The organism is Chryseobacterium sp. MYb7, assembly GCF_002979455.1.
Taxonomy (GTDB): domain Bacteria; phylum Bacteroidota; class Bacteroidia; order Flavobacteriales; family Weeksellaceae; genus Chryseobacterium.
In genome coordinates, this window is sequence record NZ_PCOU01000015.1 from 57,672 (window position 1) to 115,342 (window position 57,671).

Here is a 57,671-nt window from a genome sequence, read left to right on the forward strand (position 1 = left end):
TGAATGTAGGATTTAATTATACTTTCCATAGAGAGGATGAAAAATATTTCTATGATAATTATCTTCCTTCTTCTTCAGGAACCGATGCTTTTAAGCTATTATCTGATGAACAGGTATATGATTTCAATGTAGATTATGTAAAACCGCTGAAATATGGACGAATTGAAACAGGAATTAAGCTGAGAAACAGAAGCATTCCTACCAATATGAATTTTATTCCGGGAACTAACTCTGTTCTGGATGTTTCTGCAGGTGGAAAGGCAGATTATAAAGAGTTTATCCCTGCTGTATATGGAAATTATGTTTTTGAAAATGAGAAATGGGAAGCAGAATTGGGACTCAGATTAGAATATGTGAAAATTCAGTATGATGTCAATCCAAACCATCCAACCTACAAAAGTGACGGGTACAATTATACCCAGCCATTCCCGAATTTTAGACTTGCTTATAAGCTGGATGACCGTAATAAGTTTTCTATTTTCTATAACAGAAGGGTAGACCGCCCGAATGAAGTGGATATCAGAATTTTCCCAAAATATGATGATGCAGAAATTATTAAGGTAGGAAACCCTGCATTACGCCCCCAGTTTACGAATTCCGTTGAACTTGGATATAAACGCAACTGGGATAGCGGATATTTATATTCTGCACTGTATCACCGTTTTGCTAATGGAACCATCACCAGAATCTCCAGTATTGTTCCGGATAGTACGCTTATTTATGCCATTTTCCAGAATGCAGGAAAAAGCTATTACACAGGGCTTGAAACGATTTGGAATCAAAAAGTATCTGATATATACTCTCTTAATGTCAACGGAAATATATACCGCAATCAGATCGATGCATTTACTGTACAAAATCTCTATCCTCAGCCCAATACATTCTCTGCAGACCGACAAACCGCTATCTCAGGGAATATTAAAATGAATAACGTTTTTCATTTCTCAAAAGGATTGGATTTACAGTTTACCCTTGTTTATCTGGCTCCGGATATTATTCCGCAGGGAAGAATACAGTCAAGATTCTCAATGGATGCAGGGGTAAAAAAAGCTATTCAGAAAGGGAAGGGTGAACTCTTTTTAAATGCAACAGATTTACTCAACACAATGGTAATCCAGAAGTCTTTACAGGGTAACGGATTTGCCTATACCAGCAATGATTACTATGAAACCCAGGTACTTCGTTTGGGATACAGCTATAAATTTTAATATAAAATCGGATAATTTTAAATGTGATTTAGCATGAAAAAACAGTTTCAAAAAACACTGGTGTATGTAATGATTTTGAGCTCAGCTTTAAGCCGGATCAATGCTCAGAATACAACTGATACAATAAACGTTGAAAAGCCTGCTCAGGATAGTATTCTCACAACGGAAATTCAAAAAAGTAAACTGAATTATAAAAGCCTCATTATTCCTACAGCATTCATTGCCTATGGAGTAGCAGGTCTTTCCATCAAGAATCTGAAGCAGCTTAATCTATCCACAAAGGTTGAAATCAACGAACATCAGCCTACACAGATACAGCTGGACAATTATACCCAATATGCTCCGGCAGTAATAGTATACGGGCTCAATGCAATGGGAATAAAGGGAAAACACAACCTGAGAGACCGCACCATCATTTACGCTTCCTCACAGTTGATTGCGGCTGCTTTTACCATGCCTTTAAAATATCTTGTGAAAGAGGAAAGACCAGACGGTTCGAATACTTTATCTTTTCCTTCGGGACATGCGGCCACCGCATTTTCTTCAGCACAGTTTATGTTCCGGGAATATAAAGATACCAATTTATGGCTCAGTATTTCAGGATATCCGTTTGCGATTTTCACCGGAGTATACAGAATGCTGAATGATAAGCACTGGCTGGGTGACGTTGTGGCAGGAGCCGGATTCGGAATTCTTTCTACAGAGCTGGCTTATTGGCTATTTCCGAAAATTGACAATTTATTACGAGGAAAAAATAAAGTTAAAACTTCATTATCCTCCACAATGGTCATGCCGTTCTATCAGAATAAAATTGTGGGGATTAGCCTTGTAAAAACCTTTTAAAACAAATTCTTCATTATACTTAGTAAAGCATCATTTCTCCTTGAATGGTGCTTTTTTCTTTACACCACTTTGGCCTTACGGATTATTTTCGCCAGTATATCCGGAAAGAATCTTTTGAGGTAAACAGCCATAACTTCTTTGCCTCCTATAGCTTTTTGCCTTTTCTGTTTCTCAATAGCATGCAACATCTTTTTTGCGAAAATATCTACAGGCATTCCATTCTTTGTGGCATCATCCATTGTACCCTGTAATGAGCCGTTTCCGGTAACAGCATTAATAGAAATATCAATCTTCCCAAACTGTTCCGATGCTTTTGCGGCCAGGGCTGGCATTTCTTTATAATTTTGAAGATCCAGAGGGATCACTGCATATCGATCTTTACTCAAACCAGCATTTCCAGCTACCAAATGAAGCTGTTCTTCTTTTCTGGAGGAGAGAATGATTTTGGCGTTGCTGTTTTGTGCCAGATTTTTTACCAGAGCTTCCCCAATGCCTGATGATGCTCCTGTGATCCAGATTACTTTGTGATCGAAATAGCTGCTCATATTCAATAGTATTAAATTTTAAAGTCTGGCAATGTATTTTCCGGCTTTCATTCCTGAAAAGATACAGCCACCTAGAAATGTACCTTCCAGAGCTCTGTAGCCATGCATTCCGCCGCCGCCAAACCCGGAAGCTTCTCCTGCAGCGTACAGCCCTTCAATAATGCTGTCATCATCTCTTAATACCTGACCATTCAGATTGGTTTTTATTCCCCCCAACGTTTTGCGGGTTAAAATATTAAGACGTACAGCAATCAAAGGTCCGTTTTCAGGATCTAAAATCTTATGCGGAGCTGCAACACGTCCCAATTTATCACCTAAATAATTTCGGGTATTCCGGATATAATTAACCTGAGTATCTTTTGAATATTTATTGTCTAATTCTCTGTCTCTCGCTTCAATCTGAGATTTTATCTTTTCATATTTCAACAGATTATTTCCTGCCAGTTCATTCATTCTTGTAACCAGATCTTCAAGATTATCGGATACGATAAAGTCTTTTCCATGCTCTTTAAAAGCCTCTACCGGCTCGGGAGCTTTCTTACCAAAAATCCTTTTCAGAAAAAGAGAATAATCTTTATTGGTGATATCAGGATTCTGCTCTGAGCCTGAGAGGGCAAATTCTTTTTTGATAATTTTCTGAGTAAGAATAAACCATGAATAAGAAAACCCTGTTTCCTGAATATACTGTAAAGTTCCCAGTGTATCAAATCCAGGGAGAAAAGGAGCGGGGAGACGTTTTCCTTTTGCATCAAACCATAGCGATGAAGGCCCCGGAAGTATCCGGATTCCGTGTTTCTCTGCAATACCAATCATCTTTCCATCCACGTAAGCAGGAACCCCACACACCATATTTTCGGGTGCTTTTCCCAATCTTTCCGGCCAGTTTTTCCTTACCAGTTCATGGTTGGCACCAATTCCTCCGGAAGCAATGATGATATTTGGAGCTGTATATTCAAATGTTGAGATTACATTTCTGTTGGTCTCAGCACCTCTTTCCTTCGTATCATTTTCCAGAATATCTCCTTTAAGACCTTTTATCTTTCCGTTTTCTGTTACAAGTTCTGTTACCCGATGTCTGAATTTCATCTGAAGGAGTCCTTTTTCCTGAGCTTTGTAAGCTTTTTCTACAAAAGGTTTTACAACTCCCGTACCTGTTCCCCAGCTGACATGAAAGCGAGGTACAGAATTCCCATGACCCGTTGCCGAACCGTCGCCACGCTCTGCCCAGCCTACCATAAACATCAGCTTAATTCTTAACTTAGAAATGTATTCATATTTTTCACCAGCAGCGAATTTAAGATAAGCTTCAGCCCATTGGCGAGGCCAATAGTCTTCCGGACGGTCAAAACCAGCTGTTCCTTTCCAGTCCTGTAGTGCCAGATCATAAGAATCTTTGATTCCCATTCTTCTTTGCTGGGGTGAATTGATGAGAAATAATCCTCCGAAGGACCAGAATGCCTGTCCACCAATGTTCTGTTCAGTTTCCTGATCTAAAAGCAGTACTTTTTTCCCGGTATTGGTAATTTCCATCGCAGCGGTAAGCCCTGCCAGTCCGGTTCCGATGATAATGGCATCAGGCTGGAATTGATCTTCCATTTTCAAGGTATTTTTATGTTGATGATACTTGATATAAATGTATTAAATATTTAAATGAAGCCGTTAAAAAAATCTTAATACTTTTACTCTTTAATACAAAATAAAGAAATGAAAGAAAATCGTATATATCAGGCATTTGCTGTTTCAAAGGATGGAACCAGGCATCTCATTGAAGCTGAATCCATTATTATACAACTTGAAGAAGAAATTGAAATTTCGCTTGTTCCTCCTCATCCTGTTTTTCAGGGAAAACTGACGCTTTCCACCGGATCAGCCATCCGAGGCAGGGAGAATGAAAGAGATAGAGGAACCCAACTCATTATAGAACCCGGAGCGACAAATGTAATTCATATTACTCCAAAAAGGTTTTAAATTCTATAAAATATCTTTAATAGAGCCATTTGTCTATAGGCAGACTCTACAAAACATTTCTATCTTTGTGAAAAATAGAAGTATGAAGTATTTGTTTATCATTGCTTGCTTTGTCTGCTCGGTTTTCAGCCATGCACAGCAAAAACAGGATCCATGGAAAGGCAGCCAGCTGATGGATCCCGCGTTACTGGCTTCCAGAATTGAAAAGCATAAAGTAAAAGATCTTGTGATCATTTCAGTAGGTCCCGAAGCTATTGTCAAAGGTTCTGTAGATATTGGGCCAACCCATGAGCCTGAAAATCTGGAAAAACTGAGAACTTATCTTAAAGATGTTCCAAAGAACAGAGAGATTGTGATCTACTGCGGATGCTGTCCTTTTGTAAAATGTCCTAATATACGTCCTGCTTTTGCATTGCTGATGGAAATGGGTTTCAAAAATGCGAAGCTTTTAAATCTTCCGAAAAATATTAAAACAGACTGGTTAGATAAAAACTATCCTACAAATGATTAAGATGAAAACCGGTTTTACCATACCATTTTTAATACTATTTTCAGGATATATTGCTGCCCAAAACAAAATAGAAATAGGAAAGAAAGCTCCTGAAATTATAATGACTAAGGCAGATGGAACTTCATTTTCTCTTTCAACATTAAAGGGAAAACTGGTTCTGATTGATTTCTGGGCAACGTGGTGTGCTCCATGTGTAGAGGAACAGCCTCAATTGAAAACGATGTATGATACCTATTCAGAGCAGGTAAAAAATAATCAGTTTGAAATCCTGGGAGTTTCTTTAGACAAGAATAAAGAAAGCTGGCAGAAAGCGATTGACAGATTTCATATCAACTGGATACAGATCAGTGATTTAAAATTCTGGAAAAGCCCTGTAGCAAAACTTTATGAAGTTGATGAACTACCTTTTAACGTCATTATTGACGGGCAGGGAACTATTTTAGCTAAAAATCTTCATGGTAAAGAGCTGGAAGAATTGATAAAGGAAAAACTGATTCAAAAGTAGAACAGAATTTCTTAATACAATGTAAAAAGAGTGGTAAGTTGTTTTACCACTCTTTTTTTGTTGAAAAAGATAGAAGCATTTGTGTATTAGAATCGTGTCATAATAATTTAATATTATTTTGTAGATATAGATTAATGATTATGAGGGAATCAACCATCGCATCCAACCTTAATGTAAATATAATAAATTATCTTTACTAAATCACTAAATATTGAAATATATTAAATATTTAATTTCTTATTAAAATTCAGTTCAAGAATAAAACCTTACACTGAAACTTTTATCCCTGCTTCCAAGTTGTTGATATACAAAATACTGAGTACTTGTTTTTGTCTTCTAATTTTGTTGGCATGATAAAGAACTTTTACCTTCGGTTGGCCCTTTCAGTAATATTACTAATGCATAGTGTGATTTCTATTTTCAGTGGAGATGTGAACAATTTTGGGAATATTTACCTGAACAGTTTAGGATTCAGTCCTATAGGCATTTATGTAGCGTGGGCCGTAAAACTGACTCATCTTTTCTCAATACCATTACTGTGGATTGACAGATGTATCAAACCAGTAGCATTCTGTAATATTCTCATTTTTGCTTTTGGAATTTATTACGTTCACTGGCAGAATGGATGGTTTGTGGTAGGAGGCGGCACCAACGGAATTGAGTACAATGTTTTGCTGATTTTCAGTTTTTTTAATCTTATGTATCCTGAAGTATATTTAAAGTTTAAGAATAAAAAGAATACTTAGATCTCCAACAATGATCTCCTTTACCAATCTTTATTATTTAACATGAATCGAAACGAGTAGTTTGTAGATCATTGTGTTCATTTGCTAGACTTATATTTCTATATTTGACTGAGTAACCGGTACTTTGTACTATTAAATCATTATTAAGCTTGAAACGAAACAGCGGATCTAAGTTACGGGTTCATTTGCTTTTTTGGATATTGTATTATATTCTGGAAGTTTATCTTGACTTTTACTGGTCCAGATATCAGTTTCCGGATTTTAAATGGCAGATAAGACTTCAGAATACGCTTATGCTGGAGCTTGGTTATCTTTTGGTCAAAATGCCTCTTGCCTATGCATTACTGTATGTGTACGATAAGATTCATAGTAAAGAGATTTTCAAATACGTTTTCTATATTCTTATTGTAATAACAGCCGTTTTGGGGCATCGTTTCTTCACTCATTTTATCATTTATCCTTATATCTATGGTGTTACAGAAACTCTGGACGGAAAGCTGCCTTCAGAGTTTATCAATGGTTATGTGGCTTTCAATTCTTTTATGGATTTGATTTTTATGGCAGGGCTTATCTTCGGGGTTGAAATTACAAGGCAGAAAAACCTGTTGAAAGACCAGATTTCTCAATTAAAATCAGAAAAACTGGATCAGGAACTGACAATGCTGAAGGCACAGATCAATCCACATTTTCTTTTCAATACCCTCAATAACATCTATGGAATGGCTTTAAAAAAAGCGGACGAAACTCCGGAAGTCATTCTACAGCTTTCCAAAATAATGCGTTATAATATCTATGAAGCAGCAGAAAATACCATTTCCATAGCTAAGGATATTGAAAACATAAGGGATTTTATACAAATCCAGAAGATCCGCCACCGTGAGCTAACCTTAAATTTTACAGAAGATATTGATAATCCTTCTCAGGAAATCTCCCCTTTGATATTGATACAATTTGTAGAAAATGCCTTTAAACATGGTGTTTCAGAAAGCTTAGGAAATACATTCATAAGTATTGATATTCATTTAAAGAACGGAATTCTTACTTATGCTGTAGAAAACTCCAAAGAAGAACAGATCCAACAGCATTCTACCCAAATAGGACTGAAAAATATCCGTAGGCAGCTTGAACTGCTTTATCCTCAACACAAGCTTTCCGTGGAAGATAAGAAAGACCGTTATTTTGTAACCTTAATCATAGATTTTCATGACACCCGAAGTCTCTAAAAAATATAACTGCATTATTGTAGAAGACGAGCCCATTGCTTCAGAAATTCTGGAAAATTTTATCTCCAGAGATCCGGAACTGAATCTTGTGGGAAAATGCGCTGATGCTGTATATGCCAGCAGTCTTTTAAGTATTCATGAAGTGGATCTGATGTTTCTGGATCTTCATCTTCCGGTAGTAAAAGGGTTTAATTTCCTCAGAAAAGTAAAAAATCCTCCGTTTGTCATTGTTACCACAGCCTATCATCAATATGCTGTAGAAGGCTATGAGCTTGATATTACGGATTATCTGATGAAACCCATTCCATATGGGCGTTTTCAGACGGCTGTTGGCAAATTCAAACATTTGATGGAAGCAGAAGATGCTTTACTGGAAGTTGCTGAGCGTGATTTTATTTTTATCAGCATTGGAAGAAAGCAGGTGAAAGTTATTCTTCAGGACATTTTATATATTGAAAGTTTAAGAGAATATATTCATATTCATACAAAAGCGGAGACTTTCACCTTTAAAATGCCTATCAGTAAAATAGAAGAGACTTTAAATCCAAAAATGTTTACCCGCATTCATAAATCCTATATTATATCCCGATCAAAAATAGAAGAAAAGTCTGCGAATATCATTCAGATCAATGGGAAAAAACTTCCTGTGGGAAGAACTTATAAGCCGTTGATGGAGCTTTAGGGGTTGATGTGAAATTATGTTTAAAACCACCCCGTCAAAAATTCAAAGAATTTTTGCCACCCCTCCGGAGGAGGGGAGTTATCAGTCGTTTGATTCAAAGGCAGAGAAATATAAAGAGATAGTCTATTATTTGAATGTTGAATAATGTTTTGGCTTAATGATGAGTGATCATCTTAAGCCAATTTTTTATTAAAATAGCTTAAGACCAACGATTCCCACTACAATCAGCAATGCAGAAAGTAATCTTAAAATACTGGCTGAATCCTGGAAAAACAGAATCCCAACCAACAATGTTCCTACTGCACCAATTCCTGTCCAGACTGCATATGCAGTTCCGATCGGGATGCTTTTCTGGGCATACCAGAGAAATCCTCCGCTTATCGTCATACATAAGATTGAGAACATGATCCAGCTCCATTTATTATTTTCCGGCTGTTGAGATAATTTAAGCCCCAAAGGCCATCCAATTTCAAAAATTCCTGCGATAATTAATGCAATCCAGTTCATACTATTTGTTTTAATGATGTCTTAAAATGGGTTCTTTATTATAGAATATCACATCATAATTACTGTCACAAAATTACCGTTATCAATTCATATTGAATACCATAAAGTAGGTGACACCGCAAAAACTGGAGATAAAACGTCTTTTAAAGAAGATGAAACGTACCGTATTTTTTAATAAAATTTATCTTTGAATCTTACAAATATTGATACCTTTAAGCTGTAAATTAATCTTTTATACAGACCAATCTAATGCTGACAGACATTATTTCAACAGATCTCAACGTTATTTTTTGCGGAATCAATCCAGGTTTAAAATCATCCAATGATGGTTATCACTTTTCCGGAAGGAGTAACCGTTTTTGGAAAGTACTGCATCAGTCAGGTTTTACACCATATGAAATAGAAGCGGTACATGATACTTCTCTTCTGGATTTCGGATATGGACTGACTACTGCTGTGGCAAGAGCAACTTCGCGTGCAGATGAGCTTTCTAAGGAAGAATTTGATGAATCTCTTGAAAGTTTCAAATTAAAAATAACAAACTATCAACCGGAATATATTGCTTTTCTTGGTAAAGCAGCGTACAAGGCATTTTCTAAAAAGAAAGAAATTCTTTGGGGAGAACAGCCTGAAGACTTCTGTGGAGCAAAAGTATGGGTTTTACCGAATACCAGTGGTTTGAACCGTGGTTTTTCCCTTGACAATCTGGTTATTCATTATAAAGAGTTTTATGATTCGGTTCATGAATCCTGATATTTATACTTTATTGGGCTTGCTCACATATTTGTTTTCTTTTACAAAGAAACGCCAGGGCAAAAGAGCATCTTCCTGTGCATAAGCAACACCTATACGAGGTCCTGTAATGATTTCGTCCGGAGTATATGAAATACCATGATCCTCAATCCATATTTCATTTTCCGTTAAATCTTTTTTGTTGAATGACCGATCAATCCCCAATGCTTTGGATGCTGATCCCGGACCTGCAGAAATGGCTGGTTTAGAAGCCGGCATATTTCTCCTTAGTTCCATGATTTCTTTACCTATCAAAGGTTCTACAGCTCTCACCAGAACAGCATGAGGATCATCTTCCACAGAAGTTACTACATTGAAAAGGTGATGGATTCCATAACATAAATATACATAAGAAATTCCGCCCTGGCTGTATAATGTTTCTGTGCGGTCAGTTCGTCTTCCTCCATATGCATGGGAAGCTTTATCTTTAACGCCAAAATAGGCTTCTGTTTCTACAATGATTCCGGCTGTTGTTTCACCATTGATTTCCGTAAAAAGCACTTTTCCCAAAAGATCCTGAGCCAGAAACAGAACATCTTGATTGGAATAATAGGAGCGTGGTAGTTTCATGAATGATTTTAGAAATTATTCACTCAAATTTAGTCATAATCTTATAGAAATGGAAGTCCTTGGAAACGAAGTAGACAAAAGGTACCACAAAAAGGCACATTTCATAAAATAGTGATTAATTTGGCACATCCATTGTTTCTTATTATTTAACATCATTTTACACCACTATAAAAATTTATAGGTTTTGACACTTATTTTTCCCTGGAGCAATCCGGGGAATTTTTGTTTAATCCTACAACAAAAAAGTCCCACATCACTGTGAGACTTTTGTTATTTATCTTGCTCCCGGAGGGCAATGTTCTTTAAGATATTTAGTAAACAATGTTGTCAGGTGTAACGATGTTCCTTCTCCTTCATCAATAGCGTGGGTACGGTTAGGATAAGACATCAGCTGAAACTGTTTGTTGTATTTTACCAGTTCGTTGATGTATACTTCCGTATTCTGATAATGTACATTGTCATCACCTGTTCCGTGAATTAACAGAAGGTTTCCTTTTAAGTTTTTAGCATAAGATAATGGTGAACCCTTAACAAAATCTTCTCTGTTTTCCTGCGGAAGTCCCATATAACGCTCCTGATAGATATTATCGTAGAACAACTGATTGGCAACAGGAGCAATGGCAATACCCGTTTGGTAAATATCAGGATACTGTCCCAACAGGTTCAGGGTAGAAGAACCACCGCCGCTCCAGCCCCATACGGCAACTCTTGAAGTATCCACATATGGCCATTTTGCGAATAGGGCTTTGGCTCCCATGGCCTGATCACGGATATTCATCTGACCTATTTTTCGGTAGACAGATTTTCTCCATTCACGTCCTCTTGGAGCGGGTGTTCCACGGTTTTCAAGAGAAACATATAAATAGCCGTCTTCCGCCATATCTCCGGCATATAACCAATTCCAACCGGTATAAAATTCGTCTGTTACCGTTTGCATAGCAGGCTCTCCATAGACTGTAAAAACGATAGGATATTTTTTATTGGGATCAAAATTTTTAGGCTTCACTACCCAGCCATCTAATGTGACACCATCCTGAGTGGTAATCTGGAAGAACTCAGCTTTAGACTTAGCAGGATCAGCTTTTGCAGATCTTTTGGCAGCTACAAGCTCTTTATGTTCAGGAAGTGACACCACTGCATCTGCGGAAAATGCATTGATACTGTTATTGGTAAACATGGCAATCTTTCCATTAGGAGAAATGGTATATTCGTTGGATCCTTTATAGGCTTCAGGGGTCACTTTTTGAGCATTTCCTCCTTTCATGCTTACTTTATACAGGTATTTCTGAGTGGCGTTATTTGGAGAAGCTAAAAAGTAAATCTGTTTATTCTGCACATCAAAAAACTCCGGTTGAATCACATCAAAGGCATCTTTTGTAATCAATGTTTCTTTACCGTTCATATCTATTTTATAAATATGTCTCCATCCGTCTTTTTCAGAAAGCCACAAAAATTCTTTTCCATTATCAATCCAATCCCAACCTTTCGGATCATTGTCGTTCCAGCGGGATTTGATATCAATCCATGCTGCATCTGTTTCTGTATGAATGGTTTTACTGCTTCCGGAATTGGCATCTGCTACGATAATTTTACTTTGATTCTGTTTTCTGTTCAGTTGCTGAAGAATAACGGATTTAGAATCCAATACCCATTCCATTCTTGGAATATAGTTTTGCATTTCATCACCTGCAATATCAGCTTTTTTTGAAGATTTAGAGGCAAAATCATAAAACCAGATACTGCATCCAGAAGGGTTTTCTCCTACTTTTGGATATTCTACCGGTATAGTAAAAGAATACAGGCTGTCGGTATTATTGATCATCAGGAAGTTTTTCGTTCCTCGTGCATCCAGTTTCCAGTAAGCGATTTTACTCCCATCAGGAGACCATCTGAAGCCGTCCTGAGTTCCAAATTCTTCTTCATATACCCAGTCAAAAGTACCATTGATCATTCCATCCCTTCCATCTGTAGTAATCTTAGTCTGTTGATTGTTAGCAAGATCCTCAATATAAATATTATGCTTGGACACATAAGCCACTTTTTTACCGTCCGGTGAATACTTTGCAAACATCAGTGATGAAGCAGGTAATCCTTTTCCAAGCTGGGTAAGTTTTTTAGTATTTTTATCGAAAATCCAGTAATCTCCGCGGGTATTGTCTCTCCATACTTTTTTGGTATTGGCAAAAAGCAATAAACTTTTATCATCAGGGGATACCTGAAAACTCTGTACCTGAAGTGCTTCAGAACTTCCTGCAGGAACCAGCTCACTGCTGTTTAAAAGCGTCTGGTCTTTTCCGGGATGCAGTACATCCACAATTTCAACTCCTTTTTTAGTAAATGAATAATATGCATTGCCATCTGGTGTCCACTGTGTTTTCTGTGCTGCAAAAGGCGATAGACACAGAAAGTACAATGCAATGACTGTTAGTTTTTTTATGTTCTTCATAGATATTATTGGGATTAAGCTAAATGCTCAGCTCTGTAATTTTCAATGTCTTCAACTGTTTTAATCAATCCGTTACCCAAAAGCCTGTAGCCGTCGTCTGTAATCAGGAAATCATCTTCTACACGAATTCCTCCGAAGTTTCGGTATTCATTTACTTTATCATAATTAATAAAGTCTGCATTTTTATTTTCAGCCTGCCACATATCAATCAATTCTGGAATCAGATAAATGCCGGGCTCAACGGTTACTACAAAACCGGATTCCAGTTCTTTTCCTAAACGTAAAGATTTCAATCCGAATGTTTTGGTATCTTTTGGTTCTTCTTCAGTATAACCAATATATTGTTCTCCAAGGTCTTCCATATCGTGTACATCAAGTCCCATCATATGCCCCAGTCCGCATTGGAAAAACAGGGTATGGGCATGGTTTTTTACAGCGTTTTCAGGATTTCCTTTCATTAGTCCAAGATCAATAAGTCCTTCTACCAAATGCTGTGCAGCCTTCAAGTGGATATCTTTAAATCGTATTCCTGGTTTCAGAAGGTTTTGAGCTTGATTAAAAGCATTCAGAACCACTTCATACATTTCTTTTTGCTTTGTGGTAAAAGTCTTGCTCACAGGAAAGGTTCTGGTAAGATCCCCTGCATATCCCATCGCTGTTTCCGCTCCGGAATCATTCAGGAAAAGATCACCTTCTTTCATGGTATTAAGACGGTAATGATTATGAAGAATTCCCCCATTTATCGTTACGATAGGAGGATAAGACATCTGGCATTCTTTATTACCTGCAAGATGCTGGATGGCATTGGCAATTTCATATTCTTTCATTCCCGGTTTCGCTGCAAGCATTGCCAACAGATGCATTTCATTGGATACATTTACTGCCTGTTCTATCTGAACAATTTCCTGAGGTTCTTTAACGGAACGTTGCTTTACAATTGCTTTGATCACTTCTACAGAAGGCTGTAATTCAGCAATTTTAATCCCAAGAAGATCCGCCAGCAAAATTTTATTGGAAGACTGATACGGAGGAAGATAATGCACTTTTCTGCCGGAAGTCTGTGCTTTTACGATATATTGAGAAAGTTCCGCATAAGGACGTGTTTCCTGTACACCGGATTTCAGGCTTTTTTCTTTCAGGGTTTCCTGTCTGCCCATCCATACAATATCATCGATACTTAGTTCATCTCCGAAAACAATGGTCTTATTTTCATCAATATCAATAATAGCTGCAATGCGGGGTTCCTGAATTCCGAAATAGTATAAATAGGTACTGTCCTGACGGAAATAATAGGGGTTGTGCTCAAAGTTCACAGGGTTTTCGATATTTCCCAGAAACAATAAAATTCCGCTTTCTAAATTGGCTTGCAATACGGCTCTTCTATCCTGGTAGGTGGTTGCTGAAAACATATTATGAGTAGTTTTTTATTTAAAGGTTTAATGTACGATTTGTATCGTTGAAAGACGTCTTTGTTACAATAAAGTTTAGATTTTTATGATAGGTTCTTAGTTTATTTATGTAATTTTATCGTATTGCCCAATTTCATTATAAATTTACAATGCATTATAAAAACGATCCCATCATCATCCGCGAATTTACTCCGGAAGAATTTTCTTTATTTTCCACTCTTTTTCAAAATGAAAACGTTACCCGATATCTTCCTTACAAGACTCCCGAAGAATATAAGGAAATGTTCGATAAAGCATTAGCCGATTATAAAGAAGGCCCCTTCAGCAGATGGGGAATATTTAATGCTCAGACTCAGGATTTTGTAGGAATGTGTCTTGCCAGAGTTTTTCTAGACAACCCTGAACAAATAGAAATAGGGTATACCCTGGGAGAAAATTACTGGGGTAAAGGACTTGGAACCGAGGTCTGCAAAGCACTTGTTGACTACTGTTCCTCACTAAATCGTAAAAAAGATATTGTTGCAGTAACCGATCTTGATAATATCGGATCACAAAAAGTACTTCTGAAAAGCGGCTTCAACAGAATTGAAAATCTGATTCGCGAGGATAAAGAACTTGCTTACTTTATTTTACAGAAAGAGTAAACTTGTGTCTCATATTACAAACGAAAGTCTTTAAATTCCCCTCCTGTGGGGGGGGTGGCGAAAATTCAAAGAATTTTTGACGGGGTGGTTTTATATATTTCCACTTTCAACTTCTTCGCCATAAAACATTTCATTTATCAGATAATTTATCATAACTTGCAGAGATTATGATGTCGAAACGTTGCAAATATGCGCTTAAAGCAATGGTCAGATTAGCAAGGAATTATAACCAGGGCTTTCTGCCAACCTCCGTTATTGCACAAGACGAGAACATCCCCAAGAAATTTCTGGAACAAATTCTTCTCGAACTTAAAAGAGCCAAACTTGTCAATAGTAAACAAGGTAAGGTAGGAGGGTATTACCTTCTAAAATCACCTGATGAGGTCTCATTAGCAGATATTTACCGTATTTTCGATGGTCCTATTGCGCTTACACCATGCGTTTCTTTAAACTTTTACGAAGCCTGTGACGATTGTGTAGATGAAGCAGTCTGTTATCTGAGAAAAGAGTTAATGATCGTTCGTGAAAAGACCAGAACAAGCATGATGGAAGCCACTCTGACTAAGTTTATCAATAACAAATAAAATTTTTTTTATTTAAATTCTACCATTTTGATAGGAGTTATAGAATTTTATATATATTTGCAAGACTTAAATCTCAATTCAAAATGAATAACAGTCTGAAAAATGAATTCGAAAATCTTGTAAAAGAGGCTAATGAAGCTTCTTTTCAAACAAATGGGCTGCAAATATTGACTGAAAGATTCCCGGACAAAGTGATCTTTTCAACCAGTTTCAGTTACGAAGACCAGGTCATCACTCATCTGATAAAAGATTTAAATATTGAAATATTCACCCTGGATACGGGAAGACTTTTTGAGCAGACCTATGAAACCTGGACATCCACTAAGGCTTTTTTTAAAAAGAGCATCAAAGCCTATTATCCGGATATGGAAGAGCTCAGAGAATTTGTAACAGAAAATGGTCCTGATTCTTTTTATCAATCTGTAGAAAAGAGGAAAGCATGCTGTACCATCCGAAAAGTTCACCCATTAAGAAAAGCACTGGAAGGCTATGAAGTATGGATTACCGGTCTGAGATCTGAACATTCTGCGAACAGACAGAATATGCCACAGCTGGAATGGGATCCGGATAATAAAATCATAAAATTTCATCCCATCCTTCACTGGACGACAGAACAGGTGACAACGTATGTAAAAGATCATCATTTGCCTTACAATCACCTTCATAAAAAAGGATTTGTAAGCATAGGATGCGAGCCTTGTACCAGAGCAATCAAAGAAGGGGAAGATTTCAGAGCCGGCCGCTGGTGGTGGGAAGATGCCAACAAAAAAGAATGCGGTCTGCATATTCATCAATAAAAAAAGAAAAAAATGTCAATACATCAGTTAAACTATTTAGATCAGTTAGAAGCCGAATCTATTTATATATTAAGAGAAGTAGCGGGTCAGTTTGAACGTCCGGCTTTATTATTTAGCGGAGGAAAAGACAGTATTGTACTTGCTCATCTGGCCAAAAAAGCATTCTTCCATGGGAAAATCCCGTTTAAGTTTGTTCATGTAGATACCGGACACAACTTTCAGGAGGTATTGGATTTCCGTGATCAGCTGGTAAAACAGTTAGACGTGAATCTGGTAGTCAGAAAAGTGGAAGACACTATAAAAAGTAAAAAATTAACTGAGGCTAAAGGTAAATTCCCAAGTAGAAACTGGCTGCAAACCTACACGCTACTTGATACGATTGAAGAATTTGAATTTGATGCCTGCATCGGAGGAGCCAGAAGAGATGAAGAAAAAGCAAGAGCGAAAGAAAGAATCTTCTCAGTTCGTGATGAATTCGGGCAGTGGGATCCTAAATTGCAACGTCCGGAGCTGTGGAATATTTTCAACGGAAAAATCCATAAAGGAGAAAATGTAAGAGTTTTCCCAATCAGCAACTGGACAGAGCTTGACATCTGGAACTACATCCGCAGAGAAAAAATTGCTCTCCCTTCCATCTATTTCTCGCATGAAAGAGAAGTAATCGACTTTAACGGACAGTGGCTTGCCAATTCAACACATGTCGTGTTAGAACCGGAAGATATCATTACTACCAAGAAAATTCGTTACCGTACCGTAGGAGACATGACATGCACTGCTGCTGTAGAATCTAATGCGGTAACAATAGATGCTGTCATAGAAGAAATAGTAGCAACCAGAATTTCAGAACGTGGCGAAACCAGAATTGATGACAGGGTAACAGAAGCCGCCATGGAAGACCGAAAAAAAGGAGGCTATTTCTAAATAAGCAATCAGCGATGAGTAATAAGTATTAGGATAAACACCTTTACTTCTTAAACAGCAAAATATTACTCATTGCCCATTACTCATTACTTATAATTACAATCGGATGGATATATTAAGATTTATAACAGCAGGAAGCGTAGATGATGGTAAAAGCACCCTTATCGGAAGACTGCTTTACGATAGCAAAAGTATTTTACAGGACCAATTGGAAGTCCTTGAAAAACATTCTAAAAACAAAAATGAAGACGGAGTAGACCTTGCCCTTTTAACAGACGGTCTGCGCGCAGAAAGAGAGCAGGGAATAACGATTGATGTTGCCTACCGCTATTTTTCAACCGCAAAAAGGAAATTTATCATTGCTGATGCTCCGGGACATGTGCAATATACCCGTAATATGATCACCGGAGCATCCAATTCTGATCTAATGGTTATTCTGATTGATGCCCGAAAAGGTGTCATTGAGCAGACCAGAAGACATTCCATCATCGCTTCTTTATTACAGTTGAAGAAAGTTGCTGTAGCCATCAACAAAATGGATATGGTAGATTATTCCGAAGAAGTTTTTGAAAATATAAAATCAGAATATTCAAAAATTGCAGAAAATCTGGGATTGAATGAGGTAAGTTATTTCCCAATCTCTGCATTAAAAGGAGATAATATTGTCTCAAAATCGTCCAGAACAGATTGGTACGAAGGAAATTCACTTTTGGAATACCTTGAAGAAGTAACGATCAATGAAGAAAAAAATAATGGAAGCCGTTTTCAGGTTCAGTATGTCATCCGCCCTCAAACAGAAGAATTGCATGATTACAGAGGATATGCCGGACAAATATTAAGTGGAAAATTCACAAAAGGAGATAAAATCCACATTCTTCCTGCAGATCTAACCACTGAAATCACCAAAATTGAGATCAATGGTATTGAAAAAGAAGAAGCCTTTGAAGGCCAGCCAGCTGTGATCCACCTTGCTCATGATGTAGATATCAGCAGAGGAGATATTTTTGCCACGGAAGAACATGTTCCGGCCGTTGAAAAAGACCTTGAAATTCTTTTATGCTGGCTTGATCAAAAACCTTTGCAGCCAGGAAATAAATACCTTCTGCAACAGAACAGTAGACTTGTAAAAGCAGTGGTAAAAGAGGTAGACTACAAGATCAATGTTAATACCCTTATCCGGGAGCAGACTGATGGCGAAATTAAACTGAACGAAATTGTAAAAGTTACACTCCGTACAGCACAGCCTCTGGTTTACGACAGCTTTACCCATAATAAAACAACGGGCTCGGCCATTTTGGTGGATGAAACGTCCAATTCAACGGTAGCAGCCTGTATAATTCAATAGAAAAATGGCAATTTCCGATCAATTAATACAAAGAATCCATCAGACCAAACAAAATAATATTCATGGATTCTTTGATAAAATAAAGACAAAAAAATGGGTAAAGGATTTGTATGAAACACTCTTCCTTCCTCAGAATGACAATACTGAAGATCAGCTGAAAAGAAATTTTGAAGCATTACAGGAAACACTTTCAGACCTTATCAATACGGTAACAGGAGATAAAAATCTTACTGAAAAACAGGTCAGTCAGTTTTTTGAGGCTTTACCGGAGCTTTATAATCAATTGGTTCTGGATGCAAAATCTATTTTGGAATTTGATCCGGCCGCAGATTCTCTGGAAGAAGTATACCTGGCATATCCCGGCTTTTTTGCCACGTATGCCTACCGTATTTCGCACCAGCTTTGGACTCAGAAAGTGAAAATTTTACCCCGTGTCATTTCTGAATATGCCCACAGTAAAACCGGAATTGACATTCACCCCGGAGCCACCATTGGAAAGTCTTTTTTTATTGATCACGGAACAGGAATTGTGATCGGAGAAACAACCATTATCGGAAACAATGTCAAAATCTATCAGGGAGTAACCCTCGGAGCCTTGAATGTTTCCAAAGAAAAAGCCCATCAGAAAAGGCATCCCAATATTGAAGATGATGTGATTATCTACTCGGGAGCCACTATTCTGGGAGGAGAAACCACCATAGGCAGAGAAAGTGTCATAGGAGGAAATGTGTGGGTAACACAGGATGTCCCCGCCAACTCTCTGGTCTACCATAAAAGTGAAATAAAAATAAAGGATAATAGCTCATTACCGGAATCATTAACCTTTGTGATCTAAAAAAATAAAAAGTACATTGATATGAAATTTCAGAATGCATTACAAACGATTGGAAATACACCCGTCGTGAAAATTAATAAGCTCTTCAGTTCAGATCATGAAATCTGGATCAAACTTGAAAAAAACAACCCTGGCGGAAGTATTAAAGACAGAATTGGATTAGCAATGATCGAAGATGCGGAAGCCAAAGGATTATTAAATAAAGACAGCGTTATCATAGAGCCTACCAGTGGAAATACAGGAATAGGACTCGCTTTGGTAGCTGCCGTCAAAGGATACAAGCTCATCCTTGTCATGCCGGAAAGCATGAGCATAGAACGCCGTAAAATCATGGAAGCCTACGGAGCAGAATTCGTATTGACTCCAAGAGAAAAAGGGATGAAAGGTGCTATTGAAAAAGCTAATGAATTGGCTGAAGAAACGCCCAATTCGTGGATTCCAAGACAGTTTGACAACCCTGCCAATGTAAAAGTACACGTAGAAACCACCGCTCAGGAAATTTTAAAAGACTTTCCAGACGGTCTGGATTACATTATTACAGGAGTAGGAACCGGAGGACATATCACTGGAATCGCAAAAACGGTAAAAGAAAAGTACCCTAACCTGAAAGTAATTGCTGTAGAACCGGAATTATCCCCTGTATTAAGCGGAGGAAGCCCGGCACCACATCCATTACAGGGATTAGGAGCAGGATTTGTTCCTTCCATTCTGGATATTACCCTTCTAGATGGAGTGATTACAGTAGGTAAAGAAGAAGCTTATGAATATGCCCTTAATGCCGCTAAAAAAGAAGGTCTTTTTGTTGGAGTTTCCACAGGAGCCGCTTTAGCAGCCATTGCAAAACATTTACCGGAAATACAACCTAACGCTAAAATCCTTACCATCAATTACGATACCGGAGAAAGATATCTGTCCGTAGAAGGACTCTTCTAAATCCTTAATTAACACCTACTTCAATGAAAACAAATATAAAATCACCAAAGGTCTATCTTATCGGTGCAGGGCCCGGCAATCCTGAACTGATCACTGTAAAAGCAGTAAAAGCTATTGCAGAAGCAGATGTCATTTTATGTGACCGCCTTGTAAGTCCAGAAATTCTGGAAACCTACGTTAATGAAAACACAGAAATCATTTATGTAGGAAAAGAATGCAGCAAAAATGCGTCCACCCCTCAGTCTCATATCAATGCTTTGATGGTGGAATATGCCTTTCAGAATAAAACTATTGTAAGACTGAAAGGAGGCGATGTTTCCATATTTTCCAATATTCTGGATGAATTGCAGGCTTTAAAACAGAATAATATTCCCTACGAAATTATTCCGGGAATTACAGCAGCTTTAGGAGCAGCAGCATTTGCAGGGATGCCTTTAACAGCCAGAGGATATTCCACATCCGTTCGTTTTCTGACGTATTATAAATCAGAGATCGTAAGTGAAGAATACTGGAAAGAGCTTGCTTCTACCAATGATACCCTTGTTTTCTATATGTCTAAAGGAAATCTTACCCCTCTAGTGGAAAAATTGAAAGCACTTCACATTTCAGGTGATAAAAAAATTGCAGTCATTGAACAGGCTACGACTCCTTTTCAAAAAGTGTACACATCATCATTTGATGATTTTAATGAAAAATTCGGAGATAAGAACTTTGCTTCACCTTCTTTAGTTGTTGTGGGTAAAATTGTGAATCTCCATGAAGAGTTTTCATGGCTTAAAGATGCAGAGCAGGAAGGTCTTTATTTCAAATCAGTGGAAAACGGAAGTCTAATCCCTACAACTCAAAATTTCTTTGAATATGCTGTCTGAAACTAAATTAAATATATTAAAACAAATATCCGGAGACCTCTCCAGAGACGAAGCCATCTGGGCTAGCGGATACCTTGCCGGCATTGCCGGAGTATCTTCACTTACAGCCGTTTTGCCACCACAAGAAAAGAATACTATTGCACAGAATGCTGTAAAGAAAATAACGTTGGCTTATGGTACGGAAACCGGAAACAGTAAAAAGCTCGCTACCACGCTGGCAGGTATCGTTAAGAAAAAAGGAGTTCAGGTAAAACTGGCTGATCTTTCCCAATATAAGCCAAAAGATTTGGCTAAAGAAGAATTCTTTTTCGTAGTCATAAGTACTCAGGGAGAAGGTGAACCACCAGCTCTAGCCAAAAAATTCTACGATTATATTTATGAAAATGAAATAAATCTTAGCGGACTAAAATTCGGAGTGCTGGCCTTGGGAGACAGCAGTTATCCTTTGTTCTGCCAAACCGGAGAAGATGTAGATTCGCGTTTTGAAATATTGGGAGCTCAGCGTCTCATTCCGTTAAAGAAATGTGATATTGATTATGAGCAGGAAGCTTCCCACTGGATAGAACATGTATTCGAAACGGTTCATAAAAATGCTGGTCAGAGTAAAAAAAATGTTTCAGCTCCAAAGGTTTCTACCGGAAGAAAGAAATATCAGGGAAAAGTTTCAGCTATCATTAATCTGAACGATATTACCTCTGAAAAAGAAACGTATCACATTGAAATTGAAACAGAAGAAGTACTTACATACCAACCTGGTGCATCTTTAGGAGTGATTCCATTCAATTCAAAAACGGTTGTCCATGAAATTATTACTCTCACAGGAATTGATCCTCAGAAACAGATCGAAACAGCAAAGATTACGGATTCTGTAGAAGAACTCCTGCACAAACATCTTAACATCAGCTATCTGCTTAAATCTGTTGTTGCTCAATATGCGAAAATAACAGGACATTCCATTCCGGAGGTCAGATTAAGCCTTCTTGATCTGCTTAGGATTTATCCGGTAAAAAATGCAGATGAATTTGAAGAAATTATTCAGGTATTAACCGCTCAGGCACCCCGTCTCTATTCAATTTCATCTTCTCTGGAAGCTCATGGGGATACGGAGATTCATATTACCGTTGCCCGGTCAGAATTCTTTATTGACCATCAGAAACATAATGGATTATGCAGCGGTTTTCTGAGTGAATTCAAGGAAGGAGAAAAGGTAGATTTTTATATTCAGGATGCAGGACACTTCAAATTACCGGAAGCTGATAAAGACATTATTATGATCGGCCCAGGAACAGGAATAGCCCCTTTCAGATCATTCCTTTGGGAGCGTGATGCAACAGGAGCGGAAGGAAGAAACTGGCTGTTTTTCGGGGACAGAAGCTTTGTATCAGATTTTCTTTACCAGGCAGAACTTCAGGATTTTCTTAAAACGGGTAGTCTGACTCATTTAGACCTCGCTTTTTCAAGAGATACAGCTGAAAAAGTATATGTTCAGCACAGATTGGAACAAAAAGCACAGGAAGTTTTTTACTGGCTGGAAGGCGGAGCATCTGTATATGTGTGCGGAGCCAAAGAACCAATGGCTCGTGACGTAGAACAAACACTTCTCACAATCATTCAGAATGAAGGAAAAAGAAGCAAAGAAGATGCAGCCCTTTATCTGGAAGAAATGGAGCTTAGCGGCAGATATGCCAAAGATGTTTATTAAATGAGATAAAGAAGTACTCGTAAAAAATTAAAGGAAATAATTATGAACAATGATAAAGAAAACCTTTCACCGGTAGAAAGGATTAAAACCAGCAGTAACGGGCTTAGAGGATCTTTAAAAGAAAGCCTTGCTGATAACTTTACCGGAGCCATTAGGGAAGATGACCAGACTCTGATCAAATTTCATGGAATGTACCAACAGGACGACAGAGACCGTAGGGAAGAACGTGTCTCCAAAAAACTGGAATGGTTATATTCTTATATGATCAGACTAAGGCTTCCCGGTGGCTTTTTAACTCCTGAACAATGGGTGGGATTGAATGAAACCGCTGAAGATCATTCCACAGGAACCATAAAAGTAACCACAAGACAAACCATTCAGCTGCATGGTATTTTAAAATCTCATTTAAGACCTACCATTCAGAGCTTCAATCTTCAGCATCTGGATTCTATTGCCGCTTGTGGAGACGTCAACAGAAATGTAACGTGTACAGCCAACCCTTCGGAATCTCCTTTACAGCAGGAAGCTTACGAACTGGCAGGAAAAATCAGTGAGATGTGTCTTCCAAAAACTAAATCTTATTATGATATCTGGATTGATGATGAACTTCTGGTTGATCGTAAAGCAGAAGAAGATCCTCTGTATCAGGACAGGTATCTTCCGAGAAAGTTGAAAATAGGAATTGCCGTTCCACCCAATAATGATGTGGATGTATTCATCAATGATATTGCCTTAATTGCTATTATCGAAAATGATAAAATCGTTGGTTACAACATTGCTGCCGGAGGAGGACTGGGAGCAACCCACGGAAATGAAGCTACTTATGCCCGTCTTGCCTCTGTTCTTGGATTTGTAGATACCGAAGAAAAAGTATTGAAGACTGTGTACGAAATCATCACGGTTCAAAGAGACTTCGGAAACAGAAGCGACCGGAAATTATCAAGATTAAAATATACAATTGATAAATTAGGTATCGACCAGTACAGAGCGGAAGTAGAAAAAAGAACAGGTTTCAGTTTTGAACCTGCCAGAGAATTTAAGTTTGAACAGCGAAAAGACCGCTATGGCTGGATTCAAAATCATGAAGGAAAATGGTTTTATACTGTATTTGTAGAGCACGGAAGAATTCTTAACACAGAGGAATATCCTTTAAAATCAGGATTATTAAAAATCGCACAAACTGGAAAAGCTAATTTCCGTTTTACCTGTAACCAGAATCTTATTCTTGCTGATATTGACGAAAAAGATAAACCAGAAATTGAACATATTTTAAAAGAGCACGGAATTTCAGAATATACCAATGGAGCAAGCGCCTTACGTAAAAACTCTGTTGCCTGTGTGGCCCTGAACACTTGTTCATTGGCTTTGGCAGAAGCACAGCGTTATCTACCTTCTTTGGTCACGAAAATAGAACCTATTCTTGAAAAATATGGTCTGCTGGAAGATGACATTACCATCCGTATGACCGGTTGTCCTAACGGCTGTGGAAGGTCTCCCAATGCCGAAATCGGATTTGTGGGGACAGCTTATGGGAAATATAATCTCCACATTGGAGGGGACCGTTTAGGAATGCGACTAAATACAAAATTTAAAGAAAATATTGGTGAGGAAGAAATTCTTACCACTCTGGATGAACTTTTCGGAATATATGTACAGAAAAGACTTGCAGAAGAAACATTTGGCGATTTTTCATACCGTTATTTACACACCTTAAATTAATTATATGGCTAATTTTCATTATGATCTGAAAAAAAACAAAAAAAATCAACCTCTTCTTTTAGGCGGACGAATGTGTATGTGTTGTTGATTCTTAAATAACAATACATACAAAGCTGTTTGAAATAGTAAAGCATCTTAGTTCACTACTTAAATAAATCAAACCATTAAGGCAATAAAGTTATTAAGGAAAGTTAAGGTAAAATCCAATGATTTTTTAAGAACTGTTCTTTAATGCGAAGCGCTCTTAAATACCTTAAAATCTTATCAATTCTTAATGGTTTAAAAACTTTTATGTTTTATTTAAAAAATTCAGACAGCTTCATTCTCAACCTAAAAAATGAAGAAAAAATGAAAAACAAAAAGCAGGGAAATTTTTTACCAAAAGCAGGTATTATTGCATTCACATTTCTATTCTTTAACCTCGCAGAAGCTCAGCAGCAACTTATAGAGCTTAGCGGAAGCATCAAAAATACAGATACACGCAAAAGTCTTGACTCTGTAAAAATACAGATCGAAAATACACAGGACATTGCATTAACTGATAAGCTGGGGAATTTTAAGCTCAGAACCAGAGTTACCATTCCATTTCGGGTAATGGTTCAAAAAGATGGTTTCACGAGTCAAACTGTTGAAATTCTTTCTCCTTCCAACAAAATAACAATAGGGTTAAATCCACAAAATACAATTATTGATGATGTCGTGATTTCTGCTTCCAGAGTTCCGGAAAAGATATTAAGATCTCCGATTGCTATTGAAAAAATTGATATTAAAACCATCAGAGAAAGTCCTGCAGCCTCATTCTATGAAACATTGGAAAATGTAAAGGGGCTACAGCTTTTAACCTCAAGTCTTACATTGAAAATTCCTAATTCGAGAGGTTTCAATTCGCCTAACAATTTCCGATTCATGCAGCTGGTAGACGGAGTAGATGTACAGTCGGCAACGTTGGGAGTACCATTAGGAAATGCAATAGGTCCTACCGAACTGGATATCCAGTCTATGGAAGTCACTCCCGGAGCCGCTTCAGCATTGTACGGGATGAATGCCATCAACGGATTGGCAAGTTTACAGACCAAAGATCCGTTTACTTCTGAAGGAATAAGCCTTTATTTCCGTGGCGGGGTGAATCATGTAGACAATGTCAATCATAAAATAAGTTCTCTGGGAGAAAGTGCCATTCGTTTTGCAAAAGTCATCAATAAAAACTTTGCGGTAAAAGTTAATGCATCCTATTTCAGCGGAACAGACTGGATCTCCAACAATTTGACTGATCAGAATCCAGGATCTTTGGTTACAGCAAATCCTAATTTCGCTTTGGTTAATAATCCGGCGGAAGACCTTTGGAATAAATACGGCGACGAAAGAAACAACCGTGTAGCTGTAAAAGTAGACTATAATGGGAAACCAACTACATTCAATGTTTCAAGAACAGGATATCTGGAGAAAGATCTTGTAAGTCCGGATGTGAAAAATATCAAATTTGATGCGGGATTGTATTATCGTTTCGGAGATCAGTGGAGAACATCTTATGTGTATCGTTATGGTTTACTGGACGGAACTTTCCAGAGAGGAAATAAAATCCGTTTGCAGAATGCTACTGTTCAGAACCACAAAATAGAACTGACAGGAAAGGAACTTACTTTCAGGGCTTATGTCTCGATAGAAAATACAGGAGATTCTTATAATCTGAAACCTTTGGCAGATAATCTTGATCTCACTAATCTTTCCAATACCAACTGGAGAAATATATTCCAAACAGCTCTTCAGAATAATCTGAATGCAGGAGCCAATCTTAATGACGCTTTTATTCTTGCTCGCCAACAGGCAGATAAAAACAGAGTCGTACCGGGAACTGCAGCCTTCGAACAGTTGAAAAATACCATTATCGGAATCAACAACTGGGATTCCGCCAATGGAGGCGTAGCAGGAGCTCCGGCAACAGGAGGGGCTAAACTTGAACAGAAATCCCGTTTCTATCAGGGCGAACTTACCTACGATTTCAGCAGGTTTGTGAAGATCTTCAACCTTCTTGCTGGTGTAGATTACCGTTTGTACAGTATTACTCCGGATGGAAACAATTTTGTTGATTTCGACCGTCCTGTGAATGAAAGAAACATTCCTTTAGCCAACGGCACCTTTGGGAAAGATGTTATTTATCAGAAATATGGAGCTTTTGCTCAGATTACCAAGCTTTTCTTTAATGATAAATTAAAAATCAATGCTGCTTTACGGATCGACAGAAACCCGGAATTTGAAGCCAAATTAAATCCGAGAATCAGTGTTGTCTATTCTCCGGTTAAAGAGCATAATTTCAGAGCTTCTTTTCAGAACGGATATCGTTTTCCATCCTTGTTTGAAGCACTTTCTTTCGTAAACAACGGAAATGTAAGAAGAGTGGGAGGTCTTTCAAAAGTAAATGACGGATTAGGTTATCTGGAAAATTCCTATACACTGGCTTCCATTGATAGATTCACTTCAGCCGTGAATTCAGATGTAGATGCCGGGAAAACCCAAGCTCAGGCCGCTCAGGATAATAAGCAACTTCTAACCGTAGCCAATCTGCAGAAGTTACAGCCGGAAAAAATCAATTCATTTGAAGTAGGATATAAGTCTACTTTTTTCAATAATAAACTGGTACTGGACTGGGATTTCTATTACAACATTTATGAAGGATTCCTTGGGCAGGTAGAAGTAGCGGTTCCAAAAAACAGCCAGGTAGGAAGCAATACTGCTGTTCTTGCAATGCTGGATCGAAGCAAACAGGATCGATACAGGGTATATACCAACAGCAACAACACCTACAAAAGCTATGGAACCTCTTTAGGAATTCGTTATAATATTACAGGAAATTATAATGTGAACACCAATGTTTCTTATAATGATCTTGCTTCCAATAATTCTTCAGACCTGTTTATCACCGCTTTCAATACCCCGAAATGGATGGTAAATGTAAGTGTAGGAAATAGAGAAATTGTTAAAAATATAGGGTTTACCCTTGTGGCAAGATGGCAGAGTGGCTTTATGTGGGAAAGTCCTTTAGCATCAGGAGCAATTCCGGCTTATTACACGATTGATGCTCAGGCCACATGGAAGCTTCCTGAAATTCGTGCGAATATTAAAATTGGAGCCACCAATTTACTGAACCGTCGTTATTTCCAGTATGCAGCAGGTCCTGAAATCGGAGGACTATATTATCTCGCTTTTACTTATGATTTAAAACTGTAATCAGGATGAGTAATTCATTATATCCCATATTTTTAAAACTTGAAAACCTGTCACTGCTGATCATCGGCGGTGGCAAGGTCGCTCTTGAAAAACTGGAATCCGTATTGGGGAATTCTCCGGAGACGTCTATCAAACTGGTGGCAAAAGAGATTATTCCTGAGGTAAGAACCTTACAAAATCAGTTTTCCAATATAACAATGCATGAAAGAGCATATGATGACCATGATTTTAATGATGCCGATCTCGCCATTATTGCAGTGAATGATATTGCATTGGCTGGGGAAATCAGAGAAAAAGCCCAGAAAAAAAATGTACTGGTCAATATTGCAGACAAGCCAGATTTGTGTGATTTTTATTTAGGTTCCATTGTTAAAAAGGGAAGTCTCAAAATTGCCATTTCCACCAATGGAAAGTCCCCGACCATTGCTAAAAGATTAAGGGAAACCTTTACAGAAATTATTCCAGATGAAATGGATCATGTATTGGATAATATGCAGAATATTCGCAATCAGCTCACCGGAGATTTCAATTATAAGGTTAAAGAACTCAACAAAATTACTACAGAATATCTGTCTGACGGAAAAGCTGCTGCAAAACCGGACATGGAAATTGAAAAGCTGATCAATATTACCAAAACTGCCCAGAGAAAAGCTAATATTTACCTTGCTATTATTGGAGTTTTGCTCCTTTTTGGATTATTTGGACTTGTGGTGTACCAGTTCAATCTTTCCAGTGATATTCAGTATTTTCTGAATAAGGATGGTCATATTTTTTACTGGATGCTGTTTGCCGGTTTTATGGCAGAAATTGTTGCGGGATCTATGGGAATGGGCTATGGAGTCATATGTACCACGATACTTTTACTGCTGAATGTCCCGCCACCCGTTGTGAGTGCAAGCATTCACTCTGCGGAGTCTTTTACTACTGCGGCCGGAAGTTTCAGTCATTATAAACTGGGAAATGTCAATAAAAAAATGGTGTGGGTCTTGTTCCCGCTGGCTATTGTAGGGTCTGTTATCGGTGCATTAACGCTGTCTCATTATGGCGAAGAATATGCTCATATTGTAAAACCCATTATTGCCTGCTACACATTATACCTTGGGATCAATATCTTAAGAAATGCATTTAAAGATAAAAAATCAGGACAAGCTAAGGTGAAACACAGAACTAATCTCAGAGTATTGGGATTGGTAGGTGGTTTTATTGATTCCTTTGCAGGAGGCGGTTGGGGGCCATTGGTGACCGGAACCCTGATCAAAGAGGGGAGGATTCCCCGTTATGTAGTGGGAAGTTCTACTGTTGCCAAGTTTTTGCTGACCATTACCAGTGCCATTACATTCATTTTTACTATTGGTATTCATCACTGGAATATTGTTTTAGGGCTTTTGCTGGGTGGTGTTTTTACGGCTCCTTTTTCGGCAATGCTTACCTCAAAACTTCCAACGAAGAAAATGTTTGTTGTGGTGGGAATAGTAGTGATCCTGATGAGTCTTGTTACCATAACAAAATCAATGTTGTCATCATAAACCGATTATAATCAAGCTTCGTAAAAAGCGTGTTTTTTTAACGCAAAGATTTTAATGTTTTACTTTATTTTGAGGCATCATAGGGGAAAATCAATGATACAGTCTGTTGACATTATATCATTACTCATTTTTAGTAAAAATCTGAAATCATTAAAACTTTGCGTTTTTTATTTTTTTTAAATGAAAGTGTTTTTGATTGAAAGATCTTCCCAACTTCAGATGCTTGTGTAGTGCAGTGATGGAGGTTGCTTTTTCGGGAGCTTTCATTTTATATTTTGTTTTTACCACCCGTCAAAAATTCTTTATCTTCGTCATCCCTCCAAAAGAGTGGAATGTTTTTCCCTTGGGGTATCGGTATGGTATTCATGTTTCTAAGTTACCTTTTTTAAGGTGATTATTTTGCTGTTTGCTGCTCTTTTTTAATCTGTTCAATTCCCTGTCTGTAAGTGGTTATCCGAAATTCCGGGAATTTTTTTCTGAATTTTGAATCATCAAAGAGATTGTCATATTGATATCTCGGAAAAAGCTCCTGTAGCTCTTTTGCGTTTTTATTGAATAAAGACCCTATGGTAAAAGCCAGCTTCGGAATTACAGAATATTTGAATTCTTTTCCATAAATCTGAGAGGTCAATGCAATGAATTCTTTGTAGGTCAGTTTATGATCATCTACCGGTAAATGCCATGTCTGTCCATAAGCCTCCGGAGTATTTCCGATTAAAGCAGTTGCTCGGCTTGCGTCCGGAGTCCAGATCAGGCTTCGAAGTTTATCATCTCTTAACGGAACTTTCAGTTTTTTATCCTCTTTAATGGCATTGAAAATAAGACTATTGGTAATACTTTGTGTCTTTCCAGGACCATAAAATTCAGGAGCTCTGCAGATGACTGCATTTATTGTTCCGGCTTGCATCTCTGCCAAAAGCATGTCTGCCATTTTTTTTCTTACAATTCCTTTTCTTCCTACGGGATCAAATCCTGTTTGTTCCGTTAAAATCTTTTGATCTTGAGGATACATATAGGTATTGTCAAAAAATACCAGTTTGGTACCATTGATTGTACAAGCTTCAATGACGTTTCTCAAGATTGTCAGGAACTGCTTTTCCCACAGATCAGTATCCATAGGAAGTCCAAGAGTGAAGTAAGCGATTTCACTTCCTTTCACGGCTTCAATCGCCTTTTCTCTGTCTGATAAATCGGCAGAGAAGACGGTGTCAGTATCATTTACTTTTTTAGCGTTTCTGCTGACAATACGAATGTCTGAGGTATAATTTCTCTTCAGTTCTCTTGCCAGTTCTTCGCCAATCTGTCCATTGGCTCCTAATATAGTTTGCATTGTTTTCTATTTTTGAGAGTTATGTGCTGCATTGAAAATAAATAGAATACTTTCAATTGCTTTTATTTCTGATGCAAAATTCGGGCATAACTATAAAAACAGAGTAGCTGAATCTATGAAAGTTGTAACATAATCTCTGATGACATACAAAAGCCGGAAAAGAAAAGTTTAACAATGTTCGAATAATATATAGTATTCTTTTCGTTTCCTTTACTTTTCCGGCTCTTAGAATTTTCTTTTATCATTTCCTGTCTAAAGCCAGATAATTGTCATCTATTCTGCTGATCAGAATGTAAAACAAACCTGCATAGATCATCTGAATACCCATTGCTTCCCAATTTTCGATGGTACTGCTTCCAAAAAGCAGCAGAATAATCAGAGAAGCTCCGGCTATAGTGGCGATACGGGTTTTAAAACCAATCATTAGCAGTAATCCGATGATAAATTCCAAAAAGGGGAGTGTAACTCCGAACAGATGCACCAATGACTGTGGAAGCCAGCTTGTTTCAAAACCTTTCATCATTCCTGATGCAAAGTCCTGTAGTTTTACGAGGCGAACCAATCCGTGTCCTAAAAGGTTGACTCCCATAGATACACGAAGGAAAAAATAGGCTGTTTTTGTATTCATAGAGGTATGTTTTTGGGGTTGAGAGATGGAAGTTATATTGGTTTTAAAAATATTTTCCTGCATCCAGCTTCCTTACTTATTAAACTTTTCTTCGCTATTATCAATTGGAGTATCAGGATCATTCATCACCATTTTGGCAATATCATCCTTTCTCATAAAGACTACGCCCTGTTTTTCTTTGGTATATTTGATGAATTCCTCCATTGCATGCACCATAGCGGGTGTTCCACCAATTCTGTCGTGAAAGCTGATACTCATCATTCTTCTCTTTGAAGCTCCTTCCTCATAAAGACGATCAAATTCAAATTTCAGCTGTGCCAGAAACTGATCAGGGCTCCAGTGTTTTCCTTCAATATTAACAATGTCATTATTACGTAATGTATAAGGAATGACAACGAAATTCTTCCCTTTTACTTTGGTAATGAAAGGCTCATCATGGCTTAAGTCATCTATGTGATACAGAAAACCAAGTTCCTGTAATACTTTCAGGGTGTTTGGGCTTCTTCTGAGCCAGTTCGCATTATAACCAACCGCTTTCTTACCTGTGATCTTTTCAACAACATCTACACCTTTCTTTACAAAACTCAGTTCCTCAGCATAGCTTTTATTCCACTGATTATCCCACGCAATACCATGAGCTGCAATTTCATGCCCTCCGTTTGCAATGGCTTTGGCCACTTCGGGGTACCTTTCAGCAGCAGTTCCTACGATATGGGATGTTACTTTAATATCATACTTTTTCCATAAATCCAGCATACGGTAAATGCCTTCATTTCCTCCATAGCGATACCAGCTTTCTGCCGGAAGATCGGGCTGGCCTTTAGGCAGGGGGGTTCCGCTGAAAGGACTTTCTGCACCCTCAGGTTGCCCGCCTGTTTCAAACTGCATAGAAACAGAAATAACCAATTGAGCCCTATTAGGCCAATATTTTTTTACTGAAACCTGTTTTTCATCATGTTGCTTTTTTTCTGTTTTATCCCTATCATGATGATCAGAAAAGGACATCAAAACAATTGTTGAAGCAAGCAATAATACTGATTCTTTTATGTATTTCATTTTTAATGTATTGATTGGACAAAATTGAGAAATAACCCATCAGCATTTATTGTAAAAATTAATGGTAAATTTGTAAAAATCCATTCCCCTATGAAGCGAATTGTTAATTTTAACTCTTTTAATGTTTTCAGTATAGAAAAGGAAATCTGGGATGTTGAGTATCATAACCATAACTTTTATGAATTGATTATTATAGAAAACGGGAAAGGATTTCATCATCTTAATGATATTACCTTTCCTTACAAAAAAGGAGATGTTTTTCTCCTAAGGCCCAGCGATGGTCATGAATTTTCGATTAAGAGCAAGACAAAATTCATTTATATAAAATTTACAGAACAATATATCTGGGAAGACCTTTTGTCTAATAAAAAGAATGAATTAAAAAAGGTGGTTCAGCTCCTGATGGAAGATCACTCTTTTGTGTATGAATCGGTGATTAAAAGTAAAACAGATAGAATACACCTGTTACAGCTTGCCCGAATCCTTCTGCATGAATTCAGTCATAAAAACACTTATAGCAAAGAGATAACTGCTGACCTCTTTTCCAGCATTATTACGATTCTGATCCGGAATACAATGCAAAATGCAACTACAAAAAAATTGATCGCCCAAAATGTAAGCAGAATTGAAAGGATCTTGTATTATATTAATGTTAATGCTTTGGATGCAGATAAAATGAAAATTGAAAACCTAGCCAAAGAGTTTATGCTTTCACCAAATTATATCAGTATTTACATTAAAAAACAGACAAGTTTTTCAATACAGCAGCATATTATTCAGCATAAAATAAAAACAGCAGAAAAACTTTTACTCCAGAGTTATTATAATATCAGTGAGATTGCTGATAAACTGGGTTTTAATGATGCCAGCCATTTCAATAAAATATTCAAAACGTATAAAGAAATATCTCCTTCCGAATTTAAAAAGAGATCAATAGTAAAGTAATTGGTTAAGAGATATATGGGTTCAGGAATTCAATTTATCTTTTGATACCAATCGCCTTTAATGCACTGGATGTTAAAAAGATATCATCAAAAACAGCAAGTGATTCTACGTCAATGAATCCTGAAGGAATCAGATCATTTTTATTAAAAGACAATTCAATGGAAGCGTCATATGCAGCAATGATTCTCACTTTTGAATATCCATTGTAATCTACTTTGAATGCTTCAAACATACAGTTTTGCTCAGCCTTCTGATATTCAGCATATTCTTCAAATCCCGCAATGTCTGTTCTTTTTCCGTCATTATGATCGAGAGATTTCCACTCAAAATAATTTTTAGGCTCTTTCAGAATATTTCCTTTTGGATCTACAGGAACAAACATTCCAAGGGTCAAACGCTTCTTTAAAAAATTGGCATAATTATTCATCAGATTTAAAATCTGAAGATCGGCATATCCTTCGTGTGAATAATATTCCAGCACGAAAGTGGTCATCGGAATCAGCTTATGAGAAGCATCAGTCGGCATATAGAGTCTTTACTTTTGGGCCGATAAAAATAGTATTTTTATTTACGCTACCCAACGGAAGCAGGTGAATAGGATGGAATTTATACCGATTCTGAATAACAATAACTTTGGAACAAGTCTCCATTTTCAGTATTTTTGGAAGAATAACTATATCAACCATTATAAACCCATCTGCAAAAAACATAAAATATTTTGCAGACACCCATTACAATATGTTGAATAAAATACTATTAGCAGCTGGTATCATTCAGGGCTGCTTCTGCAATATCCAGGCGCAGAGTGCCGGAGCACATCCTGTCTATACCTCAGAATGGGGTCACCTTTATCGTGAGCATGGAAATAATAAGGATATTTTAGGAATATTTTCTACCGAAGCACCAATTTATGTTCTGGATTCTACTCAAACACAATATAAAGTACAGGTGAGTAACGGAGATATTGGTTTTATAGACCGCCAGTCTTTGCAAAAGTCTATGCGTGGGAAAAAATCTGCTGGCGAACCGGTTCAGTATTTCTATCGCGGAACACAAGGGTATCAATGTCCGCATTTCTATGTACAGGTATCAGAACTTCGGGTAAGAAAAGCGCCTACCACAGAAAGTATGGCAACCCGCAGAGCTCCATTGAATGAGCTGGTTTGCATTGATTATGTTCCTTTATATAAGGATGGATGGGTATATATTGGTGATCATTTCCACGAAAAACCTGAATATATTCAAATGAAATATCTGGGTGGTGAGCTTACTTATGATAAAGTTCTGAAAGAATATCTGGCGGCAAAAGGAAAGAATAAGGAAAAAGAATTAATACAGGTTGGAAGATTACGTGAAATAGCATGGATTGAAGATAAAAATCTTAAACAAGCTTTACAGTATTGGAAAGAATCTTACAGCAATTCCGGAGTAGAAAACCCAAAAGTAGATATTGATTTTGAACTCCTTTTGGCAGATCAATTTGCAAAAAAGCCAGGTACAGAAGCTTATGAAAAAAAACTGAAAGCTTTGAATATGCACTTTGTATGGAAGGAATCCCAACTTTTTGACGGGAAAATCACAGATGCCCAGATGAAACAACTGGAGATGCAGAAAGTCAAAGACATTCCCAATATTCCGGAATGTGGCTGGGAACCTCAATACTTTTATAGAACCCCTAATATCATTGCAGCCTTTGAAGAGTACAAAGGAAAAGTTTCCGGAAGTATCTACAAAATGTCTTTTACCAATGGAGAAGCTGTGGTTCTAGGAAAAGAGCGCATGGATTCTAATTATGATGAAAAGAATTTTGTAACCCATTTTGGAGATTTACTTTCTTCACGCTGGATTTCCTCCCCACATGAATATCACATCCAGAATGGAGATGCAGGACTCTTTATTTTCACTTTTAAAGAAGGAAAGCTTTTCAGCTATGAATGCATGTTTTATTGTTAGAAAATTTTTATCATTTTGATCAATAGGAGCGGGCTTTAGTCCGCTTGTTTGTTATTTCCATATTAAAGGCTTCAACCAAAACTTTACAACTATTAAGTTTTGGCTGAAGCCATAGGATTTTATGCATATTATTAAAACGGACTAAAGCCCGTTCCTATTGAATATAATAACTCCTTGGATATTTTATTGCTTATCTTTTTTTCCTTTTTAATCAATTATTAACAATAATCTTTCAAATGAATTTATATATCAATGGAGGCGGGTTTTAACCCGCTTAATGTATTATTTGCTATAAAAAGGGCTTTAGCCCAAACTTGAAATATTTTCCAACATCGGTGATTAAATTTTAAAGCTGTATCTTTACGTCACCAAACAAAATATTACAATATGTCATTTATTACACCGGAAGGAGCCAGGAAGGCTCAGCTATCCCTATCCGAAAGGACACCCGTTGCGCACGCAATTCTCTCCGGGGAAGAGAATATTTCGAAATATAACAGTGGAGTATGTCATGATGTGGTAGCCTATGCATTGTATATGCGTGGTGCCAGGATAAGTCCTACTCAGCTTGCAGAATCAGCAGGACAAAAATGGTTAACACTATTCAATTATCCGGCGGGAGAAAAATGGGATGGATATTCACCTATTCCGGCGGGAAAAGCCATTGGTTTCTACAGACTTATCGATAAAACCTTCTTTCATTCAGCCATAACTACCGGAAGTGGAAATGAAATAAGATCCGTTAATGGATTTTCATTAGGATCTGCATGGTCTGTACCTGTAGATATGAAATGGGTATTAGGCAAAAGAAATTCTGATGGTACCTTCAATTACGACGGGACCAAAATAGAAGTTTACATCTCTTCTTTATAACACCTTATAAAAAGGTAAAAAGGCAGAAAAGCAAATTCGTTTTTCTGCCTTTTTATTTTTATGCATCAGCACATTTCGGGCAGATTCCACTGATAATAAAATTATATTCCTGTGCGATAAAATGCTCCGGTAAACTGATTTCCGGAATAGCATTTTCAATACACGTTACAGAATGGCATTCCTTGCAGTTGAAATGAACATGATTGTGAAAATGCTGTTCATGGCTGCATTTTCCACTGCACTTTGCAAAATTCACCACACCGTCAATGTTAACAATCTTGTGTATAGCGCCTTCATTTTCAAGTCTTTCCAACACCCTATAAATAGTTACTCTATTACACAAATCCCCCAGTTTCTTCTGAATATCAGAATGGGTAAGGGCTATATCTGAACCATTAATTAGATTCAAAATCTCAGTTTTAGCATGTGTATTTCTAACCTGTTTCATATTTTAATGCAACAAAGTTGCGTTATTTAATTTTTTATCTCTACTTTTGCAACAAAGTTACGATAAGAAAATTAATCCATACTATTATGAAATCAAAAATTCTTGATGCTGTAGGAATCTCCGCTGCTGTTTTATGCCTGATTCATTGTATTGTCTTTCCGTTATTACTGATTGTTCCGCTGGGAATATCACACAATCCCTATATAGATCTGGCTTTCCTTTGTATTGGAGCTGTTGTGGTGTTCAGGATAACAAGGAAAATGGAAAACCGATGGCTGAAGTTTTTATTTTGGATCTCCATTGGTCTCATTTCCTTTTCTATACTGGCCGATTTCCTGTTTGAAGTCCATATTCCTCTGATTTATGTTGGAGCTGCAGGTTTAATTATAGGTCATATCATCAATTTTAAAAATCATAAACACTAAGAACATGACTAAGAAACTTCCTGTAACAGTACTCAGCGGATTTCTAGGAGCTGGTAAAACCACATTATTGAATCATATTCTGCACAACAAACAGGGCTTAAAAGTAGCCGTTATTGTGAATGATATGAGTGAAATCAATATTGATGCACGCCTTGTTGAAAATCAAAATACCCTTTCAAGAACAGAAGAAAAGCTGGTGGAAATGAGTAACGGATGCATTTGCTGTACACTTCGTGAAGATCTGATGGTGGAGGTAGAACGCCTTGCTCATGAAAACCGTTTTGACTACCTTCTTATTGAAAGTACAGGAATCAGTGAACCCATTCCTGTTGCGCAAACTTTTACTTATATAGATGAAGAAAGCGGAATAGACCTTTCCCGTTTCAGTTACGTTGATACGATGGTAACGGTAGTAGACTGTTTCAATTTTATGAAAGATTTTGGCTCTAGTGAATTACTTATGGATCGAGATCTTACTGATATGGAAGGAGATAACAGAACCATTGTCAATCTTCTGACGGATCAGATCGAATTTGCCAATGTGATTATTTTAAATAAAACAGATCTTATCAATACTGAAACGCTTGGTTTTTTAACCGCTGCTATAAAGAAGTTGAATCCGGAGGCTATGCTTTTACATTCAGAGTTTGGAAAAATTGAACCTAAAAAGATTTTAAATACACAGCTTTTTGATTTTGATAAAGCCCAGTCTTCAGCGGGCTGGCAAAAAGAATTACAATCTGATCATCACACCCCGGAAACGGAAGAATATGGAATAAGTTCACTGGTTTTCAGAGATAAAAAACCATTCCACCCCTTAAGACTCTGGGAATATCTTAATCATCATTATCCCGAAGGAACCATCAGAGCGAAAGGCTTGTTCTGGCTAGCTTCAAGACCCGATGATGCCTTAAATTTCTCTCAGGCCGGAGGTTCTTTTAGACTTGAAAAAGCTGGCGTTTGGTGGAGTAGCATGCCTATGAATCACAGGGTACAATATTCTTCATTTGTTGAAAATCAGAAGTTCATAGAAAGCCGATGGGATAAAAATTGGGGCGACAGAATCAATGAGCTGGTGTTTATCGGACAAAATCTGGATAAAGATCAAATGCTTTCAGACCTCCAACATTGTCTTATTAATGATATTGAAAAAGAAATGTTTGATCAAAAAATAACTTTTGAAGATCCGTTTCCAGAGAATATTTAAAATTAACCTTTAATTAATGCAACTAAGTTTCAATAGAAAATTAAATACAATACCTTACAGCATTATTTTAAAAACAATATGGACAGAAGAAAATTTCTAAAAGGCTCGGTATTACTTTCAGGGTTATTGACTTTATCACCATCCGATCTATGGAGCTTCGGGAAAGACACTGAACAGCATCAGAAAGGAAAAGCAAAGAATATCATCTTCATGGTAAGTGACGGGATGAGCCTTGGAACATTATCAATGACAGACCTGTATTCAAGAAATATTTTGGGAAAAGGAAGCAACTGGATGAATCTGTATCATGACAAAAAGGTAACCCGTGCTTTGATGGACACTGCTTCAGCAAGTTATATTGTTACGGATTCAGCTGCCGCAAGTTCAGCTTTCGGAGGAGGAATAAGAGTAAAAAACGGAACCCTGAACATAGGAGCTAATGGAGAAAAACATCTTCCCATATGGCAGAAGTATAAAAAAGCTGGTAAGAAAGCTGGATGTGTAACTACGGTTACCATTACTCATGCAACACCTGCAGGTTTTTGTGTCAATTCTTCCAAAAGAAATGCAGAGCCTCAGATTGCCGAAATGTATGCTGATCTGGAATTGGATGTACTTTTAGGAGGCGGAGACGAGTTTTTTAACCCAGCCAAAAGAGAAGACAAAAAAGATCTTTATTCTGTTTACCGCCAGAAAGGTTACCGGATTCTAAAAACACAAACCGATCTGAAAGAAATCAAAAAAGGGGAGAAGCTGTTAGGAATATTCAGTACAGGGGCATTGCCTTATAGTATTGACAGAAACCATCTTCCGGAACTTAAAAATACTCCCACTCTTGCTGAAATGGCCAATACAGCCATCAATCAAATGAAAGATCATCCTGAGGGGTTTGTTCTTCAGGTAGAGGCTGGAAAAGTAGACTGGTCTGCTCATGCCAATGATGTAGCAGCACTTATTCACGATCAGCTGGCATTTGATGAAGCCGTAAAAACCGTTATGGATTTTGCCGAAAAAGACGGAAACACTTTAGTGATTATCACTACAGACCATGGGAACGCCAACCCGGGAACGATTTACGGAACAGATGCAACTAAGAATTTCAACAGTATTTCAGACTATAAATACACCAATGAATATATTCTGAACAATATTCACAAAGAATATTCAGCAAAAGATATCAAAGACTGGATTTATGAAAGCAATAAGATTGTTCTGAATGATGACGAAGCCAAACATCTTCTTAGTTTTTATAACGGTCTTGAAAAAGGGGAAGAAGGTCTTTATAATTATAAAAAATTGCCTTTCAAAATCTATTCAGAGATTCAGAAAAGCAGGAACTCTGTAGGATGGATCAGTATGGATCATTCCGGAGATTATGTGGAAGTGGCAGCATATGGTCCCGGAAATGAACTTTTGCAGCCTTTTATTAAAAATACAGATTTGCATGATTTAATGCTTAAAGCCTGTACAATATAAACATTCATATTTTTTCATATTTAATTATTTGGGAGATACGAGGCGGATTGATTGTATCCGCCTTGTTTTTTGTATATAAAACAAGCTCCCATATAAATTACATATTAAGTATTTCTACTTATTTCACATTAAGTAGAAATACTATTGTGGTATTCTGCCAATTGAAGTAACTTTATAGTACCATCAATTAAAAAAACAACCTTAAAAACAGTACTATGAACCATGTAAAATACAGAGTAGGGAAATGGCTGCCTTCAGACAGAAAGTTCCTCAATACCTGGCTGGAAAAAAAAGTAAAACAGGCCCAAAACAGCAGACTTCCAATGAATCCTGCCGTTGCAGATCTCAGGGCTGCAATCTATAATGATCCTGTTTTATATATGAGCTTTACAAGCATGTATGATGAGATCCCACAAGGATATAATGAGCCTGTAAAAAACTTCGAAACTATGCTCCTTATTATCAATCAGGTTTTACAGGAAGCCCCTTGCTACAGTGTAATAGAAGATAATATAGGACTTGTAGGATTTCCTATTAATGCTATTGTAGACTGGGCTATGGGAACACAGGCAGGATATTTAACATTTCTCCATCCTGAAGTTAACCAAAAACTAAGCGTTATTTTAGGAGAATGGAAAACTTTTCTGGAATCTCCGGCATCACAATATGTACTCGTGGATGGTTCTGTAAATCAGCCACAACCTGATTACACCAATCCTTTAGGCTGGTTTTCGCCACAAGCCCTGGAAGCAATTGCCGCCATGGATCCTTTAAGAGGAAAAGGGAATAATCCTGAAGATCCTTTGCAGAATTTCATTTATAATTATCAGTGCCAACCTAATGAACCTTATTTTGGGTTCAAAAGCTGGGATGATTTTTTCACCCGTCAGTTCAATCCAGGAGTAAGAGAAGTAAGTGAAGAAGACAAAGATCCGTCAGTTATTGTTAACGCCTGCGAATCGGCTCCTTATAATTGTGTTACCAATGCTCAGATGAAAGATAAATTCTGGATGAAAGGGCAGCCTTATTCTTTGTTGGATATCATGAACCATCATGAATTGGCTCAAAAATTTGGCGACAACAGTACCGTTTACCAGGCATTTCTTTGTGCTAAAACCTATCATCGATGGAACAGTCCGGTAGATGGCACTATTGTAGCCATTGAGAACGTTCCGGGGACCTATTACGCTGAAGCCCCTATTGAAGGTTATGATCCTTCTGGTCCTAATGATTCTCAGGGGTATATCACAGAACTGGCTGCACGCGCATTGATTTTTATCCAGTCCGATAATGATAAGATAGGATTGATGTGCTTTGTTGCTATTGGAATGGCTGAAGTATCCAGCTGTGAAATTACGGTAAAAGAAGGGGATCATGTCAAAAAAGGAGATCCTATAGGTACCTTCCACTTTGGTGGATCTACTCACTGTCTTATTTTCAGACCTGAGGTCAGTATTAATTTTGACTTCCATGGGCAAACGCCTTGTCTGAATACTTACAACATTCCTTTGAAAGCAAGAATTGGAGTCGTCACTAATTAGATCATACGTCAAAATCATATTTATCAATCATAGAAACAGAAAATAATCTTCTGCTTCTATGATTTTTTTATAGAGTTGTAAAGCAACAAACTTTTTAACAGTTCTATCCTCAAAATAGATGAGGGACTTTACAATCGAACAATTAAAACATTGATTATAAAGCAAATAAAAACACCTATGTAAAATTTAATCAAATGATTAAATTATTTGATTAAATAATGAATTTTGTTCATATCTTTGTAAGAGAAAATAGTAGGAATGAAAAAAATAGATACCAGTACAGAGGAAAAAATCAAAGAAGCAGCCCGTATTGTGTTTTACAAAAAAGGATTTGCAGCGACACGAACCCGTGATATTGCAGAAGAAGCAGGAATTAATCTGGCATTGCTCAACTATTATTTCAGAAGCAAAGCAAAGCTTTTTGAGATGATCATGATTGAAACAATGGCTGGATTTTTCCAGAACTTAATGATGGTGCTCAATGATAAAAAGACAAGTATTGATGAGAAAGTGGAGGAAGTAGTAGGAAAATATATTGAGCTTATCATCAAAGAGCCTGAAATTCCGACTTTTATTATTAGTGAACTTCGTAATAATCCTAATCTGCTTTTACAAAAAATACCTCTAAAAGAAGTAATAGAAACCTCCGAGTTTTTAAAACAACATCAGGAAGCTGTAAAAAATGGAAGCATTAAAGAACCCAATCCTTTACATTTTCTGATCAATATACTCGGACTTACCGTATTTCCTTTTATTGCCAAACCTATGCTCCTGGGAAACAGTAAATTAAATGATAAAGAATTTGAAAAGATGATGCTGGAACGTAAAAAGCTTATTCCTATTTGGATAAAAGCGGCCATGTCTGCAGGATAATTTTTTTATCCTGAATTTAATCAAATGATTAAAACCCATGAATAATAAAGACAAATTGATTTTAACTTAAATATCAATTCTTATGTGTAGAAAATTTCATATCTCTATTATAGTTTTTTTGAGTTTGGGTGCTGATATTCATCTGAAAGCCCAGTCTGGATCCTTAACACTTGAAGAATGCTATCTCCTTGCAAAAGAAAACTATCCCGAAATCAAAAAATTAGGAATGATAGCGAAAACTGCAGATTATACAATAGATAATGCAAATAAAGGCTATCTACCCAAAATTTCATTTTCCGGTCAGGCTACTTATCAGTCCCAGACCGTTAGTTTTTCTGATGCTTTAGGTGCACTTCCTATAAGTACATCACTTCCTTCATTAAGTAAATACCAGTATAAAATTCAGGGAGAAGTAGATCAGCTATTATATGACGGAGGCATTATACATAATCAAAAAGAGCTTACAAAAGCCAATAATCAACTGCAGACTCAGAATATTGAAGTTTCCTTATATACATTGAAACAGAGAATCAATGCTTTATTTTTCTCAATTCTTTTAACCAATGCTCAGGTCAGACAGAATGAAATAAAAAAATCAAGTCTGCAGACTCAGGTACAGAAGGCCGAAGCCGCTTTGCAATACGGAACAGCCTACCGAAGCAATGTAGACGAGCTGAAAGCAGAAGTTGTGAATACAGATATGGCCAATACAGAGTATATATCCAACCGTAGTGCCTATCTGAAAATGCTCAGTATCTTCATTGGCAAAGAAATTTCCGATTCTTCAGTATTACAATCTCCGGAACCAGAACTTTTATCTTCAGAAATTAACAGGCCGGAGCTGAAAGGTTTTGATCTTCAAAAATCGGTTTACACATTACAGGAAGAGCAGCTTAAATCCGATCTTATGCCTAAGGTAAGCGCCTTCTTTCAAGGTGCATATGGAAGACCTACTCTCAATATTATCGAAAATAAATTCGGGCCATGGTTTATTACCGGAGTAAGGTTCAGCTGGTCCTTAGAAAGTTTATATACCTCGTCCAATAAAAAACAAATCCTGGAGCTGAACAGAAAAGCTACAGACACCAATAAAGAAACATTTTTGATCAATACCAAAATGGATCTGGCTCAACAAGAAGAAAATATTAAAAAATATAACCATCTGCTGGAGCAGGATAAATCTGTAATTAACCTTCGACATTCGGTTACCCAATCAGCAGAAGCCCAACTGGAAAATGGGGTGATTACTACTCATGAATACATCCAGAAACTCAATACAGAACAGCTGGCTAATCAGACCTTGATCCTTCATCAGATTCAGCTGTTACAGGCAAAATACAATCAGAAATTTATTTCCGGAAATTAATAATCCTCGAATCCTATGAAAAAAGTTACTCTCATATTAAGTGCCTTTATCCTTTTAAGCGCATGTACACCTAAAGACGATTTTGACGCTTCAGGAAACTTTGAAGCAGATGAAGTTATTGTTTCTGCCCAGCAAAACGGAGAATTAATTTCCTATTCTATACAGGAAGGCACAAAACTTAAAGCAGGAGCGCAGGTGGGACAGATTGATGTTACAATTGCCCAACTTCAAAAAGCACAGGCTGAAGCCAGCATTGAAGCTTTACAGCAAAAAACAAGCAATACCAATGAACAGGATTTACTGGTAAAAAAACAGCTGGCCGTGCAGGAAGCAGAGCTGGATCAACAGCGCCATGAACGTACCCGTACAGCAAATCTTGTAAAAGCAGATGCCGCAACCCGGAAGCAGTTAGATGATATTGATGCCGCTATTGTACAGCTCAAAAAGCAGATCGCCGTTACACGCCAGCAGCTTTCTGTTAATACCTCTAATAACAGCACTCAAAACAGAAGTATTTTAAGTGAAAAAGCACCGCTTGAAAAAACGGCAGCACAGTTCCAGGAACAGATTAATAAAGGGACAATCATCAATCCTATCCAGGGAACGGTATTGGTAAACTATGCACTGAAAGGAGAAATGCAGACAATTGGAAAACCTCTGTATAAAATAGCAGATATCAGCACTCTTGACCTCAGAACTTACATTACCGGAACCCAACTACCACAGGTAAAGCTTGGCCAGAAGGTAAAAGTAAGAATAGATCAGGGAGAAAAAGGATTTAAAGAATATCCGGGAACCATTACATGGATTTCAGATAAGTCAGAATTTTCTCCCAAAACCATCCAGACTAAAGACGAAAGAGCCAATCTTGTTTATGCTATCAAAATACAGGTAAAAAATGACGGCTACTTAAAGATAGGAATGTATGGGGAAACATTATTTTAAGAATTAAATAACATACATCAGAACATGTTTTCCATTACAGTAAAAAATATAATCAAAACCTACAACGGTGTAAAAGCAGTTGATAACGTTTCTTTTGATGTAAAGAAAGGAGAGCTTTTTGGCCTCATCGGACCTGATGGAGCCGGAAAAACATCCCTGTTCCGGATTCTGACAACCCTTTTACTGGCAGACAGCGGAACGGCAGAAGTAGAAGGCCATGACGTAGTAAAAGAATATCAGACCATCAGAAATAAAGTAGGGTATATGCCGGGGAAATTCTCCCTTTATCAGGATCTTACCGTTGATGAAAACCTGAAGTTCTTTGCAGCCATTTTTGAAACCAGTATGGAAGAAAATTATGATCTGATCAAAGATATTTATGAACAGATCAAGCCATTCAGCAAACGGCGGGCAGGAAAGCTTTCAGGCGGAATGAAACAAAAATTAGCCTTATGCTGCGCTCTGATCCATAAACCGGAGGTATTATTTCTTGATGAACCCACAACCGGAGTGGATGTTGTTTCCAGAAAAGAATTCTGGGAAATGCTGGCTAAGCTGAAAAAGCAGAATATTACTATCCTCGTATCAACTCCTTATATGGATGAAGCAAAACTTTGTGACCGTATTGCGTTAATGCAGAATGGAAAAATAATGTCTGTAGATCAACCCGAAAATATTGTCAACAGTTTTCCCAAAACACTTTTTGCGGTGAAAAGTAAAAATATCTATCCACTTCTGGAAGCTCTTCGTACAGACAAAGAGGTTGAAAGCTGCTATGCATTTGGAGAATATCTGCACCTTACATTAAACAAAGATGGAAAACAGCAAACTGTAATAGAGATCGCAGGAAAATATCACCCTGAAGATCTGGAAGTTATAGAAATAATACCTACGATTGAAGACAGCTTTATCCGGCTGATGCGTGAACAAAAAGAAGTAGACCATGGAAAATAAAGCGATTATATGCAGAGATCTCACCAAACAGTTTGGAGACTTTAAAGCTGTTGATGCTATTTCATTCGATGTGGATCAGGGAGAAATATTTGGTTTTCTTGGTGCTAACGGAGCGGGAAAAACTACCGCAATGCGAATCTTGTGCGGATTATCATATCCTACATCAGGAACAGCATCAGTAGCAGGATTCAATGTATATAAACAACAGGAACAGATCAAAAAAAACATTGGCTACATGAGCCAGAAATTCTCTCTGTATGATAATCTTACTATTCTGGAAAATATTGAGTTTTATGGTGGTGTATATGGTGTTTCCCGCAAGGATATAAAGACAAGAAGCACAGAACTGGTTTCTACACTAGGCTTAGAAAACGAAGCTAAAAAGCTTGTAGGAGCATTGCCATTAGGATGGAAACAAAAACTGGCATTCTCTGTAGCTGTCTTTCACAGACCTAAAATTGTATTTCTTGATGAACCAACGGGAGGTGTGGATCCTATTACCAGGAGACAGTTCTGGGACATGATTTATCAGGCTGCCGCAGATGGAATTACCGTGTTTGTAACGACACACTATATGGATGAAGCAGAATACTGCAACAGGATCTCTGTCATGGTAGATGGAAGGGTAGAAGCTATGGATACTCCTTCTAATCTTAAAAAAAAGTTTAATACCCATTCAATGGATGATGTATTTTATGAACTGGCCAGAGGAGCCAAAAGATCAGGAGATTAAAAACAGGACTAAAGATCTCAACAGATAGGAAATTGCATAAAAAAGAGTAAAAAATGAAACAGTTATTCGTATTCATCAGAAAAGAATTCTATCATGTATTCAGAGACCGGAGAACACTGCTGATTCTTTTCGGTATGCCCATTGTTCAGATCATCCTTTTTGGGTATGCTCTGAGCAGTGAGGTCAAAAATATCGGGATTACTGTTTTGGATAATTCGCATGACGTACAGTCTGAGCAAATCATTTCAAAAATAAGATCAAGCTCTTATTTCCGGATGCAGGGATCATCGCTAAACTATCCGGATATTGAAAGAAAATTCAGGGAAGGAAACATAAAATGTGCGGTGATATTTCCTGTAAATTTCGGATCAGACCTTTATACTGCTTCCGGAGCGCAGATCAGGATTATTGCTGATGCTTCAGACCCGAATACAGCGACTATTCTTACCAATTATCTCAATGCGATGATTGCAGACTACCAGCAGCAGCTCAATCCCAATATAAAACCTTCCTATCAGATCATTCCCGAAATGAGACAACTTTATAATGAAGAGCAGAACGGATCTCTCAATTTCATTCCGGGTGTTATCGCATTAATCTTTATGATTGTAAGTACTGCCTTAACATCTGTGGCCGTTGTCCGTGAAAAAGAACTGGGAACGATGGAAATATTACTCGTATCGCCTTTTAAACCCGTTATGGTATTGGTAGCAAAAGCGATTCCTTATCTGGTTCTTTCTCTTGTCAACTTTATCATTATTCTCCTTCTTTCTGTTTATTTATTGGATGTGGAGATTCGTGGAAGTCTTGTTTTACTGTTTGCGGAAAGCATATTATTTATTATCACTTGCCTTTCATTAGGTTTATTAATATCCAATGTCACCAATTCCCAGCAGACTGCTATGCTGATTTCCATGATGGGAATGATGCTTCCAACCTTATTGCTAACTGGTTTTATGTTTCCTGTAGAAAATATGCCCATCGTTTTTCAGGTGATATCCAGAATTCTTCCTTCCAGATATTATTATGACATTGTAAAAGCAGTCATGCTGAAAGGTCTTGGTTTCAGATACGTATGGAAAGAGACACTTGTTTTACTGATCATGTCTGTAGGGTTGCTGGCACTTGCACTCAAGAAATTTAAAATCCGTCTGTCATGAAAATAATGATATTCATATTGAGAAAGGAATTCCGTCAGATATTCAGGGATAAAACAATCCTTGCCATGATGTTTGTAATGCCTATTGTACAGTTGATCATTATGCCACTGGCCGCCAATTTTGAAGTAAAAAACGTTAATGTTGCTTATGTAGATCATGATCATAGCAGTTATTCCCAGAAATTGCTTCATAAAATTGCCTCTTCCGGTTACTTTAAACTGGCCGGAAATCCTGATTCTTATAAAAAGGGATTAAAAATGATTGAAGAAGGAAATGCCGATCTTGTTTTGGAAATTCCTCCCGAATTTGAACGAAGTCTTGTTAGAGAGGGAAGTCAGAAGATAAATCTCTCTGTAGATGCAATCAATGGAACAAAATCAGCACTGGGAGGAAGTTATCTCCGCTCTGTCATCAATGATTTTAATAGCAGTTTAGATGTTAATATTAAATTATCTTTCAGAAAACCAGATCATACTCCTGCCAAAATCATTATTAAAGAGACCAATTGGTACAATCCGAGAGCAGAATATAAATATTATATGGTTCCGGGTATATTAGTACTCCTTCTCACTTTAATCGGAGGCTTTATCACAGCATTAAATATTGTAAAAGAGAAAGAAATAGGAACGATTGAACAAATCAACGTAACTCCTATAAAAAAATGGCAGTTTATCTTAGGCAAGCTGATTCCATTCTGGATTGTAGGAATGACTGTTTTTACCATTGGACTCATCGTAATGTACGCGATTTATGGTATTTTTCCGGAAGGAAGCCTTCTCACGCTGTATGTTTTTGCAGCCGTTTATCTTATTGCTTTACTGGGATTGGGACTCCTTATATCTACCTTTGCCGATACACAGCTGCAGGCTATGTTTATTGCCTATTTCTTTATGATGGTATTTATGCTGATGAGCGGTTTTTTTACCAATACGGAGAGTATGCCGGACTGGGCACGAAAAATGTCAAACCTTACGCCGGTAACCCATTTTATCAAAGTAGTAAGACTCATTGTACTGAAAGGAAGCAGCTTTTATGAAGTACAAACCGAATTTTTCTATCTGATTGGCTTTGCTGTTCTGCTCAACGGTCTTGCCATCTATAATTACAGAAAGACCAATTAAATGTAATGGGGTGAAATTTAAATTTCACCCCATTATAAATATATTTTCATAGTAGGAATATTAATTCCTGCTCACTATTTAAATGTTAAGACTGCTTACGGCGACGGCCTGAAACCTTTTTATCAAGATCTCTGATATCCTGTCTCAGTTCACGGAACATTTCTTTAAAATTGTAACTTTCATAATCACCAGGCTCAAAATCTTCCGGAAAAATACCTGAAGCATACTGCCAGATTTCCACAACTTCTTCAAATGGAATGTCATAAGGCTCATAAAAAGAGTTGTCTGCGCTTACAGAAATCGCGTTTTCTTTTCTTTCTTTAAAACGTTTATAGGTAATTCCGTCATTCAGGGTCACAAAAACATAGGTTTTACCCGGTTTCAGTTCATTGATCCCCTCTACATATTTTCCTACAATATAAGAACCATTTCTAAATGGCGGCATAGAATCTCCATCTGCAGGGAATGCTCTGTACTTCCCATTGGTAAGGAAGGGAAGGGCAATACGCTGAAGACTTTCGATATAATCAATATCACTATAACCTTCCAGGTATCCCATTGAAGCTTTCTGAGGGATAATTTCTATAGTATCATTTCCATGAGTATCTACGGCAACCGGAAGAACAATTCTGTTGTCCGGAAGTTTCAGCATTTCATCCATCGGGTGTTTCTCGAGATCTACAGACAGCATAAGATCAATGCTCACATGAAAATACTTGGCGATTTTTACCAGCAGCTCGATAGGAGGCTCAGATATTCCATTCTCATATTTTGAATAACGAACTCTGGAAATCACCAGTTCATCGGCTACATTCTGTTGGGAGAGCTTTCTTCTGGCTCTTAAAAAGCGTATATTATTTGAAAAAATTGACATTGATAAAAGTATGTCAGCAAAAATACAAAATTTGAATGCGTTATCAACCTACCAAGGCAGGTTTTACTATAAGATATCAGGAAATTTAATGAATGTGAGCTTCATTTTTGCCAAAATAAGAGAATTTCAGTGCCACAACGACTCATTTCATCAAGCTAAAAGTTGGTTTTTGATCCAATATACAACGTTTTGCATACTTTCAATAATAATCATCAATAAACATAATTTAGTGCAAAAATAATAACTCAATTTATGAAATTTAGAGTTATTATTTTTAACATTTAGTAAATCAATCACATATAAGTGAAAATCATATTTTCATCAAAACACACTTATATTAATGAAATATTAAATAATAAAAACATATGATTAATTTATCAAAAATAATTTGCAATTGTAACATTATTATTCATATATTCGTGATGTAATAATCATATAAAATTATAGTTATGAAAAACTTAAAAAAATTAGACAGAAACGAATTAAAAACTATTTCAGGTAACGGATTACTAGATCCAATCGGCGGTCTTCTAGGTGGACTAGGAGGTGTAGTTGGTGGAGTAGTAGGCGGTGTAGGAACTATCGTTGGCGGTGTAGTTAGCGGTGTAGGTTCTACAGTAGGTGGAGTAGTAGGCGGTGTAGGTACTGTTGTTACTAACGCTTTATGCCAAACACAATGTGTTGTTAATGGTGTAATCCACATCAGATTACTTGAGTGCGGTACTACTTGCTAATAAGTAAGCATTGACATTAAAAATTATGAGGCTGCCAGGAATAGGCAGCCTCTTTTCTATTGTAAAGTTTTTAATATTGAGATTAAAAACCTGGAGTTTTGAAATATAATCATCTGCATTATTTAATCTTAATCATCTCACATTCTATTATTTCATCAGAAAAGTTCGAACTAAGTCTTAAGAAAATCTTTTCATTCACAACTTTTAAGATTTCTGCTGCTAATACATAGCCAGAAGCACTTTCTTCGGGGGATTTGCTTTTTATAACTTTTCTGTTTTTTAATTGATAATGACAATCATCAATCCAGTGGATGTCATATCTTGCTTTATACCCCATTTTTTCGGTTGTTTCAATTTGGAATTTACTACTCCTATCAATGACGGTGATTCCATATTCGCCACTGTCTATCTGAAATTTTCCAATATGTGCAGATTTGCAGTTAACATTCTGAGCATTTACCACTAAAGAAAAAAATAAAAATAGAAGAAATACCTTGTTCATAATTCATTTTTATGGTTGTTTAGTTTCTGCTAATATAAAATTAATCTATAAAACGAAGCATCAGCATAAGAAATAAAGGTAACACATCTTATAAAGCAACAATGTTGCATTAATGAATTTAATTATCTAGCTTTGCCGGATCATTAAAGTATATGCACATGAAAAAGACCGTTTATTTTTTGATGGGAAGCACACTAATGTATTCCTCATCCATTCTGAAGGCGCAGAAACTTAACCCTGAAAAAAAAGTCGTAAAGGACATAGAATCCGTTGAAATACAGGGGAAAACCAATTACAATTCAGTAAATATTTCAAGGAAAAAGCTGGATTTCCTTCAATCCAATACCCTGGGAGAGACGCTGAGTAAAATTCCGGGGATTCAAAATTCGGGTTACGGTCCTAATTCCGGAGCTCCTGTTATTCGAAGTATAAGTGGAAATAGAGTAAAAATACTGGAGAATGGAACTGCAGTGAATGATCTTTCAGGAATAAGTCCTGATTTTAATACGGATATAGAAATGAACAGTGTTCAAAGCATTACTGTTTATAAAAATTCGGCGTCCGTTTTATATGGAGGAAAAGCCATTGGAGGTGCTATTGATATTGAAACTAACTATATTACCAGGCAATTACCAGATAAAAAGCTAAATATAACAGGACTTCTTGAAGGAGGAAGTAATAGTGGACAGAAACAGGCATTTTCAGCCAGAGGGATTATCGCTAAAAACTGGGTATGGGCTGTAGGAGGAAGCAATCACAAGCAGGATATAGTCAGAATTCCCGGAAAATCTAAGGATAGCAGATGTTATGATCCCAACCTGATGGGTTTCAATAGTATTTTGCAGTCGTTGTGTCAGGTAGACGTGGATTCCAGACGGGTATTGAATAAAAGCCTTTTCCCGTACATCAGCCAGTTTGCCAAAGATCATATGATAGATTATGAACTTTCTGAAGATGACCTTTACACATTCAGCCCCACTTATTATAATCCGGCTGATGGTAAAAATTATCCTAATCCAAAGAATGATCTGTATGTTCCAGGTCAGGATCCTTCGAAAGACCGTTACAAAAGTGAGGTAAATGGAATCAGGGATTATGTGGAAACAAAAGACGGAGTTATCCCTAACAGTCATTCAGAAAGCAACTCATTTTACGTTGGAACAAGCTATATTGGAAAATCATTTTATGCAGGAGGAGCTTATTAGAATTCTTATTCTTATTTCGGAGTCCCGGGATATGCAATTGCGAAAATACCCAAACATACCCATGGAAAACCACAGCAAAAAATAGAATATCTTCCCATCAATATAAGAAGCTTATCCCACAAAGCCATGTTTGAAACGGGTTACAGATTTACAAACTTCCCAATTTCCAGTATCAAACTCAATTATATGGGAATATTTTCCAAAAATGCAGAACTTCTTGATACTTTCAGAGCGAATCAATTTGCCGTAAACCAGCACAATGGACGACTGGAAATCACACAGCAAAAATTAAAATTCCTGACGGGAACCACAGGTCTTGAAGTACAATACAGAGATATGGAAGGAACCGGAGGTCAGAGATATTTACCCAACAATATAAGCCGTGAAATTGGATTTTTCACGATTCAGCACCTTGATTTTGATTTCATTCAGCTGGATCTTGGATATAGAAATGATCATGCACAACGTAGGGCAGAAGCAGACAGTAAATACGTCAGAAGCCGCGGACTTTCCGGCGGAAAGCTCATTGACAGAGACTTTACTCTTCACCAATTCCATAGTTCCGCACAATGGATTATCTTCAAAAAAGCCTATCTAAAAGTACAATACAACCATTCCGAAAGAGCACCGGAAGTGAATGAACTCTACTCAGGAAACAATCATTTTGCTATTCTGACAGAGGAAAATGGCGATGATAGGCTGGATAAAGAAACCGCAAATACAGTCGAAATAGGAGGAGGCTTAAATCTGAAAAACTTTAGGGTATCTGCCAACCTGTATCATACTTTTTATAAAAATTATATTTATCTGGCTCACACAGGACTTTCCAGAGAGATTTTCCTTGTAAAAGAATGGCGTTCTGATGATACAGAAATCAATGGAATTGAAGCTGAAGCCTCTTATAAAGCAGATCTTGGAAAAGTAGGGAAGTGGGAGATAGGTGGATATTATGATTTGGTAAGAAATATAAGTGTTGCCGACAGTTCCATAAGAAAATGGAGTGATGGCGATTATATGCCCAATATGCCTACAAGCCGTTTTGGATTCAATCTGGAAGGAACTCTACAGAACTTCAGCGTGAATGTAAGTTTAGATCATTATTTAAAACAAAAATATTTAGGGAAAAATATTAATCCTGAACTTCCTATGACGGCATTTTCATTACTTAATGTCCGTTTAGCATACAAAGACAAAAGTTTAGGCATAGGTGATCTGGAATATTATATCATAGGAAATAATCTTCTGAACACCGAGGCAAGACTTCAAAATTCTCAGTTAAAATTTCTAAGTCCGCTCCCTGGAATTAATATTTCAGCAGGCGTAAAAATAACCATATAAAACCTATTGTAATATCCGAAAGAAGACATGTATTTTATATACATGTTTTCTTATTTTTGAGGTATGTTATTTTCTCAAATGGTTATTTATTATAGCTATCCGTTTCCAGAAGTTTCAATAATTTACTGTCAATCTTGCTGTTATCAATGGTAGTAGGAAAGTCTATATTCGCACCAATCCTTTCAAAATGATTCTGAATAGCACTGTCCATTTTCTTTTCATCCAGTTTGCCTGCATTGACAGCTATTTTCATAATATCCGATTGAATTTTTTGAAATTCTTTTATTTTCAGCATATTCGAATTGATATTATCCTTATTGCTTAAAACATTGGGCAGAAAGTAATACACAGATGATAATACAATATTGGCCAATAAGAATGTCTTAAGAAGAAGACCTGAATTTTGCCAGCCTTTATTCACCATAAGAAAAACAGCAACCGTAAGAAGGGTAGCAAATACGATGGCACAAATGGAAAATGAATAATAATTCACATAATACGTTGTTCCCAGTTGTCTGTAATATCTTTTAACCTGCTCACTCATAAGATATTGCTTTTTTAAAGTTGATATTTTCACTGATGATCCAGAAAGTGATGCATTAATTACCTGATTTTGAATAGAATCAGCTTTATCCAAAGGTTCTAATACTTTCACAGAAGAATCTTCCATAAAACGACCCGATTGAGTTTGCACAGTAAATGCTAAAGCACCAAGAATCAAGCAAATGAGAACGGCTTGTACATTTTCTTTTTTCAGAAAATCTTTGATGATTGTGAAGGTTTCCATGATGGTTATTTTCTTTCAAATTTAGCTTTACAATAGAATGAGCACAATAACTATTTTGGGTGATTTTTCAGCCCATTTTTAAGATAAAAAATAATCAAAAAAAACTAAAAAAAGAAGGAATACTATTTTAATACGACAAGTTCTGTCGCTGTGCGCCTATATCTTTGTATTAGAGATAAGATAAAGAATCCCGGGAAATTTATTGTCTTAGTAAACCAAATTTTAACCTTAAAAAAAACTCTTTTTAAATTATGTGTAAAAAACAACTAATAATCATTTTTCTCTTTTCATTTTTCATTTCCTATGCGCAGACTGAATTTATTACTCTATGGAAACCTAACGCCACTGGTACCATTGATAATTCAATAACTTTTGGTGGTACCGGAACAAGTTATACCATTAGCTGGGAAGAAGTTGGATTTCCCCAGCATAGTGGAGTCATGAATTCTGTGACCTCTAACAGCAGCAATCCTATTACGATTTCTTTTGGTACATCATTAAATACAAACCCTATCCAGGCTACTTATAAAGTAAAAGTTTCAAATGGCAGTGGGTTATTTTACGGATTCAGAGCCGGCACAGACTCTATCAATCCTAATGCAAATCCTGAGCTTATCGAAATTAGCCAATGGGGAGATATTATTTGGCTTCAGCAATTTAATGCGGGATTTGCAGGCTGTCCAAATCTTAACGTAACTGCTACAGATACTCCCAATCTGACACAAATAAACAATCTATCTCAAATGTTCTTTAATTGTTCGTCTTTGATTGGAAATAATTCATTTTCTAATTGGAATACAAGCACAATTACAAATATGAACAGCATGTTTAGCAGAGCAAAGCTTTTTAATCAAAATATCGGAACCTGGAATACAGCGAATGTAACCGATTTTAGTGGAATGTTTTCTTATGCGTCTGCCTTTAATCAAAATATTTCTGGCTGGAATACAACAGCTGGAACCAACTTCTCTGCAATGTTCAAAGATGCTGTAGCTTTTAATCAGCCATTAAATTCATGGAATACAAAAAATGCTACTAATTTCAGGTATGTATTTTCTAATGCTGCAGCCTTTAACCAACCGCTTAATAATTGGAATACAAGTAAAGTAACGGATTTTGAGTATATGTTTGAAAATGCAGTATCATTCAATCAGCCCATTGGAAACTGGGATGTAAGTAAGGTCAATTATTTTGCAGGGTTTAATATGTTTAATGGTGCTACACTTTTTAATCAGGATATTTCTACCTGGAATATCAAGCTTCAAAACTTTGCATGGAGCTCAATATCTTTTGGATTTAAAAACTCAGGGTTATCATGTACGAATTACAGTAATTTTCTGGTTGCACTGAATAATAATCCTACATGGACAAACTCAACCATAACGTCTGGAACAATAGATGCAACGGGGTTAGTTTATTCTACACCGCAAGCCATTATGGCAAGAGCTCAATTGGTTAACAAAGGGTTTAATATTATTGGAGATTCTTATAATTCAGGATGTTTTTTATCAACAGCAGAGGTTTCTGTAAAACCGAAAACTTCGGCTTATCCTAATCCAACAACGGGAATGATAACTGTGGAATCTCCTGAAAACGAAAATGCCTATTTATATGACATTACCGGTAAAGTCATTAAAACTATGACTTTAAATAAAGGAAAAAACAGCATTGATCTTACTGGCTATCCATCAGGGAATTATCTGTTAAAAGGAAATAGTACGTTCACTAAAATAATCAAGAAATAATTGGTCAGCCGAAAGGCTAATTTTATAAAAAAAGCTCCAAAGTCATTGTACTTTGGAGTTTTATGATTTTCCATATTTTATATATAATTTGTATAAAATTTATAACATATAAATGGTATTATATTTGTTGAGGACTAAAAATTGAATTCCAATATATAAAAAATAATATTTATGAAAAAAACAATTATTTTATTTACTATTCTTTTATCAATAGCAAATATTAAAGCTCAAGAAAATATTGATTTATTGACATACGAAAACACACAGGATATCAATTTTTTTAAAACTATTAAAAATGGTGCTCCGGTTAAGGAATATATAACAACGAGTAAAAATAGTGTGAAAGTGGGGGATACTTTAATATTAGGATCTCCTACGTCTGAAGAACTGAATACAAGAACTTATTCAGGGAGTTATGGGAATAAAGCAAGAGGGGGTATTGCACAATCAAGAAGTACTTCAAAAAAAACTTATGAATTTGTACAAATGGGTAGACCAGCTGGATTTGGAAGTATTATGTCTGCTATGGGTGGTGAAGCACAGGATATGGCAGATAACAGCTTAAAAAATACTAAAGTTATTGTCAGAGAGATAAAAACATATCACAGAGGCAGTAAAAGTAAACCTTTGTATGTAGTTATGGTTTTGGGAGAAATAAATGATAGAGCTTTTGGAATCAATAAATATTTAAGCGTCATGGATACGGAGCTAGGGATTGAGTCTGGTGAAATTCTTTTAAAAAATAGAAAAATGACCAGAGATGAAGCGATTGCAAAATTAAAAGAAGCAAAAGAACTGATGGAAATAGATATGATGAGCAAAGAAAAGTTTGAGGAATTAAAAAAAGAACTTGCTCCGATTATTAACAATAATAACTAAGAAAATTAACAATCCCTTTCATATCCAGAAAGGGATTGTTTTTTTAAGATTGGTTTACCAGGCAAAGTATACTTCAAATAAACAGACTTTAGCATTAAGTCATTGTTGGATAAAGAAATATTTCTAATATAAACAGATTTAATAGATGTAAAATCGAAAAATGTAACGAAATTGCACCGATTTTATAACTAACCATGAACTGAGAATTAAATGACAGAGAAATTTCCAACCATAAACAGCACACTTTCACCTGAAAGGCTTGGTCAATTTATTCAGCAAAAATACGGTCTAACCGACAAAACGGAATGCAGCATATTTCGGCTTGCTATGAACCATTTATATATTGTTCATGATGGCGAAAACAAATATGTTTTTAGAGTTTACACCCATCATTGGCGGACTCAATTAGAAATTGAAGAAGAATTAAGACTTCTAAATCTTCTAAAAGAAGCAGACCGGCAGGTTGCTTTTCCAATTGCTGACAAATCAAACAAATTCATTCAGGAAATTGAAGCTCCGGAAGGGACAAGATTTGGTGTTTTATTTTCGTTTGCTAAAGGCATAAAAACAGCAAAATTCTCATCTGAAACAAGCTTTCTGATAGGAGAGGCATTAGCAAAAGTTCATCAATCCACAGAAAATGTAGAACTGATGAGAATATCTTATAATGCTCAAAATTTGCTTAAAACCCCTGTTGTAAGAACAAAGGAATTTTACAGTAAAAATACCAGCGAAATTGAATTTTTAGAAAGACTTTCTGCATTTTTAGCGTTGAAAATGGAAAATATAGACCATCAGAATATGAGATATGGAGCCGTTCATCTTGATGTTTGGTTTGACAATCTGCATATTGACGATGAAAAAGAAGTTACATTTTTTGACTTTGATTTTTGTGGCAACGGTTATTTATGCTTCGATATTTCTTATTTTCTCTTCCAATTGTTGGCAACCAATCTGAACGAAGAACAGTATCAAGCAAAAGCAGATAGTTTCATAAAAGGCTATGAGACCGTAACTAAAATCAATGAAGAAGAAAAAAAGTTTTTACTTTTCGCATGCTTAGCCATTATGACCTATTACATAAGTGTTCAGTGCGACAGATTTGAATATTGGACCAATATTTTCCTGAATGAAGATCATTTAAAAAGAATGGTTGGAAATCTCAAGCGTTGGATGGCTTATCATAAAATTGAGGTAAACTAACGAAAGAAAACTTACCGGCTTTCCTATCCTTAAATAAATATTGTTAATATGGATACAAAATCTATCAATTTTCCCAATCAAAGAAAGCAAAACGCGGTACTGCCTTTCCTGCATTTGTACGTTATTTCTTATATCTATCTTTTTATCTTTACCTCCCAGTTTTCACCTTTAGAGGGAATACATAAGAGTGGAGTCTTGTGGTTGTGTAAAAATGTTTTTCAGCAACCGCAGGTAGAACATATTAAGATGACTGGCAGCGGCGATACTACATTAGATTATTGGGTAGTGATTGTAAATATTGGCTTAGCTCTAATG

Annotated in this window: 56 protein-coding genes (2 of these 56 cut by a window edge); 42 read left to right on the forward strand and 14 right to left on the reverse strand. The window is 36.8% G+C overall.

Features of this window, described 5'->3' with window-relative positions; translation table 11 throughout:
• Together CQ046_RS13230 and CQ046_RS13235 are read left to right on the forward strand one after the other, a co-directional pair.
• On the forward strand, positions 1–1,208 hold the end of the coding sequence (locus CQ046_RS13230) for a TonB-dependent receptor domain-containing protein (protein ID WP_105702782.1). It extends 1,213 nt beyond the left edge of the window; only the last 1,208 of its 2,421 coding nucleotides appear in the window; its start codon lies beyond the left edge, outside the window; it ends in the stop codon at positions 1,206–1,208.
• Between the two features lie 33 nt (positions 1,209–1,241).
• Entirely contained in the window at positions 1,242–2,051 is an 810-nt protein-coding gene (locus tag CQ046_RS13235) for a phosphatase PAP2 family protein (protein ID WP_105702707.1), read from the forward strand.
• A gap of 59 nt (positions 2,052–2,110) precedes the next feature.
• Here CQ046_RS13235 and CQ046_RS13240 read toward each other — a convergent pair whose 3' ends face one another.
• Together CQ046_RS13240 and CQ046_RS13245 are read right to left on the reverse strand one after the other, a co-directional pair.
• Complete coding sequence (locus tag CQ046_RS13240) at positions 2,111–2,596, reverse strand: SDR family NAD(P)-dependent oxidoreductase (protein ID WP_105702708.1); 486 nt, start codon at positions 2,594–2,596, stop codon at positions 2,111–2,113.
• 18 nt (positions 2,597–2,614) lie between these two features.
• Positions 2,615–4,192: an FAD-binding dehydrogenase gene (locus CQ046_RS13245; protein WP_105702709.1), complete on the reverse strand. Its 1,578-nt coding sequence runs from the start codon at positions 4,190–4,192 to the stop codon at positions 2,615–2,617.
• Positions 4,193–4,300: 108 nt separating this feature from the next.
• On the opposite strand from CQ046_RS13245, the gene CQ046_RS13250 reads away from it, so the two are divergent.
• The 6 genes from CQ046_RS13250 (at position 4,301) to CQ046_RS13275 (ending at position 8,231) form a co-directional block, all read left to right on the forward strand.
• Positions 4,301–4,564 carry a hypothetical protein gene (locus tag CQ046_RS13250; RefSeq protein ID WP_105702711.1) on the forward strand — a complete coding sequence of 88 codons (264 nt, stop codon included), beginning with the start codon at positions 4,301–4,303 and terminating at the stop codon, positions 4,562–4,564.
• Between the two features lie 82 nt (positions 4,565–4,646).
• Positions 4,647–5,075 (forward strand): hypothetical protein, encoded by a 429-nt coding sequence (locus tag CQ046_RS13255; RefSeq protein WP_105702712.1) that lies wholly within the window; start codon positions 4,647–4,649, stop codon positions 5,073–5,075.
• A complete protein-coding gene (locus CQ046_RS13260; protein ID WP_105702714.1) occupies positions 5,068–5,580 on the forward strand; it encodes a TlpA family protein disulfide reductase in 513 nt (170 codons plus the stop codon). Before CQ046_RS13255 ends, CQ046_RS13260 begins: the two co-directional genes overlap by 8 nt.
• A 398-nt stretch (positions 5,581–5,978) precedes the next feature.
• Positions 5,979–6,326: a DoxX family protein gene (locus CQ046_RS13265; RefSeq protein ID WP_228406950.1), complete on the forward strand. Its 348-nt coding sequence runs from the start codon at positions 5,979–5,981 to the stop codon at positions 6,324–6,326.
• A 149-nt stretch (positions 6,327–6,475) separates the two neighbouring features.
• Entirely contained in the window at positions 6,476–7,549 is a 1,074-nt protein-coding gene (locus CQ046_RS13270) for a sensor histidine kinase (RefSeq protein WP_105702716.1), read from the forward strand.
• Complete coding sequence (locus tag CQ046_RS13275; protein ID WP_105702717.1) at positions 7,530–8,231, forward strand: LytR/AlgR family response regulator transcription factor; 702 nt, start codon at positions 7,530–7,532, stop codon at positions 8,229–8,231. Before CQ046_RS13270 ends, CQ046_RS13275 begins: the two co-directional genes overlap by 20 nt.
• A gap of 189 nt (positions 8,232–8,420) precedes the next feature.
• Here CQ046_RS13275 and CQ046_RS13280 read toward each other — a convergent pair whose 3' ends face one another.
• A complete protein-coding gene (locus CQ046_RS13280; RefSeq protein WP_105702718.1) occupies positions 8,421–8,738 on the reverse strand; it encodes a DMT family transporter in 318 nt (105 codons plus the stop codon).
• Positions 8,739–8,987: 249 nt separating this feature from the next.
• Between CQ046_RS13280 and mug the strand changes: the two genes are divergently transcribed.
• Entirely contained in the window at positions 8,988–9,491 is a 504-nt protein-coding gene (gene mug, locus CQ046_RS13285) for a G/U mismatch-specific DNA glycosylase (protein ID WP_105702719.1), read from the forward strand.
• Positions 9,492–9,494: 3 nt separating this feature from the next.
• On the opposite strand, the gene CQ046_RS13290 is transcribed toward mug, so the two are convergent.
• The 3 genes from CQ046_RS13290 to CQ046_RS13300 all read right to left on the reverse strand — a co-directional run bounded on the left by CQ046_RS13290 (position 9,495) and on the right by CQ046_RS13300 (position 13,955).
• On the reverse strand, positions 9,495–10,100 hold the full coding sequence (locus CQ046_RS13290; RefSeq protein ID WP_105702721.1) for a DNA-3-methyladenine glycosylase: 606 nt from the start codon (positions 10,098–10,100) through the stop codon (positions 9,495–9,497).
• A 274-nt stretch (positions 10,101–10,374) separates the two neighbouring features.
• Complete coding sequence (locus CQ046_RS13295; protein ID WP_105702722.1) at positions 10,375–12,546, reverse strand: S9 family peptidase; 2,172 nt, start codon at positions 12,544–12,546, stop codon at positions 10,375–10,377.
• A 14-nt stretch (positions 12,547–12,560) separates the two neighbouring features.
• Positions 12,561–13,955, reverse strand: coding sequence for an aminopeptidase P family protein (locus tag CQ046_RS13300; RefSeq protein ID WP_105702723.1), 1,395 nt, complete (start codon positions 13,953–13,955; stop codon positions 12,561–12,563).
• 149 nt (positions 13,956–14,104) lie between these two features.
• On the opposite strand from CQ046_RS13300, the gene CQ046_RS13305 reads away from it, so the two are divergent.
• The 12 genes from CQ046_RS13305 (at position 14,105) to CQ046_RS13360 (ending at position 29,055) form a co-directional block, all read left to right on the forward strand.
• Entirely contained in the window at positions 14,105–14,599 is a 495-nt protein-coding gene (locus CQ046_RS13305; RefSeq protein WP_105702724.1) for a GNAT family N-acetyltransferase, read from the forward strand.
• A gap of 167 nt (positions 14,600–14,766) precedes the next feature.
• Positions 14,767–15,183, forward strand: a complete 417-nt coding sequence (locus tag CQ046_RS13310) for an RrF2 family transcriptional regulator (RefSeq protein ID WP_027372388.1) — start codon at positions 14,767–14,769, stop codon at positions 15,181–15,183.
• Positions 15,184–15,266: 83 nt separating this feature from the next.
• On the forward strand, positions 15,267–15,980 hold the full coding sequence (locus CQ046_RS13315; protein WP_105702726.1) for a phosphoadenylyl-sulfate reductase: 714 nt from the start codon (positions 15,267–15,269) through the stop codon (positions 15,978–15,980).
• Positions 15,981–15,992: 12 nt separating this feature from the next.
• Positions 15,993–16,901 (forward strand): sulfate adenylyltransferase subunit CysD, encoded by a 909-nt coding sequence (gene cysD / locus CQ046_RS13320; protein ID WP_105702727.1) that lies wholly within the window; start codon positions 15,993–15,995, stop codon positions 16,899–16,901.
• Between the two features lie 106 nt (positions 16,902–17,007).
• Positions 17,008–18,246, forward strand: a complete 1,239-nt coding sequence (locus CQ046_RS13325; RefSeq protein WP_105702728.1) for a sulfate adenylyltransferase subunit 1 — start codon at positions 17,008–17,010, stop codon at positions 18,244–18,246.
• A gap of 4 nt (positions 18,247–18,250) precedes the next feature.
• Entirely contained in the window at positions 18,251–19,081 is an 831-nt protein-coding gene (gene epsC, locus CQ046_RS13330; RefSeq protein WP_105702730.1) for a serine O-acetyltransferase EpsC, read from the forward strand.
• A 21-nt stretch (positions 19,082–19,102) separates the two neighbouring features.
• The gene (gene cysK, locus CQ046_RS13335; protein ID WP_105702731.1) at positions 19,103–20,014 is read left to right on the forward strand and encodes a cysteine synthase A; all 912 of its coding nucleotides are present in this window, start codon (positions 19,103–19,105) and stop codon (positions 20,012–20,014) included.
• A 23-nt stretch (positions 20,015–20,037) separates the two neighbouring features.
• Positions 20,038–20,883 carry a uroporphyrinogen-III C-methyltransferase gene (gene cobA / locus CQ046_RS13340; RefSeq protein WP_105702732.1) on the forward strand — a complete coding sequence of 282 codons (846 nt, stop codon included), beginning with the start codon at positions 20,038–20,040 and terminating at the stop codon, positions 20,881–20,883.
• Positions 20,873–22,585 carry a sulfite reductase flavoprotein subunit alpha gene (locus CQ046_RS13345; protein ID WP_105702733.1) on the forward strand — a complete coding sequence of 571 codons (1,713 nt, stop codon included), beginning with the start codon at positions 20,873–20,875 and terminating at the stop codon, positions 22,583–22,585. The genes cobA and CQ046_RS13345 overlap by 11 nt, the downstream gene beginning before the upstream one ends.
• A gap of 42 nt (positions 22,586–22,627) precedes the next feature.
• The gene (locus tag CQ046_RS13350; protein WP_105702735.1) at positions 22,628–24,304 is read left to right on the forward strand and encodes an NADPH-dependent assimilatory sulfite reductase hemoprotein subunit; all 1,677 of its coding nucleotides are present in this window, start codon (positions 22,628–22,630) and stop codon (positions 24,302–24,304) included.
• 348 nt (positions 24,305–24,652) lie between these two features.
• Positions 24,653–27,529: a TonB-dependent receptor gene (locus CQ046_RS13355; protein WP_105702783.1), complete on the forward strand. Its 2,877-nt coding sequence runs from the start codon at positions 24,653–24,655 to the stop codon at positions 27,527–27,529.
• 5 nt (positions 27,530–27,534) lie between these two features.
• Positions 27,535–29,055, forward strand: coding sequence for a TSUP family transporter (locus CQ046_RS13360; RefSeq protein ID WP_105702736.1), 1,521 nt, complete (start codon positions 27,535–27,537; stop codon positions 29,053–29,055).
• A 394-nt stretch (positions 29,056–29,449) separates the two neighbouring features.
• On the opposite strand, the gene CQ046_RS13365 is transcribed toward CQ046_RS13360, so the two are convergent.
• The 3 genes from CQ046_RS13365 to CQ046_RS13375 all read right to left on the reverse strand — a co-directional run bounded on the left by CQ046_RS13365 (position 29,450) and on the right by CQ046_RS13375 (position 32,069).
• Entirely contained in the window at positions 29,450–30,385 is a 936-nt protein-coding gene (locus CQ046_RS13365; protein ID WP_105702737.1) for an NAD-dependent epimerase/dehydratase family protein, read from the reverse strand.
• A gap of 241 nt (positions 30,386–30,626) precedes the next feature.
• Positions 30,627–31,013 (reverse strand): MauE/DoxX family redox-associated membrane protein, encoded by a 387-nt coding sequence (locus tag CQ046_RS13370; RefSeq protein ID WP_165790516.1) that lies wholly within the window; start codon positions 31,011–31,013, stop codon positions 30,627–30,629.
• Between the two features lie 72 nt (positions 31,014–31,085).
• On the reverse strand, positions 31,086–32,069 hold the full coding sequence (locus CQ046_RS13375) for a polysaccharide deacetylase family protein (protein WP_105702739.1): 984 nt from the start codon (positions 32,067–32,069) through the stop codon (positions 31,086–31,088).
• 90 nt (positions 32,070–32,159) lie between these two features.
• Here CQ046_RS13375 and CQ046_RS13380 point away from each other — a divergent pair, with 90 nt between their 5' ends.
• A complete protein-coding gene (locus CQ046_RS13380) occupies positions 32,160–33,014 on the forward strand; it encodes an AraC family transcriptional regulator (protein WP_123906616.1) in 855 nt (284 codons plus the stop codon).
• Between the two features lie 34 nt (positions 33,015–33,048).
• Here the strand turns inward: CQ046_RS13380 and CQ046_RS13385 are convergent, their stop codons facing one another.
• A complete protein-coding gene (locus CQ046_RS13385; protein ID WP_105702742.1) occupies positions 33,049–33,540 on the reverse strand; it encodes a hypothetical protein in 492 nt (163 codons plus the stop codon).
• A gap of 212 nt (positions 33,541–33,752) precedes the next feature.
• On the opposite strand from CQ046_RS13385, the gene CQ046_RS13395 reads away from it, so the two are divergent.
• Positions 33,753–34,967 carry a hypothetical protein gene (locus CQ046_RS13395; RefSeq protein WP_105702745.1) on the forward strand — a complete coding sequence of 405 codons (1,215 nt, stop codon included), beginning with the start codon at positions 33,753–33,755 and terminating at the stop codon, positions 34,965–34,967.
• A 387-nt stretch (positions 34,968–35,354) separates the two neighbouring features.
• Positions 35,355–35,840, forward strand: coding sequence for a hypothetical protein (locus CQ046_RS13400; protein ID WP_105702747.1), 486 nt, complete (start codon positions 35,355–35,357; stop codon positions 35,838–35,840).
• 58 nt (positions 35,841–35,898) lie between these two features.
• On the opposite strand, the gene CQ046_RS13405 is transcribed toward CQ046_RS13400, so the two are convergent.
• Positions 35,899–36,288, reverse strand: coding sequence for a Fur family transcriptional regulator (locus CQ046_RS13405; RefSeq protein WP_105702748.1), 390 nt, complete (start codon positions 36,286–36,288; stop codon positions 35,899–35,901).
• 86 nt (positions 36,289–36,374) lie between these two features.
• On the opposite strand from CQ046_RS13405, the gene CQ046_RS13410 reads away from it, so the two are divergent.
• The 11 genes from CQ046_RS13410 to CQ046_RS13460 all read left to right on the forward strand — a co-directional run bounded on the left by CQ046_RS13410 (position 36,375) and on the right by CQ046_RS13460 (position 48,089).
• Entirely contained in the window at positions 36,375–36,713 is a 339-nt protein-coding gene (locus CQ046_RS13410; protein WP_105702750.1) for a MerC domain-containing protein, read from the forward strand.
• 4 nt (positions 36,714–36,717) lie between these two features.
• On the forward strand, positions 36,718–37,920 hold the full coding sequence (locus tag CQ046_RS13415; protein ID WP_105702752.1) for a GTP-binding protein: 1,203 nt from the start codon (positions 36,718–36,720) through the stop codon (positions 37,918–37,920).
• Between the two features lie 78 nt (positions 37,921–37,998).
• The gene (locus tag CQ046_RS13420) at positions 37,999–39,396 is read left to right on the forward strand and encodes an alkaline phosphatase (protein WP_105702753.1); all 1,398 of its coding nucleotides are present in this window, start codon (positions 37,999–38,001) and stop codon (positions 39,394–39,396) included.
• 215 nt (positions 39,397–39,611) lie between these two features.
• Positions 39,612–40,937 carry a phosphatidylserine decarboxylase family protein gene (locus CQ046_RS13425; RefSeq protein WP_105702754.1) on the forward strand — a complete coding sequence of 442 codons (1,326 nt, stop codon included), beginning with the start codon at positions 39,612–39,614 and terminating at the stop codon, positions 40,935–40,937.
• Positions 40,938–41,195: 258 nt separating this feature from the next.
• Positions 41,196–41,810: a TetR/AcrR family transcriptional regulator gene (locus CQ046_RS13430; RefSeq protein ID WP_105702755.1), complete on the forward strand. Its 615-nt coding sequence runs from the start codon at positions 41,196–41,198 to the stop codon at positions 41,808–41,810.
• A gap of 82 nt (positions 41,811–41,892) precedes the next feature.
• Positions 41,893–43,176 (forward strand): TolC family protein, encoded by a 1,284-nt coding sequence (locus CQ046_RS13435; RefSeq protein WP_105702756.1) that lies wholly within the window; start codon positions 41,893–41,895, stop codon positions 43,174–43,176.
• Between the two features lie 15 nt (positions 43,177–43,191).
• A complete protein-coding gene (locus tag CQ046_RS13440; protein ID WP_105702757.1) occupies positions 43,192–44,121 on the forward strand; it encodes an HlyD family secretion protein in 930 nt (309 codons plus the stop codon).
• Between the two features lie 24 nt (positions 44,122–44,145).
• Positions 44,146–45,075 (forward strand): ABC transporter ATP-binding protein, encoded by a 930-nt coding sequence (locus CQ046_RS13445; protein WP_105702758.1) that lies wholly within the window; start codon positions 44,146–44,148, stop codon positions 45,073–45,075.
• Positions 45,065–45,808 (forward strand): ABC transporter ATP-binding protein, encoded by a 744-nt coding sequence (locus tag CQ046_RS13450; RefSeq protein ID WP_105702759.1) that lies wholly within the window; start codon positions 45,065–45,067, stop codon positions 45,806–45,808. The genes CQ046_RS13445 and CQ046_RS13450 overlap by 11 nt, the downstream gene beginning before the upstream one ends.
• A gap of 53 nt (positions 45,809–45,861) precedes the next feature.
• A complete protein-coding gene (locus CQ046_RS13455) occupies positions 45,862–46,968 on the forward strand; it encodes an ABC transporter permease (RefSeq protein WP_105702760.1) in 1,107 nt (368 codons plus the stop codon).
• Positions 46,965–48,089: an ABC transporter permease gene (locus CQ046_RS13460; RefSeq protein ID WP_105702761.1), complete on the forward strand. Its 1,125-nt coding sequence runs from the start codon at positions 46,965–46,967 to the stop codon at positions 48,087–48,089. Before CQ046_RS13455 ends, CQ046_RS13460 begins: the two co-directional genes overlap by 4 nt.
• 85 nt (positions 48,090–48,174) lie before the next feature.
• On the opposite strand, the gene CQ046_RS13465 is transcribed toward CQ046_RS13460, so the two are convergent.
• Positions 48,175–48,963 carry an XRE family transcriptional regulator gene (locus CQ046_RS13465; protein ID WP_105702762.1) on the reverse strand — a complete coding sequence of 263 codons (789 nt, stop codon included), beginning with the start codon at positions 48,961–48,963 and terminating at the stop codon, positions 48,175–48,177.
• A gap of 449 nt (positions 48,964–49,412) precedes the next feature.
• On the opposite strand from CQ046_RS13465, the gene CQ046_RS23580 reads away from it, so the two are divergent.
• On the forward strand, positions 49,413–49,697 hold the full coding sequence (locus CQ046_RS23580) for a bacteriocin-like protein (RefSeq protein WP_164976748.1): 285 nt from the start codon (positions 49,413–49,415) through the stop codon (positions 49,695–49,697).
• Positions 49,698–49,815: 118 nt separating this feature from the next.
• Here the strand turns inward: CQ046_RS23580 and CQ046_RS13475 are convergent, their stop codons facing one another.
• The gene (locus tag CQ046_RS13475) at positions 49,816–50,199 is read right to left on the reverse strand and encodes a hypothetical protein (RefSeq protein WP_105702764.1); all 384 of its coding nucleotides are present in this window, start codon (positions 50,197–50,199) and stop codon (positions 49,816–49,818) included.
• A gap of 158 nt (positions 50,200–50,357) precedes the next feature.
• On the opposite strand from CQ046_RS13475, the gene CQ046_RS23885 reads away from it, so the two are divergent.
• Both CQ046_RS23885 and CQ046_RS23890 read left to right on the forward strand, forming a co-directional pair.
• Complete coding sequence (locus CQ046_RS23885; RefSeq protein ID WP_228406951.1) at positions 50,358–51,404, forward strand: TonB-dependent receptor; 1,047 nt, start codon at positions 50,358–50,360, stop codon at positions 51,402–51,404.
• Positions 51,405–51,530: 126 nt separating this feature from the next.
• Positions 51,531–52,742: a TonB-dependent receptor gene (locus CQ046_RS23890; RefSeq protein WP_228406952.1), complete on the forward strand. Its 1,212-nt coding sequence runs from the start codon at positions 51,531–51,533 to the stop codon at positions 52,740–52,742.
• A gap of 82 nt (positions 52,743–52,824) precedes the next feature.
• Here the strand turns inward: CQ046_RS23890 and CQ046_RS13485 are convergent, their stop codons facing one another.
• On the reverse strand, positions 52,825–53,529 hold the full coding sequence (locus CQ046_RS13485; RefSeq protein WP_105702765.1) for a hypothetical protein: 705 nt from the start codon (positions 53,527–53,529) through the stop codon (positions 52,825–52,827).
• Positions 53,530–53,780: 251 nt separating this feature from the next.
• On the opposite strand from CQ046_RS13485, the gene CQ046_RS13490 reads away from it, so the two are divergent.
• The 4 genes from CQ046_RS13490 to CQ046_RS13505 form a co-directional block, all read left to right on the forward strand.
• The gene (locus tag CQ046_RS13490) at positions 53,781–55,274 is read left to right on the forward strand and encodes a BspA family leucine-rich repeat surface protein (RefSeq protein WP_105702766.1); all 1,494 of its coding nucleotides are present in this window, start codon (positions 53,781–53,783) and stop codon (positions 55,272–55,274) included.
• Positions 55,275–55,445: 171 nt separating this feature from the next.
• Entirely contained in the window at positions 55,446–56,153 is a 708-nt protein-coding gene (locus tag CQ046_RS13495; protein WP_105702767.1) for a hypothetical protein, read from the forward strand.
• Positions 56,154–56,480: 327 nt separating this feature from the next.
• A complete protein-coding gene (locus CQ046_RS13500; protein ID WP_228406953.1) occupies positions 56,481–57,356 on the forward strand; it encodes a phosphotransferase in 876 nt (291 codons plus the stop codon).
• 48 nt (positions 57,357–57,404) lie between these two features.
• Positions 57,405–57,671, forward strand: the 5' portion of a protein-coding gene (locus tag CQ046_RS13505; RefSeq protein ID WP_105702769.1) for a hypothetical protein. 972 nt of this gene lie beyond the right edge of the window; the window shows 267 of its 1,239 coding nt (coding positions 1–267); the start codon lies at positions 57,405–57,407; its stop codon lies beyond the right edge, outside the window.

Excerpts from the sequence above, each read along its gene's own strand:
- CQ046_RS13365 (WP_105702737.1), bottom strand. The coding sequence starts at position 30,385 with ATGCAAACTATATTAGGAGCCAATGGACAGATTGGCGAAGAACTGGCA.
- CQ046_RS13315 (WP_105702726.1), top strand. The coding sequence starts at position 15,267 with ATGAATAACAGTCTGAAAAATGAATTCGAAAATCTTGTAAAAGAGGCT.
- CQ046_RS13235 (WP_105702707.1), top strand. The coding sequence starts at position 1,242 with ATGAAAAAACAGTTTCAAAAAACACTGGTGTATGTAATGATTTTGAGC.
- CQ046_RS13435 (WP_105702756.1), top strand. The coding sequence starts at position 41,893 with ATGTGTAGAAAATTTCATATCTCTATTATAGTTTTTTTGAGTTTGGGT.
- CQ046_RS13240 (WP_105702708.1), bottom strand. The coding sequence starts at position 2,596 with ATGAGCAGCTATTTCGATCACAAAGTAATCTGGATCACAGGAGCATCA.
- CQ046_RS13445 (WP_105702758.1), top strand. The coding sequence starts at position 44,146 with ATGTTTTCCATTACAGTAAAAAATATAATCAAAACCTACAACGGTGTA.
- cysK (WP_105702731.1), top strand. The coding sequence starts at position 19,103 with ATGAAATTTCAGAATGCATTACAAACGATTGGAAATACACCCGTCGTG.
- epsC (WP_105702730.1), top strand. The coding sequence starts at position 18,251 with ATGGCAATTTCCGATCAATTAATACAAAGAATCCATCAGACCAAACAA.
- CQ046_RS13420 (WP_105702753.1), top strand. The coding sequence starts at position 37,999 with ATGGACAGAAGAAAATTTCTAAAAGGCTCGGTATTACTTTCAGGGTTA.
- CQ046_RS13360 (WP_105702736.1), top strand. The coding sequence starts at position 27,535 with ATGAGTAATTCATTATATCCCATATTTTTAAAACTTGAAAACCTGTCA.
- CQ046_RS13380 (WP_123906616.1), top strand. The coding sequence starts at position 32,160 with ATGAAGCGAATTGTTAATTTTAACTCTTTTAATGTTTTCAGTATAGAA.
- CQ046_RS13345 (WP_105702733.1), top strand. The coding sequence starts at position 20,873 with ATGCTGTCTGAAACTAAATTAAATATATTAAAACAAATATCCGGAGAC.
- CQ046_RS13495 (WP_105702767.1), top strand. The coding sequence starts at position 55,446 with ATGAAAAAAACAATTATTTTATTTACTATTCTTTTATCAATAGCAAAT.
- CQ046_RS23885 (WP_228406951.1), top strand. The coding sequence starts at position 50,358 with ATGAAAAAGACCGTTTATTTTTTGATGGGAAGCACACTAATGTATTCC.
- CQ046_RS13410 (WP_105702750.1), top strand. The coding sequence starts at position 36,375 with ATGAAATCAAAAATTCTTGATGCTGTAGGAATCTCCGCTGCTGTTTTA.
- CQ046_RS13430 (WP_105702755.1), top strand. The coding sequence starts at position 41,196 with ATGAAAAAAATAGATACCAGTACAGAGGAAAAAATCAAAGAAGCAGCC.
- CQ046_RS13465 (WP_105702762.1), bottom strand. The coding sequence starts at position 48,963 with ATGTCAATTTTTTCAAATAATATACGCTTTTTAAGAGCCAGAAGAAAG.
- cobA (WP_105702732.1), top strand. The coding sequence starts at position 20,038 with ATGAAAACAAATATAAAATCACCAAAGGTCTATCTTATCGGTGCAGGG.
- CQ046_RS13255 (WP_105702712.1), top strand. The coding sequence starts at position 4,647 with ATGAAGTATTTGTTTATCATTGCTTGCTTTGTCTGCTCGGTTTTCAGC.
- CQ046_RS13260 (WP_105702714.1), top strand. The coding sequence starts at position 5,068 with ATGATTAAGATGAAAACCGGTTTTACCATACCATTTTTAATACTATTT.
- CQ046_RS13300 (WP_105702723.1), bottom strand. The coding sequence starts at position 13,955 with ATGTTTTCAGCAACCACCTACCAGGATAGAAGAGCCGTATTGCAAGCC.
- CQ046_RS13290 (WP_105702721.1), bottom strand. The coding sequence starts at position 10,100 with ATGAAACTACCACGCTCCTATTATTCCAATCAAGATGTTCTGTTTCTG.
- CQ046_RS13375 (WP_105702739.1), bottom strand. The coding sequence starts at position 32,069 with ATGAAATACATAAAAGAATCAGTATTATTGCTTGCTTCAACAATTGTT.
- CQ046_RS13355 (WP_105702783.1), top strand. The coding sequence starts at position 24,653 with ATGAAAAACAAAAAGCAGGGAAATTTTTTACCAAAAGCAGGTATTATT.
- CQ046_RS13250 (WP_105702711.1), top strand. The coding sequence starts at position 4,301 with ATGAAAGAAAATCGTATATATCAGGCATTTGCTGTTTCAAAGGATGGA.
- CQ046_RS13460 (WP_105702761.1), top strand. The coding sequence starts at position 46,965 with ATGAAAATAATGATATTCATATTGAGAAAGGAATTCCGTCAGATATTC.
- CQ046_RS13500 (WP_228406953.1), top strand. The coding sequence starts at position 56,481 with ATGAACCATTTATATATTGTTCATGATGGCGAAAACAAATATGTTTTT.
- CQ046_RS13265 (WP_228406950.1), top strand. The coding sequence starts at position 5,979 with ATGCATAGTGTGATTTCTATTTTCAGTGGAGATGTGAACAATTTTGGG.
- CQ046_RS13440 (WP_105702757.1), top strand. The coding sequence starts at position 43,192 with ATGAAAAAAGTTACTCTCATATTAAGTGCCTTTATCCTTTTAAGCGCA.
- CQ046_RS23890 (WP_228406952.1), top strand. The coding sequence starts at position 51,531 with ATGTTTGAAACGGGTTACAGATTTACAAACTTCCCAATTTCCAGTATC.
- CQ046_RS13275 (WP_105702717.1), top strand. The coding sequence starts at position 7,530 with ATGACACCCGAAGTCTCTAAAAAATATAACTGCATTATTGTAGAAGAC.
- CQ046_RS13490 (WP_105702766.1), top strand. The coding sequence starts at position 53,781 with ATGTGTAAAAAACAACTAATAATCATTTTTCTCTTTTCATTTTTCATT.
- CQ046_RS13455 (WP_105702760.1), top strand. The coding sequence starts at position 45,862 with ATGAAACAGTTATTCGTATTCATCAGAAAAGAATTCTATCATGTATTC.
- CQ046_RS13485 (WP_105702765.1), bottom strand. The coding sequence starts at position 53,529 with ATGGAAACCTTCACAATCATCAAAGATTTTCTGAAAAAAGAAAATGTA.
- CQ046_RS13325 (WP_105702728.1), top strand. The coding sequence starts at position 17,008 with ATGGATATATTAAGATTTATAACAGCAGGAAGCGTAGATGATGGTAAA.
- cysD (WP_105702727.1), top strand. The coding sequence starts at position 15,993 with ATGTCAATACATCAGTTAAACTATTTAGATCAGTTAGAAGCCGAATCT.
- CQ046_RS13350 (WP_105702735.1), top strand. The coding sequence starts at position 22,628 with ATGAACAATGATAAAGAAAACCTTTCACCGGTAGAAAGGATTAAAACC.
- CQ046_RS13295 (WP_105702722.1), bottom strand. The coding sequence starts at position 12,546 with ATGAAGAACATAAAAAAACTAACAGTCATTGCATTGTACTTTCTGTGT.
- CQ046_RS13310 (WP_027372388.1), top strand. The coding sequence starts at position 14,767 with ATGATGTCGAAACGTTGCAAATATGCGCTTAAAGCAATGGTCAGATTA.
- CQ046_RS13305 (WP_105702724.1), top strand. The coding sequence starts at position 14,105 with ATGCATTATAAAAACGATCCCATCATCATCCGCGAATTTACTCCGGAA.
- CQ046_RS13405 (WP_105702748.1), bottom strand. The coding sequence starts at position 36,288 with ATGAAACAGGTTAGAAATACACATGCTAAAACTGAGATTTTGAATCTA.
- CQ046_RS13415 (WP_105702752.1), top strand. The coding sequence starts at position 36,718 with ATGACTAAGAAACTTCCTGTAACAGTACTCAGCGGATTTCTAGGAGCT.
- CQ046_RS13475 (WP_105702764.1), bottom strand. The coding sequence starts at position 50,199 with ATGAACAAGGTATTTCTTCTATTTTTATTTTTTTCTTTAGTGGTAAAT.
- CQ046_RS13425 (WP_105702754.1), top strand. The coding sequence starts at position 39,612 with ATGAACCATGTAAAATACAGAGTAGGGAAATGGCTGCCTTCAGACAGA.
- CQ046_RS13400 (WP_105702747.1), top strand. The coding sequence starts at position 35,355 with ATGTCATTTATTACACCGGAAGGAGCCAGGAAGGCTCAGCTATCCCTA.
- CQ046_RS13370 (WP_165790516.1), bottom strand. The coding sequence starts at position 31,013 with ATGAATACAAAAACAGCCTATTTTTTCCTTCGTGTATCTATGGGAGTC.
- CQ046_RS13385 (WP_105702742.1), bottom strand. The coding sequence starts at position 33,540 with ATGCCGACTGATGCTTCTCATAAGCTGATTCCGATGACCACTTTCGTG.
- CQ046_RS13395 (WP_105702745.1), top strand. The coding sequence starts at position 33,753 with ATGTTGAATAAAATACTATTAGCAGCTGGTATCATTCAGGGCTGCTTC.
- CQ046_RS13280 (WP_105702718.1), bottom strand. The coding sequence starts at position 8,738 with ATGAACTGGATTGCATTAATTATCGCAGGAATTTTTGAAATTGGATGG.
- CQ046_RS13245 (WP_105702709.1), bottom strand. The coding sequence starts at position 4,192 with ATGGAAGATCAATTCCAGCCTGATGCCATTATCATCGGAACCGGACTG.
- CQ046_RS13450 (WP_105702759.1), top strand. The coding sequence starts at position 45,065 with ATGGAAAATAAAGCGATTATATGCAGAGATCTCACCAAACAGTTTGGA.
- CQ046_RS23580 (WP_164976748.1), top strand. The coding sequence starts at position 49,413 with ATGAAAAACTTAAAAAAATTAGACAGAAACGAATTAAAAACTATTTCA.
- mug (WP_105702719.1), top strand. The coding sequence starts at position 8,988 with ATGCTGACAGACATTATTTCAACAGATCTCAACGTTATTTTTTGCGGA.